This window comes from Bosea sp. F3-2, from assembly GCF_008253865.1.
Taxonomy (GTDB): domain Bacteria; phylum Pseudomonadota; class Alphaproteobacteria; order Rhizobiales; family Beijerinckiaceae; genus Allobosea.
Window position 1 is genome coordinate 5438675 of record NZ_CP042331.1, and the last position, 55468, is coordinate 5494142.

Genomic DNA, 55468 nt, shown 5'->3' on the forward strand with positions numbered 1-55468 from the left:
ACGAGCGAGATCGATGGACGGCTGTGAGCAAGCGACGAAAGTCGAAGTCGACGTCTCATTTCCGACAGATTTTTGCGGCGCCCGCTCAAAGAGCTTGCGGTGCAGCACCGACAAGCTATCGTCGGCACAGGGAGACCGCTCCGCCGAGCACGCCGGAATCACCAGTGGCCGCGGACCAACGTCAAGTAGGACCGATGGCTAGCGACAAAGAACCGACCGTCATCAAGAAATACGCCAACCGGCGGCTCTACCACACGGGTACCAGCTCCTACGTCACCCTGGAGGATCTCGCCGGGCTAGTACGTGCGGGCGAGGATTTCGCCGTCTACGACGCCAAGTCGGGGGAGGACATCACGCGCTCGGTGCTGGCGCAGATCATCTTCGACGAGGAAGCCAAGGACGGCCAGAACCTGCTGCCGATCGCCTTCCTGCGTCAGCTCATCCGCTTCTACGGCGACAGCATGCAGGCGCTGGTGCCGCGTTACCTCGAATTCTCGATGGAGAACTTCACCAAGGAGCAGAGCAAGTTCCGCGAGCAGATGGCGAAGGCCTTCGGCGGCACGGCCTTCGGCGGCAATGCGCTCGATGCCATCCAGGCGCAGACGCGCGCGAACATGCAGATATTCACGGAAGCGTTCCGGCTGTTCAACCCGTTCACCGCGGCGGCGCAGGCCCGTCAGGAGGCCGAAGGCGCCAAGCCTGCGGCGCAGCCCGCCGGCAGCGAGATCAACGATCTCAAGCGCGAGCTCAACGAAATGCGCGACCGCCTGGACAAGCTGTCCCGCACGCGCTGAGCCGATTCTGACGAATTTGAGCCGCGCCCTCGCAGGAGAGGGCGCGGCTTTTCATTGTCTCGTTAGAACCGATGCGGCGAGTGTCCTGGTTGGGTGGAATTCAGAAGTTCGTCAGCCTGCGACCGCCGGGATAAGTGCACTAACAGCTGACGTTGGCACGCAGCCTGGAACCGGGCATTCGCGATCAGTCCGAGTACCGCCGGTCTCGACCCGTCTTCCCGGCTACAGCCTCTTGTCACGGGCGTCTCTGGCAAGCGACCCCTGATGTTAAATATTCGAGCGAAACTCGCTGGGCGTGCGGCCGGTCGCCTTTTGGAAGGCGCGCGCGAAATTGGCGGGAGAGGAATATCCCATCTCCGCCGAAACACGGGTGATCGAGCCATTCATGTGCCGGAGCAGCTCGGTCGCTCGCTGTAGCCGGGCCGCGTTCGCCAGGCTGCGAAAGTCGCTGCCGGCCCGATTCAGCTCACGTTGCAGCGTTCGGACACTGGTGCCCATCGGTCTCGCCGCACGATCGATCGACACGCTGCCGGTGAGAACCTGGGCCCGAATCTGCTCCATGACGACGTTGAGCAGATTCCGTGGCGCGCCGCCGGGCCGGTCGCGTGCCACATCCTCGATGGTGACGATCGGCCATGACGCCCGGCGCGGAGCGGCAGACAAATGATGGCGTTCCACGACAACGGTCACTGCGGGCGCGTTGAAAATGACCGGGCATTGGAAGAGATCTTCGAACTGGCCGGATTGGCGCGGCCTGTTGATATCAAGCTCGACGCGCAGTGGCCGCCAGTCAAACGGCAAATAGGCCCTGAGCACGCTCAGCAGAACCCCGGCTGCCGCGCCGGCGATCATGTCGTAGCCAGCGTGGCCGGACAAGGCGAAGACATAGCTATACCGTGCCTCGTCGCCGACGATTGCGACCGACATCCTGTCATCCGTGCTGTGATAGCACAGGGCCGCAATAGCCCGGTTGATAGATTGGCCGAGGGTGTCGGCTCCCAATAGGTAGCGCCCAAAACTGCCATAGTTGGCGGCGTCCATCATGGGGGCGATCAGGAGCCCGAGATTGGGCTCGCCGGCTGCTCTTGCGGCGGCATTCACGAAGCCGATGACTGCGGCGTGCGGGATGAAGCAATTGCGGCCTTCGGTCAGCTCGAGATCGAAGCCTGCCGCGCGGTTCGCCCGCAGAAGCGCTTTCTCCCCAATCTCCTGACGCAGGAATGCCGGCAGTCCGTGCAGGATATGGCTGGAGATGACTGGGACCTCAGCCACGTGCTGGTCGCTCCGGAAGGACGCAAGGTTGGCGCAAAATGAGTGGTCTCGAAATCCGATTGCTGCTTGGTCGCACAGTATAAGTGCCGCGGGCAACCGGGAAAACCGGTTTTGACCGTCGCTATAGCTTTGTTTGAAGGAATGTCCGGCCGTGAGCGCGTGCAGTTTGACCAGTTCGGCCAGATCAGGTCGTGCACTCATCAATCCCGGCGCGTCGGGAATGCCGGATGTCCGCTCGTCCGCCCTAAGCAGCGCAAGAGCGGACGTCGCCGAAAGGTCAAAGGCGGACATGCAAGCGGGTCTGGATCGGCCATTCCTGCATTGTCAATCATCGCCCAGGTCGCGTAGCGTTAACCTGCGACCTACGCGCGCTTGACCACAAGTTGCGAACCGGAAGGAAGTGTTCAGATGCTGACGAAACGCGATCTGCTTGGCTCTGCTGCAATGGCCGCATTGGCCGCCGCGACGGCGAAGTCCAGCCCGGTATTTGCGCAGAACAAAGCCGAATGGCCCAACGTGTTTGAGGCCAAGGACATCGCCGAAGAAGGTTTCATCTACGGCCTGCCGCTGGTGATGAATTATGCGGTTATGCAAGAGTATGCCGTGGATAAGAATTCGGGTCAGTTCAAGGCGCCGTTCAACGAAATCTACAACATGCACCATGTCGCCACCCCGGCGGATACGGCCATCATCACGCCGAACAGCGACACCCCTTACTCGATGCTCTGGCTGGATTTGCGGGCTGAGCCGATGGTCATCTCGGTGCCGACGGTCGAAAAAGACCGCTACTACTCAGTCCAGTTGATCGACGGCAATACCTACAATTTCGGCTATATCGGCTCGCGCGCCACGGGGACCGAGCCGGGCGCCTATCTGGTGGTCGGCCCCGACTGGAAAGGCGAAACGCCGATCGGAATCAAGAACGTTTTCCGATCGACGACGCCGTTCACGTTCGCGGCTTTCCGCACCCAGCTCTTCAATCCCGCCGACATGCCGAACGTCGAGAAAGTCCAGACCGGCTACAAGGCGCAGCCGCTTTCGGCCTTCCTCAAACAACCCGCCCCGCCCGCCGCGCCGAAGATCGCGTTCGTTTCGGCCACCACCGCCGGGATCAAGGATAACTTCTTCGAATATCTCGACGCGGCCCTGCAGTTTGTCCCTGAGACGCCAAGGGATCAGGCGGTTCGCGCGAAACTTGCAAAGATCGGCATCGGCCCCGGCAAGACCTTCGCGTTCAAGGATCTGTCACTCGAACACAAGGCCGCAATCCTGATCGCCATGAAGCAGGGTGACGACAAGGTCGACAAATGGCTGGCCAGCGGAAACAAGAACATCAACGGCTGGAATGTCGGCTCGTTCTTTGGCGACGAGGCCTTCTATAACGGCGATTGGGTGATGCGGGCAGGCGCCGCCAAGGGCGGTCTCTATGGCAACGATGCCGTGGAAGCGATGTATCCCTATACCCGAACGGACGCGAGCGGCGAGACGCTCGACGGCAGCAGGCACAAATACACCCTCACCTTTGCGCCTGGCCAGTTGCCGCCCGTGAATGCGTTCTGGTCTGTGACGATGTACGACGGCAAGAGCCAGTTCCTGGTCAAGAACCCGATCAATCGCTACCTCATCAACTCTCCGATGTTGTCGGCGATGAAAAAGGACGCGGACGGCTCGCTGACGCTCTACATCCAAAAGGACAGCCCCGGTGCCGACAAGGAAGCCAATTGGCTGCCGGCGCCGGATGACAAAATCTATCTGGTGATGCGCCTCTATTGGCCGAAGCCCACGCCGCCGTCGATTCTGCCGGCGGGGCAAGGGACGTGGCAGCCACCGGGTGTGAAACGGGTCTCGTAGAGGCGAAGAGCTTCGCCCGCCTCTCCGTCGCAAGCTCGTTGCGATAACGCCGACAGCTCTTGTGCTGTCGGCAGATGACGTGGCCGTCGATGCCCAAGAGCGGACTTTCCCAAAGTCAGAAACGGGCAATCGCGGGTCGCTAGAAACCGATCTTGAAAGGTCGCAGTTGGGTCGAAAGTGGTCATCGGGCTACCCGCTGGAGGCGTGCTCGAACGGCGCTTGCGTCAGCCAGTAGCGAGCTTCCGGCGGGGCATCTGCTGCATGGAGGCATGCAGCTCGGCACGGCCGACGAGATGCCCCTGCAGATAGGTGACGCCCCAGTCGCGCAGCATCGCAGCCTGCATCTCGTCGTCGACCCATTCCGCCACCGTCTCGACGCCGAGATGACCGGCGAGGTCGATGAGCGTGCGGACATAGAAGCGGTCGTCGGTCGAACGCCGCAGATTCTGCGTGAAGGCGCCGTCGATCTTCAGGATGTCGATCGGGAAGGCGCGCAGATGGCGCAACGAGGTGTGGCCGGCTCCGAAATCGTCGATGGCGATGCGCGCGCCCTGCGCCTTGATGCCCGCGAGCAGCTTCGCCACCCGCGTCGGGTTGTCGATCGTCGCGGTCTCGGTGACCTCGACGATCAGGCGTGAGGCTTCGCTTCTGGCGGCGGCCGTGCAGGCCACGAAGGCATCGAACCATTCCGGATCTGTCAGCGAACGGGGCGAGACGTTGACCGACAGCACCAGAGCGGGATCGTCGCGCAGCATCGCCATGGCGAGTTCGAGCACGCGATGGTCGAAGAGCCGCACGAGGCCGCGCCGCTCCAGCATGGGAATGAGCTCGGCCGAGGAGAAGTAGAGCCCGGTTTCGCCCTGGCCGACTCGCAGCAGTGCCTCATGGAAGGCGGGTTCGCGCGAGCCAGCCCTGACCACGGGCTGCAAAGCGAGCTGCACGCGCCTTTCGTTCAAGGCGGCGATCGCCTGTACGTCGAAGCCGACCTGATCGGCCGCGGCTTCGCGGCGGGGGCGCGGCTTGGCGGTGACGACGGTGTCGATGGCGCCGGCGCGGGCCGCGGCCAGGGCTCCTTCGGCCGCGCTCAGCAGCGAGCCGGCATGGGTTCCCAGCTCTGGCGCACTGGCGGCGCCGACACGCAGGCGCACGAGCGCGATGCCGCGCGCGGTCTCGATCGCGGATTGGGCAACGATCTTGATGAAACGCCGCGCGGCCGATTCGATCTGGTCCTGCGGGCAGCCGACGAGCAGGATCGCGAAGCTGTTGCCGGCATAGCGGACCAGATGGTCGCGCCGGCGCGTGACCGAGCGCAGCCGCTCATGCACGGTGCTGATGATCTCGTCGGTCGCCTCGTGGCCGAAATCGTCATTGAGACGTGCGAGCTCGTCGATCGCCGCCACCAGGATCACGACGGGGCGTTCGGCCGGCGGATGCTCCTTGAGCGTCGCATCGATGCGCTCCAGCAGGGCGGGCCGGTCGGAGAGTTCGTTGCCGAGCCGCTCCAGCTCGTCTGCCCGTGCGGCACGCTCGAGCCTGATGATGCCACGCGCGCGCGCCGGGCGGCCATCGGTCCCGGCGAACCAGCGGCCGGTGTCCTCGGCCCACATCTTGCGGCCGGCGAGGTCGATGGCATAGCGGGTTCGATAGATCACGCCGTCGCCATGGTCGTGCTCGCTCGAGCCGAAGATCGCATCATAGCGGCTCGGGCCGCTGCCGGGTTCGACGAGGCCGGCGAAGGCGAGGCCGCGTGCCAGGGTCTGTGCCGGGATCGGGCCGAGAACCTCGCCGACATTCGGACCCCAGATGAGCGTGTCGCTCTGGACGTCCCAGCCGTAAACCACTTCGCCGATCGAGGAGAGGATGCTGCGGGGGTCGACCGGGCCGCCGTTCTGGAAGCTGAAGATCGAAGGGGTGGGCATCGCTCGGCCTCAGGGGGATGGCCACGCAGCGCCGTTCTGGTGCTTCGTCGCCCGTCCGGATGATGGGAAGTGCCTCGAAACGATGCGGCAATTTTGATTAACGCGCCGTTAAGACTGGCCACCGGATTGCAGCCTGAACTCCGTCACATTGAGTTTGTGCCGGAGTGAGACATGGTGGAGGCCCGAGTTTGGCCGGGGCGCGATGCAGCCCATGTCGAGGCATCTGCGCTTCTGCTGTTGCAGGCTGCTGCGGCGCGGGCGGAGATCGGCCCTTTCGCGCGGAAAGGGATCACAACGCCCCAATCGGCTGCGGGTTGCTATCGGGCGGCGGCGCAGCTTCTGCCAAGGGGCCGGCTGCCGCGGCCTCGCTCGCGCCCTCGGCCGAGAGTGTGCTGATTTTACACGGAACCGCGTGTCATCCCGGCCGGAGCGAAGCGGAGAGCCGGGATCCATGCCTGAACCTTGATCGGATACGCTCCGGCATGGATCCCGGGTCAAGCCCGGGATGACCCGCGTGGTTCCGTCAAAACACAGCAGGCTTTAATGGAAAGCAGGCAAAGAAAAACCGGCCTCGCGGCCGGTTCGCATTCGTCGTCGCTGGAGCGGCATCGCTGCCGCATCCGGCTCAGGCGTCGGTCTTGACCTTGAGGACCTGACGGCCGCGGTACATGCCGCTCTTCAGGTCGACATGGTGCGGACGGCGCAGCTCGCCCGAGTTCTTGTCCTCGATATAGGTGGGCTGCTTCAGCGCGTCGGCCGAGCGGCGCATGCCACGCTTCGACGGCGACGTCTTTCTCTTCGGAACGGCCATTGTACTCTCCATCGTGCCGCCGTTCGGACGCAGGCCACAAGGCCACGCCTCCGCCACGGCGACGGATCAATCTCGTGAGGCGTTGCCCATACACCGTCAGGGCGAGCATGGCTAGAGCTGAATCCGGTTTTCTTCGGAATACCGGCGGGATCAGTCGGGAAGAGCGCAATCTCCGAGCGATCCGAGCTGTCCAAGCCTTCGCTGCGTGCGCGCGGCGGCCGATTGCAGCACTCGGCTCGGCTTCCCCGGGTCGCGCAGCAGAGGATTCGGCAGCGCTGCCGCCAGCCGCGCAGCTTCGGCGGGGCTGAGTCGCGCGACGGCTTTGCCGAAATAGCGCTGCGCCGCGGCCTCGGCCCCGAACAGGCCGTGACCCCATTCGGCGACGTTGAGATAGACCTCGATCACGCGCTGCTTGCCCCAGGCGAAGTCGATCGCCAGCGCCAGCGGAATCTCCAGCCCCTTGCGGATATAGGAGCGACCGGGCCAGAGGAAGACGTTCTTGGCGGTCTGCATGGTCAGCGTCGAGGCACCGCGGCTGGGGCCGTCCTCATCCTCCAGCACCGCGTTGAGCTCGATCCAGTCGACGCCGCGATGGCTGCAGAAGCGCTGGTCCTCGGCGGCGATGACGGCACGGATCAGGTTGGGTGAGATCTGCTCGAGCGGCACCCATTCGCGCTCGACGGGGCGTAGTGTCAGCCAGCGGGCGAGCATCAGCGTCGAGGGCACAGGCACGACCCGATAAAGCAGGATCGCAGCGGCGAGAAGGAGGAGCAGCCAGCAGGCGAGCCTGACACAGAGGCCGATGAACCTGCCCAGCACGTTGCTTCGCCCTCCTCGCCGGTCGATCGGCCGATCCGTGATGTCCTGCGTCATGGCGGCGCAGCTTGACGATGCCGCCATCGTCCGGCAAGGCCCCCGTCCCGGCAGCGAACGCGAGGCCCGCGCATGAGTTCCGTCACCACTCCGGCCAGCCATGGCGAACTCGACCGGCGGCTCGCGCAGAACGCGGAGGCCATTGAGACGCTGCTCGCGGCGCTGCTGGCGTCCGAGCCGGCCGAGGGAGAGATTGCGCGCCCGCCACGCCTCGTTGCGGCGATGCGTCACGGTGCGCTCGGCGGCGGCAAGCGCCTGCGGCCTTTCCTCACGGTCGAGACGGCGCGGCTCCTCGGCGCTGCTCCGGAGCAGGGGCTGAGGGCCGGCGCGGCCGTCGAGCTGCTGCATTGCTATTCGCTGGTTCATGACGACCTGCCGGCGATGGATGATGATGATCTGCGCCGCGGCCGCCCGACCGTGCACAAGGCCTTCGACGAGGCGACGGCGATCCTGGCCGGCGATGCTCTGCTGACGCTGGCCTTCGAGGTTTTGGCTGATGAGGCGACCCATCCTGAGGGCGCCGTGCGGGTCGCGCTGGTGAGCACGCTGGCGCGGGCCTCCGGGCTCGGCGGCATGGTCGGCGGCCAGATGCTGGACCTCGCGGCCGAAGGACGTTTCGAGGCGCAGCGCGGCTCGCTTTCGGAAGCCGCGATCCGGCAGCTTCAGGCGATGAAGACCGGGGCGCTGCTGGCGGCGAGCGTCGAGATCGGCGCGCGGCTTGGCGGCGCCGATGCCGAGGCGCTGGCGGCGCTTGGTCGATACGGGCGGGCGCTCGGCGCGACCTTCCAGGTCGCCGACGACATCCTCGACGTCGAATCGGACACGGCCCAGATGGGCAAGGCGACGGCGAAGGACGAGGACAAGGGCAAGGCGACGCTGATCGGCGCGCTCGGCCTCGACGGCGCCAAGCGCGAGCGTGACCGGCTGAGCGAGGCTGCGGGGGCCTCGCTCGCGGGCTTCGGCCCGGAGGCGGATGTGCTGAGGGCAGCCGCGCGCTTCGCGGCACAGCGGAAGAGCTGAAAAACAAGGGCGCGGGGAACCCTCTCCCGGAGGGAGAGGGCAGGGTGAGGGGAAGGCCGTTGGACGCTTTAGCCGTGTGCCTACCGCAGCAGCGGTGAGAGCGTGCGCAACTGGTCCAGCGGCCTACACCTCACCCCTGCCCCTCTCCTTACAGGAGAGGGGTTCCCCGCGCTGTCCGACTTTCTCCCGATAGGCGTTTGCCGGCGTCCAGTTACCGCCAGCGGCCGAAGGCGTCGGCGAGCGTCTGGCTGCCGGAGACGCCCTTCTCGAAGGTGATGATGCCGCGCCGGCCCGAGGTGAACAGCACGGGGATATCGATCCAGCTGCGGTTCAGGATGAGGTCGATGTTGCGCTCGACCTCGACGGGCACGTTGGACAGCGCCGCGACGAAGAGGTTGTCGCCCAATGCCGAGTTGATGGCCGAGAGCGGTGCGCCGCGCTCGCCTTCCTCGGTCTTGAACTGCGGCACGCCGATTTCCTTGATCGCCTGCGTCGTCGGGTCGCCGCTCACGGTGAAGCGCAGGCCGATGATATGCGAGGCGGGGAAGGCGGAATCCGTATTGCGGCGGATGGTGAAGTCGAGATTGAGCCCGGCATCCGGAATCTCGACGGTCGCACGCACGATCGTCTCGACCGGGCGGCCCTGGCCGGCGCTCTCGCTGTCGAGGCGCCAGAAGACGCGGCCGTTGACAGCGCGGGGCTGCTGCGGGTTCTCGGGAACCTCGGTGTAGAGGATGGCGCGCTGGGCGACGGCGATCTCGCCGCCCGGCTGTGGCACCGGAATGCCCGGCGAGGTGCTCGCCGCATTGCCGCCGGTCCGGCCCTGGGCGGGCGCACCGGGCTCGCCGACGCGGTCGGCGATCTTGCCGTTGCCTTCGGGCTGTGCCGGCCGAGCCTGCTGCGTCGCGGCCTCGCCGCTCGGGCGGGCGGCGTCCTGCGGCTTCAGCTTGTGGACATAGATCGCGGTGGCCGCGATCGCCGCGACCGCGATCGCGACGACGCCGCCCACCACGGCGGAACGGATATGGCTGGGCTTCACCCGCGATTCGCGCGGCGGCTGCACCCGCGGGCGGGCGACCTGCGGCTGTGCCGGCTCGGGCAGCGGCTCGCCCTCATCCTCGCCAGTGGCCGCCGGAAGCGGCGCGAATGCCGGCTGCTTCTTGGGCTCGAGCGGGTTCTTGGGCTCGGGCGGGCGCGGCGGCTGCGGGGGAGCTTCGACAGGGCGAACCACCGGGTCCTCAGTGACCGGCTGCTCGGCCGGGGCCTCCTCGTAATCCGCCTCGATCCGGGCGACCGCCTCGTCGAGCGCCAGGCGCTCGCGCATGATCTCGGCCTCGCTCAGCGGCGGATCGAGACCGCGCAGCTGCGCGACGAGCGCCGTCCGCGCCCGGTCATAGATGGCGCGGCGCGTTTCGGCGGAGTTGTCGGGCAGCCCGGCAACGGCGCGTGCCAGGATCGGGTAGAAGTCGGCCATTGGCCTCACTTGTCGCTGATGACGGGCGGCGTCAACCCTCGAAGGGCAGGCTTATCCCTCGAAGGGATTATGGACGAGGATCGTGTCGTCGCGCTCGGGGCTGGTGGAGAGCACAGCGACGGTGGCGCCGATCAGCTCCTCGATGCGGCGGACATATTTGATGGCCTGCGCCGGCAGGTCGGCCCAGGAGCGGGCGTTGGCTGTCGAGCCGTCCCAACCTTGAATCGTCTCGTAGACCGGCTCGACGCGGGCCTGATCGGCCTGGCCGGCCGGCAGGTGCTCCAGCACCTGGCCGTCGAGCCTGTAGCCGACGCAGACCTTGATCTCCTCGAAGCCGTCCAGGATGTCGAGCTTGGTGAGCGCAATGCCGTCGATGCCGGAGGTCTTGACCGTCTGGCGCACCAGGCAGGCGTCGAACCAGCCGCAGCGGCGCTTGCGGCCGGTGACGACGCCGAATTCCTTGCCCTTCTGACCGATCAGCTCGCCGATCTCGTCGAAGAGCTCGGTCGGGAAGGGGCCTTCGCCGACGCGGGTGGTGTAGGCCTTGGCGATGCCGAGCACATAGCCGACGGCGGAGGGGCCCAGCCCCGAGCCGGTCGCGGCCTGGCCGGCGACGATGTTCGAGGAGGTGACGAAGGGATAAGTGCCGTGGTCGACGTCGAGCAGCGCGCCCTGCGCACCCTCGAACAGGATGCGCCTGCCGGCGCGGCGCTGCGCATCGAGCAGCGCCCAGACCGTGTCGGCATAGGGCAGCACCTCGGCGGCGATCGCCTTGAGCTGCGTCAGCAGCTCCTTGGCATCGACCTCGCCGATACCGAGGCCGCGGCGCAGCGCGTTGTGATGGGCTAGCAGCCGCTCGATCTTGGCTTCGAGCAGGGCGGGGTCCTTGAGGTCGATGACGCGGATGGCGCGGCGGCCGACCTTGTCTTCATAGGCCGGGCCGATGCCGCGCTTGGTCGTGCCGATCTTCATACCGGCATTCGAGGTCTCGCGGAAATGGTCGAGCTCGCGGTGCAGCGGCAGGATCAGCGTGGCGTTGTCGGCGATGCGCAGATTATCCGGCGAGATCGCGACGCCCTGGGCACGCAGCCGGCCGATCTCCTCGACGAGGTGCCAGGGATCGACGACGACGCCGTTGCCGATGACGGAGAGCTTGCCAGGACGGACGATGCCGGAGGGCAGCAGCGAGAGCTTGTAGGTGACACCGTCGATGACGAGGGTATGGCCGGCATTATGGCCGCCCTGGAACCTGACCACGACATCGGCCTGGCTGGAGAGCCAGTCGACGATCTTGCCCTTGCCCTCGTCGCCCCACTGGGCGCCGACCACCACAACATTCGCCATGAGCGGAGTTTCCCTGCTTGTTCCGCGTTGACCGCGCAAGCACCCACGGAAATGCAAAACCCCGGCGCAAGGCCGGGGTTCGGGGCAGGTCCTTGCAAGCCCTCATGGGCCAATGTGGCGCGCAGGTCAAGGTTTCAGGCTGTCGGGACAGCGATTTCGCGAGGCAAAACGCCTGAGCATGGCCGGTCTGCGGCATCCGCGCAGTAATGCTGCCGCAATCGGGCGTAAGGGCTATGCTGCGGATCGGGACAGCGCGCGCAGCCTGCTTCCCGATGCCGCAGGAGAGGGGAATCCATCGATCATGACCAAGCTCGACGACTGGCTCGGCCAGCACCATGCCGCGTTCACGGCGATCCGCCGGGACATCCACTCCCATCCCGAACTCGGCCTGGAAGAGGTGCGCACCGCCAAGCTCGTCGCGGACAAGCTGCGCGAATGGGGCGTCGAGGTCGCCGAGAACGTCGGCAAGACCGGTGTCGTCGGTGTCATCCGCGGCAACCAGCCGGGCGAGCGCGCCATCGGCCTGCGCGCCGACATGGACTGCCTGGCGCTGGAGGAGACGACCAACCTTCCCTATTCCTCGCGCAACCACGGCCGGATGCATGCCTGCGGCCATGACGGGCACACCACGATGCTGCTCGCGGCCGCGCAGTACCTCGCCGAGAACCGGGATTTCGCCGGCACCGTCAACCTGATCTTCCAGCCGGCCGAGGAAGGCCGAGGCGGCGCCAACGCCATGCTGGCGGACGGCCTGTTCGAGCGCTTCCCCTGCGACGCGATCTACGGGCTGCACAATACGCCCGGCATGCCGGCTTCCACATTCGGCACCACGGTCGGCCCGTTCCTCGCGGCGGCGGATAGCTGGAAGGTCGCCTTTCACGGCGTCGGCGGCCATGGCGGCTCGCAGCCGCATCGCTCCACCGACATCACCTATGCGCAGGCGCATTTCGTGCTCGGCCTGCAGGGCATCATCGGCCGCAACGTCGCCCCGCTCGACACGGCGGTGATCAGCGTCGGCTACATCCATGGCGGCGACGTCAACGCCTCGAACGTCATCCCCTCCGAGCTCGTCATCGGTGGCACGGCCCGCACCTATTCGCAGGAGGTGCGCGACATGGTCGAGCGGCGCATCGCCGATCTCGCGGCTGCGACGGCGCAGGCCTGGGGCTGCAGGGCGGAAGCCCATTACCATCGCGGCACGAGCCCGCTGGTCAACGAGGCCGAGCAGGTCCGGGTCGCGGTCGCGGCAGCGAGCGCGGCGGTCGGGGCCGAGCATGTCAACGGCCAGCTCCGGCCGGGCACCGGCGGCGAGGACTTTGCCGAGATGATGCTGGTGCGGCCCGGCGCCTTCATGCGGATCGGCAACGGCGTCAATCCCGACGGCTCCTTCGTCGGCCTGCACACGCCGCTCTATGACTTCAACGACGCGATCATCCCGGACGGCGTGCGCTACTGGGTCGGCCTCGTCGATCAGGAGCTCGGCCAGGGCCTGCGGGCGATCGCCGCGGAGTAAGACATCACTGCGGCCGGCGTCATGAGATGCCGCCTCGCAAGTCTGACGGGGTGCCCGTGGTTTCCGGCGCTTGCGTCGCCGGGGGAACCGATCTAGAGCACGCGCCGATCAGGTCGCAATGCGATCTGATCGGATCACGCGTTCTCTATCAATAGCTTAGAGACGGATTCACTGATCAGGTTGATTCAACCTGATCGGATCCGGCTCTAGGCGACGGGCTCAGCAGCGGAGCCGTGCCATGAAGACCCTCACCATCTCGACTCTGACCATCTGCGGCATCGAAGAGCTGCCGGGCAACAGCGCCCGCGAGGTGACGCATGTGCTCTCGGTGCTTGACCCCGAGCGGGCCGAGATCGAGGCATTCGGGGCTTACGGCGAGCATCATCGCGTCACGCTGCGCTTCCATGACATCATCGATCCGCGACCCGGCCTGATCATGCCGGCGCCGGAGCATGTCGGCGAGGTCCTGCGCTTCGGTGAGGATCTGCGCGAAACCGCCGCCGCCCGCGTGAAGGGGCATCTGCTCGTCCACTGCCACATGGGCATCTCGCGCTCGACGGCGGCGATGCTGACGCTGATGGCTCAGGCTGATCCTGCCGAGGGCGAGGATGTGCTGTTCGAAAGATTGCGCCATATCCGCCCGCAAGCCTGGCCGAACTCGGTGATGATCGGCTTCGCCGACGAGCAGCTCGGCCGCGACGGGCGGCTGACCGAGGCATTGCGCCGGCACTATGCCCACCAGCTGCGTGTCCAGCCGAAATACCGGAACTGGATGGCCGATCTCGGCCGGGGGCGCGAGGTGGAGATGGCGGTCTGATGCAGGGCGCAATCATTCGGGGGCGCTGAAGCGACCCCGGCCGAGCGCTGTCCGCCGGGCCTGTCGTCATGGTCGGGCTTGTCCCGACCATCCACGTCTTCTCTTGCCAGACACCGTGTTCAAGACGTGGATGCTCGCCACAAGGGCGAGCATGACGATGGTCGGAACGGGCCTGATCGCTCTCGCTGGCGCGCCGTATCGGTTCAGCGGCCCGGCAGCGGCTGCTCGTCATAGGAGAGCTCGCGGTCGCCCGGCCATTTGAGGCGATAGGCGAGCTTGAGTTCCTTCTCGGCGCCGGGGGCGAGGTCGAAGGTCCAGGACGAGACGCCGCGCCGGTCGCCGACCTGCTTCTCGGTCGGTGGAGTGGTCTGGGCGGAGATGGGCTCGACCGCGATGGCGGTGCTCTCCGAGAAGGGGATGCGCCCGAGCACGGTCACCTTCACCGGCCTGGCGTGCAGGCTCTTCACCACCGTGCGGAACTCGCGCTGGTCGGTGCGGCTCTGGCCGAGCCAGCTAGGCTCGTTCTCGCGCCGCTTCACCGGGGCGTAGCTGACCTTGATCCGGTCATCGGCGCCGAAGCCGAGCTCGAGCTTGTCGCCCGGCGCCACCAGCCCGACCTGCCCCATGCCGACATAGCTGCCGTCGCGATGCAGCGCGACGCGGCCGGGCAGGAGCGGCGCCTCCTCCTCATGCACAAAGCCGGCTTCCAGATAGGCCTTCTGCTCCAGCTCGGGCACGGTGCGGGCGGCGAGCGTCGCTTCCGCCTTGCGCTGGGTCAGCACGACCGTCTTCGGCGAGCCGTCCTGCGGGATCGTGGCGCGGCCGGGCACCTGGAAATTCGCCTGATAGGCGCCGGCCTCGATCGTCGCGACTTCGACCTCGGCCGGCCGTGCAGGCACCGGGGCGGGGGCAGGGGTGATGGCACGCTGCGACTGTGCGGCCAGCGCCTCGGCTTCGGCCTTGGCGCGTGCGGCCGCCATGGCCGCAGGAGCCGCACCGGCGCGCGAGCGGCTTTCATAGATGGCGGGCGGCTCGAAGAAGGCCACCTGCATGGGTGCAAGATCGGGCGCACGGGTGCCGCCGGCCGAGCGTGTGGTCGAGAGCGTCAGGGCGACATCGTCCCAGGACTCGCCGCTGCGCTGGCGGATCTCGGCACGGCGCGTCAGGGCGATCTCCGGCTTCTCTGCCGTGGTGGTCAGCCTTGCCTCATAGGTCGGCGTCCAGTTCGCGCCGGTGACGCGATAGCTCACGGTGAATTCGGCCGCGAGGGGCTGCGGCGCCTCGACCGCGATGGCGACATCGCGCTTCGGAGCGCCAGGCCGGCCAGCCTGCGGGCGGGCGCGCTCGAGCGAGGCGATCTCGGCCTCGACATCGGAGAGACGGCTGCGCACGCCGCGCAGCTCGTCCTGGACCTTGACCAGCGCAGTGCCGATCGCCTCGAACACGGCCGGCCAGTCGGCGACCGGCAGAGCCTTGCCGTCGGGGCCGAGCTTGTCCGGGCCGGTCTGGGCGAAGCGTTCGATGGTCGAGCGCTTGGCCTCGATCGCGGCAATCTGGCTCTCGAACTTGCCCTTGTCGTCGCGCAGCGCCTTGAGCTTGTCCTCCAGCACCGTATCGAGCACCGGCTTGGCGTCACCCGGTGTGACGCGGACATCGACGGCGCCAACCGAGAAGGTGCCGTTACCTTTGCCTTCGACGCGGATGGAGGCGGGGTCGATCGTCGCCGGCAGCCCGCGCAGCACGACCTGCGAAACGCCCTGCAACAAATCCGCCTTGCCGAGTCGCGTCACGATGGCACCATCGGGATAGACCGTGACCCGGTCGATCCGGCTCGCAAGCTCGGTCTCGGCGGCGCTGGCGAGGCTGGGCGCAAGAATCAGGGCGGCGGCAATATGGCTTTTCACGAAATCATCCCCCAAATCGCATTCACGCAGCTGCGATGAGCGCTGCCGATTCCGGCGTGCCCAAGGCGGAATTTGGCCGGAATGCGGATAGGAAGCGAGAGCGGATCGAGCATCCTGCGTTTGCAGGATCGTTCGTTGGCGAAAACGGGGCGCGACGCTTCCTGACAGGAGGCGGCAAGACGCGCAGTTGGGTCATCACATCAGCCCGGAGGCCACCATGCCAGCGATCTTCACGGATGCCCTGATCAGCGCTGCGCCGCATGAGGCTATTCCGCCGGAACAGCGGATCTTCGAGCCCTTCATCGGCAGCTGGGATCTGGTGGTGAGCTGGTACCGGCCGGACGGGGCAGCGGAGCGCCGGCTCGATGGCGAGTGGCATTTCGCGCGCGTGCTGGAGGGCCGCGGCATCCAGGATGTCTGGATCGTACCGCCGCGGGCGCAGCGCCCGGCAACGGGCGGCGATTACGAATACGGCACGAGCCTGCGGTTCTACGATCCAACGATCGAAGCCTGGCGCTCGACCTGGATCGGCCCGCAGCACCGCGTCGTCCACAGCTTCGTGGCGCGGCGGGTCGGCGATCAGGTGCAGCTCGAAACCATGCTGGACGGCCAGCGTATGCGCTGGCGTTTCCTCGATATCACGCCCGGCAGCTTCACCTGGTGCAACGAGCGCGAGGTCGAGGGGCGGTGGGTGCTGACGCAGGATTTCAAGGCGCGCCGAACCGGTTGGGCGCCTCTGCGACCATGAACGCGAAGGTGGCGAGCGCTAGTGCACGCGCCGATCTGACTGCAACGCGGTCAGATCGGCGAACGCGTTCTCTTACTTAAGTTAAGAGCCGGATCCGATCAGCGTCAGTGTGCCGACAGCTTCATCATGACAAGGCCGGAGACGATCAGCACGGCGGCGGCGATGCGCATCGGCGTCAGCGCCTCGCCGAGCACGGTGACGCCGACGAGGAAGGCGCCGACGGCGCCGATGCCGGTCCAGATCGTATAGGCCGTGCCGAGCGACAGGGCGCGCATCGCCAGCGAGAGCAGGGCGAAGCTGCCGATCATGGTGACGATGGTGATCGCCGTCGGCCCCGGACGGGAAAACCCGTCCGACTGCTTCATGGTGAAAGCCCAGACGACTTCGAGAATGCCGGCAGAAAACAGGTAGAGCCACGCCATAGCGGTCCCCCATGAGTTGCCGGGTCGTCCCAGCACATTGCCCAGGTTGGGGGAGGTCGTGGCCTCGCAGCCGCTGACTTAGCCATCGATGTTCGCGAGGGCAAGGCGGGCCGCGCATGCCGGGTTCAGCTCGGCTCGATTCCGGGAATGCGGGCGATCTCGGCGGTGAGATAGTCGATTAGCAGGCGCACGCGAGCGATGCTGGCACGCTCCGGGCGGATCAGCAGGCTGAGCGGCACTGATGCCACCGCATAGTCCGGCATGACCGACTCGAGCCGGCCGTCGGCGAGGAGATCGTCGACCAGCCAGCGATGGGCCGGTCCCAATCCGCGGCCGGCTGCCAGCGCCTCGCGCGCCGCCAGGCCATGATCGACGCGAAAGCGGCCGCCGAACGGAACCTCGAAGCGCTCGCCGCCCGGTCCGGACAGGACGAGACGGTCGCTGCCCGCAATGTTCGTCATGCGGATTCCCTGATGGCCGGCGAGGTCCGCAGGCGTCCGGGGGCGGCCGTAGCGGGCGAGGTAGGACGGCGCGGCGACGAGCAGGCGGCGGGAGTTGCCGAGGCTGCGCAGCTTTGTCGAGCTGTCGCTCAACGGCCCGAGGCGCAGCGCGAGATCGACGCCCTCCTGCACGAGGTTGATCCGCTCGTCGGTGAGGCTGAGGTCGATGTCGATATCCGGGTGGCGATCCTGGAAGGCGAAGATCAGCGGGGAAAGTTGGCGCGTGCCGAAAGCGGCGGTGCAGGAGAGGCGGACGACTCCCGCTGGCGCCTCCGCGGTGGCCTGCATCTCCTCATGCGCCCGTTCGACGAGCCGCAGGATCTGGAGGCAGTGTGCATAGTAGCGGGCACCTTCCTCTGTCAGCGCGACACGGCGCGTGGTGCGGGCGAAGAGCGCGACGCCGAGCGCATCCTCGAGCTCCTGAACATGCCGTGACACCGACGATTGCCCGATGCCGAGCTCGCGCGCGACGGCCGACAGGCTGCCCCTTTCGGCGACCCGCACGAAGCTGCGCATCCGATCGAGCGAGATCTCTGATTTATCCATATTTCGGCAGAGTGATATCTTTTTCTGATATCTAACGGATGAATTGATGGCTGGCTAGCTTCTTCCCATCGTCACAAGGGCAGGATGGACGCCATGAAAATCCTCTACGTCTTCGCTCATCCCGAGGAGCGCTCGCTCAATGGCTCGCTGCGCGAGGTCGCATTCGCGGAGCTACGTGCGCAAGGTCATGAGATCCTCGTCTCGGATCTCTACGCCATGGGCTGGAAATCGCAGGTCGATCGCCAGGATTTCCCACAATGGCCCGCCGATAAGAGGTTGCTCGTCCCGGCCGCCTCGAAGGCCGGCTTCGCCTCCGCCGCGCTGACGGCCGATGTCGAGGCCGAGATCGCGAAGCTGCGGGCGGCCGACGGCATCATCCTGCATTTCCCGCTGTGGTGGTTCAGCATGCCGGCGATTCTGAAGGGTTGGGTCGACCGCGTCTTCGCCTATGGCTACGGCTATGGCGTCGGCGAGCACAGCGATGCCCGCTGGGGTGATCGCTATGGCGAAGGCATGTTCCAGGACAAGCGCGCCATGCTGGTCGTCACGGCCGGGGGCTGGGCGCCGCATTATTCGGCGCGCGGCATCAACGGGCCGATCGACGACCTGCTCTTCCCGATCCAGCACGGCGTGCTGTTCTATCCGGGCGCGCAGGTGCTGCCGCCCTATGTGCTCTATCAGGCCGACCGGATCGACGAGGCGCGCTTCGCGTCCGAGGCGGAGCGCCTGCGGGCGCGGATGCGCGGCTTCTTGACCGAGGCACCCATTCCGTACCGCAGGCAGAACGGCGGCGACTATTCGATCCCGGGATGCGAGCTGCAGCCGTGGCTCGGTGGCCCGGACGCGAGCGGCTTTGCGCTGCACAGCGCCGATGCATCGCCGGTCGCCGCCAGGCTCTCGGCCGTGGCGGGCTGAGCCGCTTCGGCGCCGGTTCAGGCGCGGCTGCGCGTGCTGGCGTGCGGCTTGATGCGGTGCTCGACGAAGTTGCGGAGTTCCGTGACGCGGCGCTCGGCGTCGAGCACCTCGCGGTCGAGCCCATGTGCCCAGGCGAGGTCCTGCCGGTCGACGGGCGCGGCGTCGAGGGTGCGCAGGTCGTCGAGCCAGGCTTCCGTCGAGGCCTCGTCCTTGCGGAAGCCCTCGTCGATCAGAAGCGGCACCATGCGTCCGAGGATCGAGGCGACCTGCTTCAGCGGGAATTCGGGGTGATACTGCACGCCCCAGAAGGTGCCGCCATTGTGCTTGATCTCGGCCGCCTGGACCTGGCTGTAGGCGTTGGAGGCGAGGATGGTCGTGCCATGCGCGGGGAGCGCGATGGTGTCGAGATGGATCGCCGGGGCGTCGAAGGCGGCCGGGCGGCTGTCGAGCAGCTTGTGGCACCGACCCGCCTCGGTCGGCGATATCCGGCGGGCGAAGCCGACCTCGCGGCCCTTCGGATTGGCGGTGACGGTGCCGCCGGCCGCGACCGAGCCGACCTGGATGCCCCAGCAGGAGCCGAAGCAGGGGGTGCCGCTGGCATAGATCGCCCGCATCAATTCGACCTGCCGCGTCACCGCCGGCTCGATGTCGTAGATGTGCAAGGCAGAGCCGGTGAGGAAGACGCCGTCATAGGCTTCGAGCCCGGCGCCATCAGGCAGGTTGGCGCCCTCGTCGGCCGGCAGGCAGATGTCTGAGATGATGCCGGGCGCGATCGCTGCGATCTCGGCGGCATAGGCCTCGCCATAGGCCATGCCGTAAGCCTTGCGCAGCCCTTCGCGATGCTCGTGTGTGTTGCCGTCGACGAAGAGCAGGCGGAGCGGGCGGGAGCTGGTCTGGATCATCAGGGAATTTCCGCAGGAATGCGCAGGGCGATGGGCAGGCTTGCGCCCGATCTCATATGAGAGGGGTCTCGCGCAAGGTTATTGCATGAGCTCTTTCTCGCGACAGGGCGGAATCGTGCACCCTTCCCCGACTTGGCTGCAACGCGCCTGGGCCAATGCCTATCTGCTGCTGATCCTGACGACGCTGATGTGGGCGGGCAACGCGGTGGCGAGCCGGCTCGCCGTCGGCAACATCTCGCCGATGGCCTTGACCTCGTTCCGCTGGGTCGCGGTCTGCCTGATCATGCCCTTTCTGCTGCGCGACCAGCTCCGGAAGCACTGGCCGGTGTTGCGCGCGCGCTGGCGCTTCATCGCGCTGCTCGGCGTCCTCGGCTTCACCGCCTTCAACACGCTGATGTATCTCGCCGCCTATTCGACCTCGGCGATCAATATCGGCATTCTGCAGGGCTCGATCCCGGTCTTCGTGCTGATCGGCGCGCTCGTCGCCTATCGCACTCCGATCGGCGGCATGCAGGCGCTTGGTGTGGCGGTGACGCTGCTGGGCGTCGCCGTCACCGCGAGCCGCGGCGACATCAACGTCCTGATGGGGTTGCGCTTCGTGACCGGCGATCTGCTGATGATCCTCGCCTGCGCGCTCTATGCCGGCTACACGGTGGCGATCCGCAACCGGCCGGCGGTGCCGGGCCTCGTCTTCTTCACGACAGTGGCGTGTGTCGCCTGCCTGTTCTCGCTGCCGCTGCTCGCCGGCGAGATCGCGCTCGGCAAATTCCATGTCCCGACGGCGGAGGGCTGGGCGATCCTGGCCTTCACGGTGATCGGCCCCTCGATCCTGTCGCAGCTCTTCTTCATGCGCGCCATCGAGATCATCGGCCCGGGCCGGGCCGGCGTCTTCGTCAATCTCGTGCCGGTCTTCGCGCCGATCCTCGCCGTGCTGATCCTCGGCGAGCCCTTCGGCCTCTATCACGCCCTGGCGCTGGCCCTCGTGCTCGGCGGCATCTTCATCGCCGAGCGGCTGGGGCGGTAAGAACTCTGCTCCGATGCAACAACCGCCGTCATTCCGGGCGGAGCGAAGCGCAGACCCGGAATCCATCGTAGAGCGCGACGCCCTTCGATGGATTCCGGATCGGCGCCGCTTCGCGGCTTGTCCGGAATGACGGCGGTGGTTTCGTGTCGATCGGCCGTTTCAACGTAGCGCCGAAACGGCGAGCCGTGCGACAGCGGCGTGCGCTGCATCGCGCTCGTTCGCGTCGGCCCGCGAGCCGGCGAGATAGACCACGATGACGAAGCGGCGCCCGTCCGGCAGCGTCGCGATGCCGATATCGTTGCTGGCGTGGTTGATGCCGTCCGTGGTCAGGCCGAGCCCGGTGCGATGGGCGAGGCGCGAGCCCGCCGGCAGGCCGGCCTTGATCCGCTCTGCGCCGATCTTCATTTCGGCAGCGATCTTCTCGATGAAGGCGGTATGGGCCGGGTCGCGCAGCCAGTTGCCCTTGGCGAAGGCCTCCAGGAAGAGCGCGCTCGCCTCGGGCGTCGCGGCGTCGCGCTTGTCCTTCAGGGCCTTCGAGAGCGCGGCGATGCGGACTTCCGGCTTGAGTGCCTTGAGCTCGGCGCGGAATCGCGCCTCGTCGACCGTCTCGCCCCAGGTGAAGCCGCGCAGACCGTAGATCTCGGGCTGGAACTGGCGCTCGTAGCGGTCGATCGAGATGCCGGTGATGCCGCCGTCGCGCAGCATCTTCGTCACCACCTGCGGCCCGCCGATCTCGCGCATCAGCAGGTCGGCGGCGGTGTTGTCGCTCTGGCCGGCGGCCAGCCGGACGAGCTCGCTCAGCGGATAGTCGTTGCGCTCGCCCTTGAAGGCCTTGGCGAGCGGGCTGTTGAACAGCGAGAAGTCCTGGCGCGTGACGGTGATCGGCTGGTCGAGCTTGAACTTGCCCGCCTCGACCTGCTGCAGCACCGCGACCGCGAGCGGCAGCTTGAACACGCTCTGCAGCGGGAAGGTCTCGGCGCCGCGATAGGACCATTGCTTGCGGTCCTTGAGATCGACAAGAGCGACGCCGAGCCGGCCTTTCGCCTGCTCTTCGATCGCGATGATCTCCTTGTCGAGCTTGGCTTTGTCCCAATCGGCGAGCGCGGGGAAGGCGGTGAGGCAGGCGAGGGCAGCGGCGGCGAGGCGAAGGCGGGCAGGCATGGGCGGTCCTCAATGGAGAGGCCATCAGAGGGGAAGGACATTGCGGCGGGGGTGAGGCGCAGCCCGATGCAGGTCTGACGCAACTGTCCTGCGCTTTCGGCGGGGCCGCGCGGAAGGGATACTTGCCAAAGAAATACAACTTTAAGTAGTGTATTCGTGTTTATGCACCTTTTTGGAAGCGGGTGGCTTCGGCCGGGCCTGCCGAGTCGGGGGGAGGGGAGCATGAGCGCCTGGGATGACATCAAGCAGGCGATAGCCGGCAACCCAAAGCTGGGCCTACTCAGCGGCGTGGCGGCCATCGGCGCGGTGATCTCGGTCGTGCTCGGCTACACCGGCGACAATTACGAGTTGGCGGTCATCGGCGGCCTGATCGTCGTCGGCTTCATGATCCTGCTGGCGATCTTCATCTCCGTGACCAGCAGCCAGCAGCAGTATCCGTATCTCGCAGCGTTCCTGATCTGGGCGATCTCATTCGCCTTCATCGGGACGATATTCCTGGTGATGTCGTCCTATTTCATGTGCTGGCCGCAGGGGTTGGGGCGCAGCTGCACCCAGCGCCAATATGTCCGCGGCGAGATCTCCAACCTGCCGAGTCCGGCGCATAAGGAAATCGGGGTCTCGTTCGAGGACTACGCGCTCGGCGCCTTCCAGAAGGATCTGAAACGCTATCGCTTCGTCGTCTTCGACCATAAGGGCAGCGACCGTGACACGATGACGGTGACGGTTCGTCCGACCGATCGCGCCGACGACCGCGACGAGGACATCAAGGTCCATCTCTCCTGCATCGAGCGCTTCCGCCATGCCGGCAAGATGATCGCCTGGCGCTATCGCGAACTGGATCAGGCCCAGCCGGACGGCAGCATCGTCAAGACGCCGGCCCTGTTCGAGGGCAGCCGCAAGATCGGCGAGTTCGGGCTGAATATCGACGAGCCGATCCGCTGCGACCGGGACGCTCCGCAGCCGCGTTCCGCCGCGGTCGCTCCGGGCTTCTGGTCGCGCTTCCTGCCCGGCCTGGCCGCCCATGCCCAAGAGGCGCCGGCCGCGCCGACCCCGGACGTGCGGGAGGCGATCAAGAACCTGACGGCCGAGGACGCGGCGACGCGGCGCAGCGCGCGCTCGATCCTGGCGGACGGCTCGACGGCGGCGGTGCCGGCCATCCTGGAGGTGATGCGCCAGCAGCCCGAGAATTATCGCGTGCAGCTCGGGGGCAGCGTCGCGATGACGGAGATGCTGCGTCAGAACAAGGCCGAGGCCCCGCGCATCGCCGGCGTCATCACGGCGGAGGAGGATCGTGCCCTCCTGCTGAAGGCGGCCGGGCATCCCGACCGGACGCTGCGAATCTATGCCAGCGAGTTCCTCTACGACCTCGGCGATCCTGAGATCTCGCGCAAGGCGCTCGCGCTGGCCGCCAAGACCAGCGACGAGAACGCCCGCTACAACTGGCTGCTCGTGGCGCAGGGTGGCTGGGGCAAGTTCACCCCGGACCAGAAGGTCGCCGCGAGCGCCGACCTCGCTGCGGCCCACGCCGCAGCCGGCCCCATGACGCGCAAGCTCTTCGACAAGCTCCAGTAACCGCCGCCGCTGGTGGTGGCGGGAAGACGACAAGGGGGAAGCCGTGTTCAGGGTCAGGAACTACAAGCTTGCCATGGCGGGCGCCAATGTCGAATTCATCCGATCGCCCAATATCGGCGGCGTGCTCGATCCTCGTTTCCTGGTGATCCACTACACGGCCAGCGGCCCGGGATTCGACACGGCGCGGTATTTCGCCCGGCCCGAGGCCAAGGTCTCCGCGCATCTGGTGATCCGGCGCGACGGAACGGTGATTCAGTGCGTGCCCTTCGACACCGTGGGCTGGCATGCCGGCGTGAGCCAGTGGACCGATCGGACGGGGCGCTTCTTCACGGGGCTGAACCGCTATGCGATCGGCATCGAGATCGAGAACTGGGGGCCGCTGCGGCGCACGGGCTCCGGCTGGATCTCCTGGAGCGACCAGCCCGTGGAAGGCAGCAAGGTCATCGAGGCCCGGCACAAGTTCGGCAGGCCGGACTGCGGCTGGGAGACCTTTACGGAGGCGCAGGTGCAGGCCACGATCGAGGCGGCGCGCGCCATCTGCGACGCCTACGGCATTACCGAGATCGTCGGCCACGACGATATTGCGCCCGGCCGTAAATCCGATCCCGGTCCGGCCTGGAACATGGCCTCATTCAAAGCGAAGGTCTTCGGGCGGTCAGAGGACGGTCCGGCGACTTACATGGTCCGCTCGCCGACGGGCCTCAACCTGCGCGTCGGGCCGGGTATCGACCAGCCTTTGCGCCGCCCCGATCCGCTGCCGGACGGCACGCGGGTGATCGTGCACGAGGCGCGGGATCGCTGGCGCCTCGTCTCGGTGCTGAACGCGGCCGGAGACCCTGACTTCTCCGGCTGGGTCCATGGTGGCTTCCTCGTCGAGAGCTGAGGAGCCGCCTCGTCGGCGCCTCAGAACCGCAGGCGCCGGGCGCGCTTGACCATCGGGATCTCGTGGATCTTGGCGAGCAGCTCGTCCGAGATCGGCTCGTCGACGGCGACATAGCAGATCGCGTCGCCGCCCGGCTTGTCGCGGCCGAGCGAGAAGGTCGCGACGTTGACGCCGGCGCCGCCCAAGAGCGAGCCGAACTGGCCGATGAAGCCCGGCTTGTCGGCATTGCGGACATAGAGCATGTACGGCGCGAACTCGGCGTCGACGGCGATGTCGCGGATCTCGACGATGCGCGGCTTGCCGTCATGGAAGACCGTGCCGGAAGCGTGGCGCGGCATGTCCTCGGCCTCGACGACGATGCGGATGACGCTTTCGAGATTGCCGGCGACGTCGCGGGTCAATTCCTCGACGACGATGCCCTTCTCCTTCGCGATCAGCGCGGCGTTGACCATGTTGATCTCGGGCAGGAAGGGCCTGAGCACGCCGGTGATGGCGGCGGCCGAGATCGCCTTGAGGTTGAGCGCGGCGACCGCGCCCTCATACTCGATGCGGATGCCCTTGACCGCGGCCTCGGTGAGCTGGCCGAGGAAGGAGCCGAGCTTTTCGGCGAGATCGACGAAGGGCTTGATGCGCGGCGCTTCCTCGGCGGAGATCGACGGGAAGTTGACCGCGTTGGTGATCGCGCCCTTGAGCAGATAGTCGCTCATCTGCTCGGCGACCTGCAGGGCGACGTTCTCCTGCGCCTCGTTCGTGCTGGCGCCGAGATGCGGCGTGCAGACCACGTTCTCCAGCCCGAAGAGCGGGTTCTGCTCGGCCGGCTCGACCGAGAAGACGTCGAAGGCCGCGCCGGCGACATGGCCGGACTTGATCAGATCGGCCAGCGCCTGCTCGTCGACGAGCCCGCCGCGGGCGCAGTTGATGATCCGCACGCCCTTCCTGGTCTTCGCCAGCGCCTCGGCCGAGAGGATGTTCCTGGTCTTCTCGGTCATCGGGACGTGGAGGGTGATGAAGTCCGAGCGCTTCAGGAGCTCGTCGAGCTCGACCTTCTCGACGCCGAGCGCCACGGCGCGTTCCGGCGAGAGATAGGGGTCATAGGCGATGACGCGCATCTTCAGGCCGATGGCGCGCTCGGCGACGATCGAGCCGATATTGCCGGCGCCGATCAGGCCCAGCGTCTTGGCCGTGATCTCGACGCCCATGAAGCGGTTCTTCTCCCACTTGCCTCCCTGAGTGGAGACGTCGGCGGAAGGGATCTGGCGGGCGAGGGCGAACATCATGGCGATGGCGTGCTCGGCGGTGGTGATCGAGTTGCCGAAGGGCGTGTTCATCACGATCACGCCGCGCGAGGTGGCGGCGGGGATCTCGACATTGTCGACGCCGATGCCGGCGCGGCCGATCACCTTCAGGTTCTTCGCCTGCTCCAGCAGCTTGGCGGTGACCTTGGTGGCCGAGCGGATGGCGAGGCCGTCATAATCGCCGATGATGGCGGCGAGCTTGTCCTTGTCCTTGCCCAGCGCGGGATCGAAGGTCACGTCGATGCCGCGATCCTTGAAGATCTGCACCGCGGCGGGAGAGAGGGCGTCGGAAATCAGGACGCGGGGTTTCGTCATGGCAGCCTCCATTCCCCTCCCCCTTGTGGGGAGGGGTTAGGGGTGGGGGGCGAACGACTGGGTGCAGCCGAATGAGGCGCGCGCTACGGCTCGATCAGCGTCGCGCGCAGAATGCGAAGGGTGAGGTCTGCGTTTGCGACCCCCACCCCTAACCCCTCCCCACAAGGGGGAGGGGGATGCGTCGAGGTTACGCCGCCTTCTGCTTAAGCCCGGCCTTGGCCTCGGCGAAGGCATATTCGATCCAGGGCAGCAGCGCCTTGACGTCGCGCGACTGGACGGTGGCGCCGCACCAGATGCGCAGGCCGGGAGGGGCGTCGCGGTAATGGCCGAGGTCGTAGCCGGCGCCGGCCTTCTCGATGATCGAGACGACCTGCTTGGCGAAGGCGGCCTGCGCGTCCGGCGCCAGCGCGGTCACGGCCGGGTCGGTGAACTTCAGGCAGACCGAGGTGTTGGAGCGCGTCTTCGGCTTCACGGCGAGGAAGTCGATCCAGTCGTTCTCGCGCACGAACTTGGCGATGATTCGGGCGTTGCCGTCGGCGCGCTTCACCAGCCCGTCCAATCCGCCGACCTTCTTCGCCCAAACCAGCGCGTCGATATAATCCTCGACCGCGAGCATGGAGGGGGTGTTGATGGTCTCGCCGGTGAAGATGCCCTCGATCAGCTTGCCGCCCGAGGTCATGCGGAAGATCTTCGGCAGCGGCCAGGCCGGCTTGTAGCTTTCGAGCCGCGCGACCGCGCGGGGCGAGAGCACGATCATGCCATGCGCGGCCTCGCCGCCGAGCACCTTCTGCCAGGAGAAGGTGACGACATCGAGTTTTGGCCAGTCGAGGCGCTGGGCGAAGGCGGCGGAGGTGGCGTCGCAGATGGTCAGCCCCTCGCGGTCATCCGCGATCCAGCTGGCGTCGGTGACGCGCACGCCGGAGGTGGTGCCGTTCCAGGTGAAGACGACGTCGCGGTTCTTCGTGTCGACCTTCTTCAGGTTCGGCAATTCGCCATAGGGGGCGTCGAAGGTGCGGACATCGGCGAGCTTGAGCTGCTTGACGACATCGGTGACCCAGCCGGCGCCGAAGCTTTCCCAGCTCAGCATGTCGACGCCGCGGGCGCCTAAGAGCGACCAGAGCGCCATCTCGACGGCGCCGGTGTCGGAGGCCGGCACGATGCCGATGCGGTAATCGGCCGGGACCTGCAGCACCTCGCGCGTCAGGTCGATCGCGAGCTTGAGCTTGTCCTTGCCGATCTTGGCGCGGTGCGAGCGGCCGAGCGGGGCGTCTGAGAGGTTCTTGAGGTTCCAGCCGGGGCGCTTGGCGCAGGGGCCGGACGAGAAATTAGGCACGCGCGGACGCACGGCCGGAGCAGTATTCGCCATCGATGTCTCCATCCTTACAGATGGGCGCGCCCCGTTGGGGGGGCGTGTCCCGTCGATGGGGGTAGGATGGGCGGGGGTGGGAGTCAAGACGGGGGAGAGTATTGAAGGAGAGCGAAGCGCTCGCGGCTACGTCGTCATTCAAGCGGTCTCCTTCTGCACGTCGTGCATGCTGAATCGTATAACTTCTATAAGACTTAGCGCATGATCGATCACCCCTTGCCACTCCCAGGGCTAGAAGGGGATATCATCGTCCGCCGTATTCCGCGCCCGTCCGAAACCAGGTCCCTCAATCCGTTTCGGAGGCGGCTCGATCCGCTTGCGCTCCGACCACGGCGGTAGAAGGTCTTTGAGCTTCTTGGCCTTGTCGATCAGATCGGAAATGCGATCGACCACATCCAAGATTGGAGAGACCTCCTCCGCGATTTTGCGCCCGTTCTTGGCGACATCATAGGCGAACGCGTAGAGCGCATCTGCTCTAGTGCGGTTGTTATCGACCTCAAGCGCAAAGGCGTTCAGCTTCTTGAACAGCGCCTCTCTCTTGGCCTCGGTCAGATCGAGAGCAATGAGCTTCTCACGAATTCCCTGGATGAGCAGGTGAATTGCCTTTTTGGTTTCAGCATCGAATACCACGATGGACGCGGCGCTTGCTTTTGCCCGTCGTGCGCTTTCCATGAGGATCTTCTGCGATATGATTTCACAGTGCCTCCGAAACCCGGAAAAAAAGTCGCTGAACTCCCTTTGCTGAACCGGGGGGCTCGAGAATCCGATCAGGAGCCCAAGGTCATGGACCTGATCAAAGGCGATCAGGCTATCAACATACTCTTCTTCGACCAGGCTATGATTTGCGCCACTATCATTCCAGGCGTCTCTGACCCTTTCGATTTTGCGCCGGTGCAGTACCGCAAAGGCCTCTTCCGGATCATCAGGAAGATCCAGATATTCGTTCTCTATCATCAGCCGGCCTTTCCCTTGCGGCGCGCTCCACTTTCACTGCATTAGCTGAGATGAGCTGCAGACGATTGCAAGCTGCCGCTTCCCTAAGGAAGGACATCATCGTCTTCTCTCTCCTCATCCAGGTCGCCGGCGCCGATATCGATCGCGCGCTCGACAAGCGCGTTATATTTGTCCTGGGTGATGCCGACGTTTCCGGCATCGTGGAGAGCTTTGATCACCAGATAGGGGTTCAAGATCAGCGCATGCGATAATGGTCCCGCCTGCCCCGGCTTGACGCTGATAAAGCCAAGCTCATCGAGTTTGCGAATCTTTTCCGCCCATGTCCGCTCTGCGCGCTGGCCGATGAAACCGGAATGAAACGCAAGCTCTTTCGACTTGCTCAGGCTCACATACATTTCGTCAAACGCGCGGCACCATAGCTCCGCATACGTCATGCCTGCGGGCGCGCCTTTCGTCAGATCATCGATGATTCCGATGATCAAAGGCATCGTGCGCGGCATTGTCACAAAGCCATCATTGCGCTTGCGATCCCAAAGCTGGCTCTCGAAATCGATCTCGGGCCAGAGCTTCTTGCGCAGCTCCCGAACTTTCCGAACGTATTTTGACGGCCGCGCCATGCGGATATTCCTGTGGTAAGATAAGTAGGCGGGGTGTGGACCCCCGCCGTGGTTTCGGTTCGTAGAGCTGCCGAGTGTTGGATTTCTCGGCAGGGAGCGGTCAACGCACCGAAGCTGCGAATAATAGAGGATTAATTTCGAGGAAAATCAAAGACTTGATACACGTAGGCTGATATCGAGAGGGCTCACGCGCGCCGTTCTCGTTTCTGACTTGTGCCATAAAGCGCAGACTCGCGCAAGATCAGGCGCGGAGGCATTTTGATTTTGCGCGCAAAATCAAGGCAATAGGCGGCGACTTGCCGTGCTCCGACGTAAATATGTGCTCCAATGTGGGCCAGTGCTCTAATGTGCTCGCAGTGCTCTGATGGGGAGTGCTGAGGGGACCAGGCCTCTTCCGCGCCCTCAAGCTATCCGGAAAATCCGGGACTCCGTGCAACGGCGGGTTTCGTCGATTGAGGGCGCACACGGCGGACAAGACGGCGTTGCTCTGTTGTCATGCCCAAAAAACCTATCCCCGCCCTCACAAGCCGCATCTATCCTCTACCCACCTCGTTCCCGAGGGGTAGCCATCCGGAGGTATGCCGTTGGCGGGGCGGGGGCGGCGCCTGCGCGTGGGGTTACGACCCACTCCCGGGAGGCTTCGGGGCACCGCCCTGGGGACAATACGATCCCTGTGCGAGGAGCTCGCTGGCACGGTCGGCCGGTGCCAGGCACCCTCGACCCGATAAGCGCGGCCCGGAGTCCGAAATCGCCGATGAGCGGAGCGCCACGGGGCGTGCGGAAGGTGGCTCAATCCTTCCGCGCCGCATCCTGGCCAATGGAAGCGGCCCGATACCCCCGCGCCTCGCGGCGCTCCGCTGCCCCTCATTCGAGAGCCGCCGCGTGGAAGCGTGGGCGGACGAAGGCGTGTGCCGGGTCCTTCTCCCCTCGGGGGAGAAGGTGGCAGCGCGGAGCGCTGACGGATGAGGGCGGCGCGACGCTTTGGATGGGCGAGTAGCGGCGGCGAGGAATGATTCAGCTCGGCGCTGACCCTCATCCGCCCCTGCCGGGGCACCTTCTCCCCCGAGGGGAGAAGGAAAGAAGCGTCGCGGTTCCCCCCTCAATCCCCCGTCATCGTCATCTCGGCATCGACCGCCTTCATCTTCGGGTTGGCGGCGCAGAAGGCCCTGATCTTCTCCGCGACGGCGGCGGAGTGCTCGCTCTTCCTGTGGGCGCCGGCCTTCAGATAGTCGGCGCAGCTCAGCTGCGGGTCGGTGATCCCTGCGGCGGCCGGGGCGGCGAGGAGGAGGCCGGCGAAGGCGGCAAGCAAAGCGCGGGAGAGGCGGGGCATGGTCGGGTCCTGAAAGGGCAGCCGCATCACTGGCTTGCCTCGGCGGCGCTCCTGCCTCGCGTCGCGGCCGCATGCAAATGCGATTGTCGCGGCCCCGATGCGCGGGCAGGGCAGTGCGGCCGGAGGATCGCCGGCCAGACGGGGGAAGGCAGGGGCCGGCGTTTCGTGATAGGCAGCGGCTCATCCCGAAACAGGTTACGAGACCATGGCCAAGAAAACCCCCGAACAGCTCGCCCGTGAATTCGAGGGCCGCAAGGCCAAGGGGCTGGCCAAGGGCGGGGCGGCGTTCTGGCCCAACATTCTCGCCAATGCCGTGCTGAAGCTCACCGCGGCGCGGGAGGAGATCACGCCTGAGAAGCTGATCGGGATGATCGAGCGCGAGGGCGAGACGCTGGACGTCTCGGTGAAGGCCGGCGCGGCCGAGGCCGTCGCGCGGCTGAAGCAGGCCGTCGCCAAGGGAGCGTGAGGGCGGGGCGTCGATGCAGGGCGCGGGATCCCTCTCCCGGATGGGAGAGGGGTAGGGGTGAGGGCCCGCCGTTGCGGATGAGGCCTCTGCTCAGATGCCGAGCGCCTTGCGAATGGCAACGATGACGCCATCCCTGTCATTCAGAACTTCGGCATTGCTGAAACTCACCACGTTGAAGCCGTGCCGTTCAATTTCCTCCGTCCGTGCAGCATCGTAGCCTGCTTCCCAATGATGCTGGCGGCCGTCGATCTCGATGATCAGTTTTCGATCCACGCAGACGAAATCGACGGTGTAGCCGAGCAGGGGGACTTGCCGGCGGAACTTCAGCCCATCGAGCTGCCGACTGCGCAGGAGCGACCATAGGACGTCTTCCGGCCCGGTCGAGGACTGTCGAAGCTGTCGGGCGAATTGCCGCCGTTCGCTGGTCATCGGGAGATGATGTTGAATGGACTCGCTTCTGCGATCAACGGCAGTCCCTCACCCCTGCCCCTCTCACTGATCTCGGGCCTGCCCGAGATCAGCACTCAGAGTGTCGAAGTCGGCAACAGCCGACTTCGATGCGGGAGAGGGGGTTCCCCGCGCCCGGCGGTCGCCGTCGCAAAACTTATCCCCGCCTTCGCTTCCCATGCCTATGCTCGGCCCACCTCATCCCCGAGGGGCGGCCATCCGGAGGTATGCCAGTGGCGGGAGGAGGTTCGGCGCCTGCGGCTGGTCTTACAAGCCAGTCCCGGGAGGCTTCGGGGCACCGCCCTGGGGGTACTACGGCCCCTGTGCGAGGAGCTCGCTGGAACGGTCGGCCGGTGCTTAGATCACCGCGCGTCCAGTCGGACGCGATAACGATGATCTAACATAGTGTTGTCGCATCGGATTATTCCGAAAAGTGGCTTCCACTTTTCGGTCCGATGCTATGGCACCCTCGACCCAATAAGCGCGGCCCGGAGTCCGAAATCGCCGATGAGCGGAGCGCCACGGGGCGTGCGGAAGGTGGCTCAATCCTTCCGCGCCGCATCCTGGCTCAACGGAAGCGGTCCGATACCCCCGCGCCTCGCGGCGCTCCGCTGCCCCTCACTGCAAACGCCCGCGCGCAAGTGCCGGCGGCTGAAGGCATATGCGCGCGACATGCCGCCGTCATGGTCGGGCTTGTCCCGACCATCCACGTCTTGGAACCGCACGGCAGATCGGCGCGCGCAAGACGTGGATGCTCGCCACAAGGGCGAGCATGACCCCCGCCGCCTCCCCCTGAAACCGCGCCGCCTGTAGCGGCGGTCCGTAAGCAGCGCTCCGGGCGACCGCAGCCGCCCCCGCCGGATGAGGGCGCCCGCGCCGCGCAGGTGCGTCGGGCGCAGGAGACCGAGCGCGACGGCGGTTGCCTGTCGCGGCCGGGGCGGGCGCTCAGCCCGGCTCGCCGGCGATGACGCCCTTGCGCAGCAGGAAGCAGCCATAGGGCCGGGGATCGCCGACCTGCACCACCGCGAAGGCGCGCCGCGCCGCCTCATAGAAGGCGAAGCGCTCGATGCCCTTAAGCGGGGCGGGGCGGCCGAGCGCCGCGTCGATCTCGGCCTGCACGGCGCGCTGCACCTCTGGAAGCGCCGCCGCATCCCCCACCACCTCCATGCGCCGCAGCGGCTCCGGCTCGAAATCGTCGATCGGCAGCACCGAGAGGATGGCGCGCGCGGCGCGCTGCATCGTCAGGCCGGGCAGGCGGATCAGCCGGCCGCTCGTGGTGGCGCTGGCGATGGTTTCAGCCGGGTGGTTGGCGTCGACCAGAGCGAGGTCGTCGCCATGGCCCATGGCGGCGAGCACCCAGAGCAGATCGGCGGAGAGCACGGGGTCGAGGTTCTTCAGCATGGCGGGGTTCCTTGGTGTTCCACGCGGGTCATCCCGGGCGACCAACGGGAGACCCGGGATCCATGCCTGAACCTGTGGCGGAAGCGCTCAGGCATGGATCCCGGATCTCCGCTACGCTTCGTCCGGGATGACGGCGCCTTTCAGGGTAGGGGATGGGACAATGCGGCAAAGCCGCGGCGTCCCCTCTTGGCGAGGTAGATGCGGGCGGCGTTGCCGCCGAAGAGGGCGGCGCGCTCGGATTCGCTGAGCGCGGCGGTGAGGCGCTCGGCCGTGGCGTGCCATTGGCCGTAGGAGGCGGCGAGCGTTGCGACTGGCCAGTCGCTGCCCCAAAGCAGGCGATTGGGTCCGAAGCAGGCGATCAGATGCGCCACCGCCGGCTGCAGCGTCGCGTCGGTCCAGCCCGGTCCGGCTTCGGTGACGAGACCGGAGAGCTTGCAGACCGTGTTCGGCCGGGCGGCCAGCGCGGCGATGCCGTCGCGCCAGGCGGAGAGATCGGCGCCGGTCAGGTCCGGCTTGGCGCCGTGGTCGATGACGACGGGGAGGTCCGTCTCGCGGTCCAGCAGCGCGAGCAGCGCCGGGATTTGCGGCGGCTTCACCAGCGCGTCGAAGACGAGGCCGTGCGCCTTCAGCGCGGCGAAGGCGGGGGCGAGGTCGGGTCGCGCGAGCCAGTGCGGATCGGGGATGTCCTGCACCATGGGCCTCAAGCCGACCAGCAGCGGATCGGCGGCGAGTGCTGCGATGCGGGCGGGGGCGTCCGGCGCCTCGAAATCGGCCCAGCCGACGACGCCAGCGATGAAGGGCGTGGCGGCGGCGAGATCGAGCAGGAAGCGCGTCTCCGCCTCGGTCGGCGCAGCCTGGACGAGGATGGTTGAGGGGATGTCGTGCTCCGCGAGATGCGGGGCGAGGTCGGCGGGCTCGAAATCGCGATAGATGGGCTTGAGCGCCGGCGTCAGCCAGCCATAATCGCCGCGGGCGAGCCGCCAGAAATGCTGGTGCGAATCGATGCGGGGCGGGCTCTTCACGGGCGGTTCTCGCGGGCGGGCTCGGCGCCGGGCAGGGCCGGCGTGGCGCTACTATGTGCACGCCAACATGTTAGCTTGCAACCGGCTCGAAAGCGGATTAGCGTCCAGCCCGATCGCGGGTGGCGGAGGCGCCGCTTCAGGACCATCCCGCGCGAAGGCAAGCCCGCAAAGGGCGGCGCTATAGACTGATCAAGAGTCCTGGGGAGGACGCCGATGACCGACAGCATTCTCAAGCCGACCCGCCGTGTCCTGCTGAGCGGCGCGGCCGCCGCGCTCGCCTCGCCGCTGGTGCTGCGGAAGGCGCAGGCGCAAGGAGCGTTCGACTGGAAGAAGTTCTCCGGCCAGTCGATCGACGTGCTCTTGGTCAAGAACCCGCGTTCCGACCTGATGCAGCAGGCGGAGAAGGAGTTCACCGCGCTCACCGGCATCAAGGTCTCCTCCGAGCAGGTGCCGGAGCAGCAGCAGCGCCAGAAGGCGGTGATCGAATTCGCCTCGGGCAAGCCGAGCTTCGACGTCAGCGGCATCTCGCTGCACGTCCAGAAGCGCATGGCGGCCAAGGGCAAGTGGTTCGAGAACCTCGAGCCCTACATCAAGAACGCGTCGCTGACCTCGCCGGATTTCGACTTCGCTGATTTCGGCGCGGGGCCGGTCGCCTATGCGCGGCAGGCCGACGGGTCGCTCGATACGATCCCGTTCTTCGTCGATTACTGGATGGTCTACTACAACAAGGAGCTCTTCGACGCGAAGGGCGTGGCCTATCCGAAGACGATGGAGGAGATCTTCACCGTCGCGCAGAAGCTGCATGATCCGGCCAAGGGCGTCGCCGGCTTCGTCTCGCGCGGCCTGAAGAACGCCAATATCCCGGTCTGGACCTCGCTGATGCTCGGCCAGGGTATGGAGACGGTCTCGACCGACGGCAAGCTGCTGACCGATACGCCCGAGGCGATCTGGGCCGGCGAGCTCTACAAGAAGCTCAACAAGGAGACCGGACCGGCCGGTCAGGTCGGCTTCAACTGGAACGAGTGCCAGACCACCTTCATGCAGGGCCGCGCTGCGATGTGGCTCGATGGCATCGGCTTTGCCACGCCGCTGGAGGACCCGTCGAAGTCACGCATCGTCGGCAAGGTCGGCTATGGCGTGACGCCGCCGGGGCCGAAGGCGCACCATGCCGGCATGTTCGCGGATGGCATGGGCATCTCGCGCGGCTCGTCCAAGAAGGAGGCGGCCTGGCTCTATCTCCAGTTCATGACCAACAAGAAGAACCAGATCGCCATGCTGAAGGCCGGCGCCGGCGCGCCCGGCCGCTCCTCGGCCTATCTCGACACCGAGACGATCCAGCAGTCGAAGTTCGGCAAGCAGTACTTCGACTGCCTGCTCGCCTCGGCCAAGATCGCGCGGGCCGGTCTGCCGCAGATCGTGCCGGTGACCGAGTTCCGCGACGTCTTCGGCGTGGCGCTGACCAATGCGATCGGCGGGGCGGATGTCGCGGCCGAGCTTAAGAAGGCGACCGAGACTTTCGCGCCGGTGCTCGCCAAGAGCGAGCAGGGCTGAGGACGGCGCGACGCGGAGGCGTCATGGTCGGCTTGTCCCGACCATCCACGTCTTCCTTCGCCGCGGACGGTGTTCAAGACGTGGATGCTCGCCACAAGGGCGAGCATGACGGCTCGTATCCAATGAAACAGAGCGCATGACCAGTACATCCCTTCCAGCGAGCATCTCCAGCGCGACGCCTGCGGGCGCCGCCGCGGCGTCGCAGGATTTCACGCCGCGCTATTGGCTGTTCTCGCTGCCGGCCGTGCTGGTGATCGCGGCGGTGATCGTCTTCCCCTGGCTGTTCACGCTCTACATGTCCGGGCAGGACTGGAAGATCGGCGGCGGCTCGGAGTTCGTCGGTTTCGGCAATTTCGCCGAATTGGCGAAGGATGCGCGTTTCCTCGAATCGATGGGGCACACCGCCTATTTCACCATCCTGGCGGTGGTCCTGCCGATCGTCTTCGGCACGGCGGCGGCGCTGGTCTTCCATCGGGAGTTTCCGTATCGCGGGTTGCTGCGGACGATCTTCGTCATGCCGATGATGGCGACGCCGGTCGCGGTCGCGCTGGTCTGGACGATGATGTTCCACCCCCAGCTCGGCGTGCTCAACTACCTGCTCTCGCTCATCGGGATCGGGCCGCAGGGCTGGGTCTACGATCCGGTGACGGTGATTCCGACGCTGGTCATGGTCGAGGTCTGGCACTGGACGCCGCTGGTGATGCTGATCGTGCTCGGCGGCCTCGCCGGCTTGCCGCGCGAGCCCTATGAATCCGCGCTGATCGACGGCGCCAATGATTGGCACATGTTCCGGCACATCACGCTGCCGCTGGTCTGGCCCTTCATCATGGTGGCGATCGTGATCCGCACCATCGATGCGCTGAAAGCCTTCGACACGATCTTCGTTATCACGCAGGGCGGGCCGGGCACGGCGTCGGAGACACTCAACATCTTCCTCTATCTGCAGGCTTTCCAGTTCTACAAGATCGGCTACGCCTCGGCCGTCGTGGTGATCTTCTTCGTCATTATCATCATGCTCTCGCTGCTGCTGCTCTATGCGCGGCAGAAGTCGAAGTGGAACGCGTGATGGGCGTGTTTGTGAATATCCTCACCGCGTCATTCCGGGCGACCGAAGGGAGACCCGGAATCCATCGTGGAGCGATGGTGCCCTTCGATGGATTCCGGATCGGCGCGGCTTCGCCGCTTGTCCGGAATGACGGCGCAGGGAGGGCTGAGAGACCATGAACCGCTTCGCCAAAAAGCTCGGCTTCTGGGCCTCGGTCTTCGTGCTGGTCTCGCCGGCGGTGCTGGTCTTCCTCTGGATGATCTCGCTGTCGCTCAAGAACGAGCTCGACAACACGGCCTTCCCGCCGGTCTTCATCCCGAATCCACCGACACTGAAGAACTATGTAGACGTCTTCGCGCAGAACAATTTCGGGCTCTATCTCTGGAACTCGATCCTGGTCACGGGCGGGGCGGTTCTGATCGGGCTCCTCGTCGGCGTGCCGGCCGGCTACGGCATCGCGCGCGGCAAGGCACATAAATTCGCGATCCTGATCCTGGTCGCGCGGATGACGCCAGCGCTTTCCTACCTCATCCCGCTCTTCCTGCTGTTCCAGATCACGGGATTGGTGGGCTCGATCACTGCGCTGGTCATCACCCATCTCGTCATCACCATCCCGATCATCGTCTGGATCATGATCGGCTACTTTGAGAATGTTCCCATCGAGCTCGAAGACGCTTCGCGCATCGACGGCGCCACGACCTGGCAGGCCTTCCGCCATGTCGCGCTGCCGCTGGCGAAGCCGGGCATCGTGGTCGGCGGCATCCTCGCCTTCATCTTCTCCTGGAACAATTTCATTTTCTCGGTGGTGCTCGGCGGCAAGGCGAGCCGGACGCTGCCCTCTGCCGTCTACAACTCCCTGACCTTCGAGCAGATCTCCTGGGGGCCGCTGGCGGCGGCCGCACTTCTGGTAACGCTGCCGGTGCTGCTGGTCACGGTGATTGCGCAGCGCCAGATCGTCGCCGGATTGTCGGCCGGAGGTCTCAAGGACGGCTAGCAAAAGCTCTTGGATCGCTTGCGGGCGGTTCTGTCTTCATACTAACATGTCAGTCACCATTCAGCTCTGAAAGTCCCTCTCATGGCCACCGACAAGACCCGCTTCGGCCTCTCCTGCGCGATCACGACCCCGATGCGGGAGGGCGGCAGCGTGGACCTGCCGCGCCTCGTCCATCATGCCCGCCATGTGCTCGCGCATGGCTGCGACTCAGTAACCCTGTTCGGCACGACGGGCGAGGGCGCGGCGCTCGGCCTGCCGGCGCGGACGGCGATGATGGGGGCGCTGATCGGGGCGGGGATCGATCCGGCAACGCAGATCTATGCCGGCATCGCGGCGGCCTCGCTGCATGAGGCGGTGGAGCAGGCGCAGCTGGCGCTCGATGCCGGGGCGAAAGGACTGCTCGTCGCGCCGCCCTTCTATTTCAAGGGCGTCAGCGATGACGGGCTTTATGCCTGGTTCTCGCAGTTCTTCGAGAAGCTCGGTGCCTCCGCGCGCAATGTCGTGCTCTACCACATCCCGTCGGTGACGGCGGTCGACATCAGCGTCGAATTGGTGCAGCGGCTGAAGACGGCGTTCCCCGGGCTCGTCATCGGCGTCAAGGATTCCTCCGGCAGCTACGCCAACACCGAGGCGCTGCTGAAGGCCCATGGCGAGCTCGCCATCCTGGTCGGCGACGAGCGCCAGCTCGCCAAGGCGGTGCGCAACGGCGCGCAGGGCTCGATCTGCGGCGTCGCCAATCTGGTGCCGGAGCTGCTGCGCCCGATGGTCTACGAGGGCAAGGACAGTCCGGTGGTGAATGCCCTGGTCGACGAGATCTGCTCGCACCCGGTGCTGCCGGCGGTGAAGGCTCTGGTCGGCCATATCCATGGCGATACCGGTTATGGCGCGATGCGCCCGCCGTTGGAGGCGCTGGACGAGGCGACCCGCAAACGGCTCTTTGCCGCCTTCGATTCGATCACCCAGGCCAAGGCCGCCTGAGAAGGACGCCGGAAGGAGGGACCGTGAACCAGCCGGAGCAGGAACCGCGCGAGGGCGAACCGCTGAAGCTGAGGGAGCGCGCCTATGCCTCCTTCACCGAGCGATTGCTGGCGCGCGAGATCAAGCCCGGCCAGTTCGTGACCCAGCGCGAGCTGGTCGCGATGACCGGCTTTCCGCTCGGCGCGATCCGCGAGCTGATCCCGCGGCTGGAGGCGGAAGGGCTGATCAAGACCGTGCCGCAGCGCGGCATGCAGGTCGCCCATGTCGATCTCAACCTGATCCGCAACGCCTTCCAGTTCCGGCTCTTCCTCGAGAAGGAGGCGACGGCGCTCTATGCCCAGAACGCCACGGACGCGGAGATCGCCGAGCAGCGCGCTCGCCACGAGGCGATCGTCGCCCGGGCGGAGGCAGGCGGCGACGAGCGGCTGATCGAGGACGCGGAAGAGGTCGACCGGCTGATGCACGAGGCGATCATCGATCACCTCGATAACGAGATCGTCAGCCAGGCCTTCCGTGTCACCTGGCTCAAGATCCGGCTGATCCGGCAATACGAGACGCGCATCCACAACAGCATCATCATCCCGGTGATGCAGGACCATCTCGCCATCATCGCCGCGATCGAGACGCGCGATCCAGAGCGCGCGGCCGAAGCGATGGCGGCCCATATCGGCAACGCCCGTACGCGGGCGATGCAGTACTGACGACTTAAGGCAGGCGACCGACGACGCAACCATGACGACGAGCCGCAAAACCGGCCGCACGGGAGGGAACAGCGATGAAGAAGCAGACGAGGCGCGATTTTCTGGCCGCCACGGCGGCAGGGGCGGCGGCGATCGCTGCGCCCAGCATCCTGCGGGCACAGCAGCTCGTGCTGCGCTGGGCCGACGGCCAGCCGGCGAGCCATCCCTCGCCGCAGAGCGCGGTGAAGGCCGGAACCGAGATCAAGGAAAAGACGAGCGGTCGCGTCGAGATCCAGTCCTTCCCGAATGGACAGCTCGGCTCTTCGCGCGACATGGTCGAGTCGGTCGCGAGCGGCGCGCTGACGATGGTGACGGAGGGCGCAGCCCAGCTCGGTCAGTTCGTGCCGCAGCTTTCGATCATCGAGGCGCCCTATATCTGGAAGGACGCCGCGCATATGACGCGCGCGCTGAAATCGCCGCTGATCGACGAGCTCAACAAGGCGCTGGTCGAGAAGCGCGGCATGCGGATGATCGGCGTCAACTATTACGGCGTCCGCCACCTCACGAGCGGCAAGAAGCCGATCAACTCTGTCGAGGACATGAAGGGCTTCAAGCTGCGCGTGCCGGAGGTCGACACCTTCCGCGCCATGGCCGAGGCCTGGGGCGCGCGGCCGACGCCGCTCAACTTCTCGGAGCTTTACCTCGCCCTGTCGCAGGGGGCGGTCGACGGGCAGGAGAACCCGCTGCCGACCATCGCCTCGGCCAAGCTGATGGAGGTGCAGAAATACCTCGTGCTGACCGGGCACATCATCACGCCGCGGCTGGTGATCGTGAACGAGGCGGCCTGGCAGAAGATCCCGCAGGCCGATCGCGACATCATCGTGGCTGCCGTCGACAAGGCAGCGATCTGGCAGGACAACGAGATCCTGGAGCAGGAAAAGAGCCTGGCCGACAGCATGGCCAAGGGCGGCATGACGGTGACGAAGCCCGACAACGAGGCCTTCCGCAAGCCCGTCCTGGCGAGCGTGCCGGCCAAGTTCGAGAGCAAATGGGGCAAGGGCCTCTGGGATCGCATCCAGGCGCTCTGACCTTTCCGTCAGGGGTGGCGTCATCCCGGACAAGCCGCCTTTGGCGGCGCTGATCCGGGATCCATGCCTCAACCTTTTCCGGAAACGCTCCGGCATGGATCCCGGGTCTCCCCTTGGTCGCCCGGGATGACCAGCGGCTGATTTTCCGCGCTGCAGCTCATCGTCGCAAAGGCATCCGCATGACGATCTTGCCCAGGATATTCGACCGGGTGATGGAGGTGATCGCGGCGATCCTCCTTGTCGCGCTCTTGATCACGGTAACGCTCGGCATCGTCACGCGGGCGCTCGGCGAGCCGCTGATCTGGACTGACGAGGTCTCGCGCTTCCTGATGCTGTGGGTCGCGGTGACCGGGTGGATCCTCGCCAGCCGGCGGCGCGCCCATATCCGGATCCGCTTCTTCCACGACATGCTGCCCGCGCGCGGCTGGCGCTCGGCCGAAGCGATCATGCAGCTCGCGATGATCGTCTTTGGCGTTCTGACCGTCTGGTACGGCGTGCATCTCGTCGAGGCCAACCACGATCTCGAAGCGACGACCGTGCCGCTCTCGATGGGGCTGCTTTACGCGCCGATGGTGCTGGCCGGGATCGTGACGGCGCTGCAAGGGTTCAGCGAATTTATCGGCAACCTGCGGAACTGGCGGACCTCGCCCTATCCGCCGGTCGCGGCGACGCTGCAGGAGCCGGCCGAATGAGCGCGCTGATCTTCAAGATCTCGGCCGTCTGGCTTTTGTCGATCCTGGCCGGCTTTCCGCTCTTCGCCTCGATGGGGCTGGCTGCCTTCGCCTTCGTGCTGCTCGGCGATCTCTCGGCCTCGATCGTGCCGCAGAAGATGGCGCAGGCGATGAACTCCTTCCCGATCGTCGCGGCGCCGCTCTTCATCCTGATGGGCAACATCCTGGCGGCGGCGCGCATCACCGACCGCATCGTCACCTTCGCCACCGCCGTGATCGGCTGGCTGCGCGGCGGCTATGCCCATGCCTCGATCATGACCAGCATGATCTTCGCCGGCATGGTCGGCTCGGCGGTGGCCGATGCGGCGGGCTCGGGCGCCATCGAGATCCGCGCCATGCGCAAAGCCGGCTATCGGCCGGAGACGGCGGCGGCGATCACGGCCGCGGCGGCGACGATCGGGCCGATCATCCCGCCCTCGCTGCCGATGGTGATCTACGGCGTGACGGCGGACGTCTCGATCGGACGGCTCTTCATCGGCGGCGTCATTCCCGGCGTGCTGATGGGGCTGTCACTGATGGTGATGGTCGCGATGATCGCCAAGCGCCAGGGTTTCCGGAAGGAGAAGTTCGCGGGCTTCCGCGAGATCGGCCGCTCCTTCTTCAACGGATTCTTCGCGCTGATGACACCGCCGCTGATCCTGGGCGGCATGTTCTCCGGCGTCTTCACGCCGACCGAGGCCGCGGCAGTCGCCTGCCTCTATGCCCTCTTCCTCGGCTTCTTCGTCTATCGCACGCTGGAGGTGAAGCAGCTCTGGCCGATCCTGATCGATACGGTCGAGACCATGGGGCTCGTCGCCGTGCTGGTGATGGCAGCTGGCGCGCTCGGCTGGTGCATGTCGATCTCGCGCGTGCCGCAGACGCTGACGCCGCTGATCGTCGAGACGGTTCAGCATCCGCTGCTGTTCCTCCTCGTCTGCAATCTGATCCTGCTCGTCGTCGGTTGCTTCATGGAGGCGCTGGCGGCGATGCTGATCCTGATCCCGATCCTGGTGCCGGCGGCGCACAGCTTCGGCATCGACCCGGTTCAGTTCGGCATCATCATGATCCTGAACCTGATCCTGGGGACGATCCATCCGCCAATCGGCGTGGTGCTCTTCGTCGTGACGCGCATCGCCAATGTCTCGTTCGAGACGATGTCGAAGGCGATCCTGCCCTGGCTGGTGCCGCTCCTGGTCGTGCTCGTCGCGATCACGCTCTGGCCGCCGCTGACGACCTGGCTGCCAAACTACGTGATGGGGCCGTGAGGGTCTGGCGAGGCCACGCGCGTCGAACGACGGAAGGACGATCTTTCAGGTCGTTTCCGGCTCGCCGCCGTGATCGAGATAGCGGTCGACGGGGATGACGATCTCCTTGTCCAGCTTGCCGATCGCGGCCTCGTCCTTGTCCTCGTAGGGGATCGCCTTCAGCGCATGGCGGATGGCGTTGAGCCTGGCGCGCAGCTTGTCGTTGCTGCGCACGACATACCAAGGGGCGGCTTCGGTCGAGGTCCGGCCGAGCATCTCGTCGAAGGCGCGGGAATAGTCGTCGAAGCGCGGGATCGCTTCGAAGTCGATCGGCGAGAGCTTCCAGCGCTTGAGCGGATCATGCCAGCGGGCGTGCAGGCGCGTCATCTGCATCTCGCGGCCGATGGTCAGGAACAGCTTGATCAGGCGAATGCCGTCGCGCGCCAGCATGCCTTCGAAGGCGGGGGCCTCGCGCAGGAGATGCTCGGTCTCCTCCGGCGTGCAGAAGCCCATGACGCGCTCGACGCCGGCGCGATTGTACCAGGAGCGGTCGAAGAAGACGATCTCGCCGGCGGTCGGCATCTCGGCAGCGTAGCGCTGGAAATACCACTGGCCCTTCTCGGTGTCGGAGGGCTTCGGCAAGGCGACGACCCGGGCCTGGCGCGGGTTGAGATGCTGCGTGAAGCGGCCGATCGTGCCGCCCTTGCCGGCGCCGTCGCGACCCTCGAAGACGATGACGATGCGCTCGCCATGCTTGGAGGCCCAGCGCGTCAACTTCTGCAGCTCGATCTGGAGCGGCTCGAGCTCGCGGTTGTAGCGCTTGCGCTTCATCCGCTTGCCATAGGGATAGTCGCCGCTGTGATAGGCGGCGTCGATGATCGCTTCCGGCAGCGTGTCGGCCTCGATGTCGAAGCCCTTCAGCTTCGCAGGCTTGGAGCCGACCTTCGCTGGCTTGGTGCTCTTGCCAGCAGGTCGCACGATCGGCTCATTGGCGTTCGAACCTGAGAATTTCCTTGCCATCGCGGCCTCCTGTCCGGACGAAGCCTAGCCGGCTGACGTGCGGAAGGGAATTGACGCCTCTTCTTCTTCCGCTCAGGAAGGGCAGGCCGGCCAATGCCGGCTGGCTCCGAGCGCTCCATGGTCGACACTGCCGTTTCCTCTTCCGCGACGACGCGGACCATGATCGAGGCGCTCGGCGCGCCCGTCGTGCTGCTCGATGAACAGGGCATCGCCCAGGCGCTGAGCCCTGCGATGCTTGCGCTGGTTCCGGGGCTCGAGGTCGGAAAGTTCCTGGCGCTGGTGCTGCGCGATCCCGACCTCAACGATGCCATCGAGCAGGTCGCACATGAGGGCGGGCGCAAGACCGTCGAACTCGTCGAGCGGGTGCCGTTCGAGCGCGCCTTCCGCATCCACATCGCGGCGCTGGGCGGCGGACGGCGGCGGGCGACGCTGCTCACCTTCCAGGACCTCAGCGAGCAGCGCGTGATCGAGCGCATGCGCGTCGATTTCGTCGCCAATGCCAGCCATGAGCTGCGCACGCCGCTCGCCTCGCTGCTCGGCTTCGTCGAGACCTTGCAGGGGCCGGCGCGCAACGACGAACGCGCGCGCGAGCGCTTCCTCGGCATCATGCGCGAGCAGGGGCTGCGCATGGCGCGTCTCGTCGACGATCTGCTCTCGCTCTCGCGCATCGAACAGCGCGCGCATGTGGCGCCGGACACGCCGGTCGATCTCGCCGGCATCGCGCGCGAAATCGTAGACTCCCTCACCCTGATGGCGCGCGAGCGCGAGGTCACATTGACGCTCAAGACGCCGCGCGAGCCGCTGATGGTCCCCGGCGATCGCGACGAATTGCTGCGGCTGATGGAGAACCTCGTCGAGAACGCCATCAAATACGGCAAGCAGGGCGGCGCGGTGGCGATTGCGGTCGAGGCCGGAGCGGACGAGGCCAGCGTTCATGTCCGTGACGACGGACCGGGGATCGCACCGGAGCATCTGCCGCGCCTGACGGAGCGCTTCTATCGGGTCGATACCGCCGCGAGCCGCGAGGCGGGTGGCACGGGGCTGGGGCTGGCCATCGTCAAGCACATCGTGCTGCGCCATCGCGGCAGGCTGACGATCGAAAGCAAGCCGGGCGAGGGGGCGACCTTCAAGGCGATTCTGCCGCGTTTCGAGGCCCAGCGCGGGGGTGGCTGAGCTGCCGCCCCACGTGGTTTGTGACAGTTTCCATGACGGTGTGTCATCTGGCTGTCATATGGAGGGTGTTCTGACAGGGGAGCTGTCAACAGCGACCCAGAGAGGACATCTCAATGCGCAAGATTCTCGTTCTCGCGGCTGTGGCCGCCGGGATCGCCGGTTCCGCCCAGGCTGCCGACATCACCGGCGCCGGCGCGACCTTCCCCTTCCCGATCTACTCGAAATGGGCCGAGGCCTATAAGAAGGATACCGGCACGGGCCTGAACTACCAGTCGATCGGCTCGGGCGGCGGCATCCGCCAGATCAAGGCGAAGACCGTCGCCTTCGGCGCGACCGACGCTCCGCTCAAGGGCGAGGATCTCAGCAAGGACGGCCTGATCCAGTTCCCGACCGTGATGGGCGGCGTCGTGCCGGCCGTCAACATCGCTGGCGTCGAGCCGGGCAAGCTCAAGCTCTCGGGCGAGATCATCGCGCAGATCTATCTGGGCGACATCAAGAAGTGGAACGACCCGAAGATCGTTGCGCTCAACGCCGGCGTCACCCTGCCGGACGCCAACATCAACCCGGTCTATCGCTCGGACGGCTCGGGCACGACCTTCGTCTTCACCGACTACCTCGCCAAGGTCTCGGCTGACTGGAAGTCGAAGATCGGCGCCAACCAGTCGGTCCAGTGGCCGGTCGGTATCGGCGGCAAGGGCAACGAGGGCGTTTCCGCCTCGGTCAAGCAGGTCGCTAACTCGATCGGCTATGTCGAATACGCCTATGCCAAGCAGAACAAGCTCGCCCACGCCCTGGTGAAGAATGCCGACGGCAACTTCCCGGCGCCGGAAGAGAAGGCCTTCCAGGCCGCCGCCGCCAACGCCAACTGGCAGGAGCAGCCGGGCTTCGGTATCTCGCTCAACAACCAGAAGGGCGCGGATGCCTGGCCGATCACCTCGGCGACCTTCATCCTGGTTCATGCCAAGCCGGAGAAGCCGGAAGAGGTGCAGGCCGCGCTGAAGTTCTTCGACTGGGCCTACAAGAGCGGCGACAAGCTGGCGAGCGAGCTCGACTACGTCGCCCTGCCGTCGAACGTGAAGGATCAGGTCCGCAACGCCTGGAAGGGCGTGACCGACACCGCCGGCAAGCCGATCTTCTGATCGCTGCCAGCGACAAGGCGAGGCGGGCCAGTCCCGCCTTGCCGCAACTCTGAAGGCCCTCATCCTGAGGAGCTGCGCTCTCGCGGAGTGCTCTTCAGGATGAGGGCTGAGGCTGGATACCGCGCCGCGCAATCGGCCGGGGTAGCCTCTGCCACGACACCGGAGCCCCCGCGGATGACCGCAGCAACCGACATGACGAGCATTCCCGGCGCGAGGCCGGTCGCCCGCAAGACGCCGAAGGCGGGCTTCGACCTGTTCTTCCGCAATGCCAGCTTCGGGGCGGCGCTGCTCGTGCTGGTGCTGCTCGCCGGCATCATGATCTCGATGATCATCGGCGGCTGGCCGGCCTTCCGCGAGTTCGGCCTCGGCTTCATCACCTCCAGCGTCTGGGATACGCAGAACGAGCAGTACGGCGCCTGGCCGGCGATCGTCGGCACGCTCTCGACCGCGCTGATCGCTCTTGTCATCGGCGTGCCGCTCTCGCTCGGCATCGCGGTCTACCTGACCCAGCTCGCGCCGGCTTGGTTCAAGAAGCCGGTCGCCACCGCGATCGAGCTGCTCGCCGCCGTGCCCTCGATCATCTACGGCATGTGGGGGCTGTTCGTCTTCGTGCCGCTCTTCGCGGCCAATGTGCAGATTCCGGTCTCCAACATCGTCGAGGGCATGCCGATCCTCGGCACCATCCTCTACTCGCGCTCGCCCTCGGGCCTTGGCATCTTCACGGCCGGCTTCATCCTGGCCTTCATGATCGTGCCCTTCATCGCCTCGATCACCCGCGACATGCTGGAGCAGATCCCCTCCGTGCTGCGCGAGAGCGCCTATGGAATTGGGGCGACCACTTGGGAGGTCGTACGCCACGTGCTGGTGCCGCAGGCCGGCGTCTCGATCATCGGCGCGATCATGCTGGGTCTTGGCCGCGCGCTCGGCGAGACGATGGCCGTCACCTTCGTCGTCGGCAACGCCAACCGCCTGTCGGCCTCGATCCTCGATCCGGGCTCGACCATCGCCTCGCGCATCGCCAACGAGTTCAACGAAGCGATGGGGCTCCAGCTCAACGCGCTGATCGCGTTGGGCTGCATCCTGTTCTTCGTCACCTTCGTCGTCCTCGTCATCGCGCGACTGCTGGTCGCCCGCGTCAAGCGCTACTGAGGTCTTTCGTCCATGACCATGACGACCACGCCCCGCGAACTGCCCCACACCCCCTGGGGCCGCGTGCGCCAGTCCCGCCGCACCGCCGACCGGCTGATGAAGATCATCGCCACGGCCTTCACCTTCTGCGCCATCTTCGTGCTGTTCTGGATCCTCGGCATGCTGCTGGTGAAGGGCATCGGTGGGCTCTCGCTCGCCACCTTCACCGCGGTCACGCCCGGTCCGGGAACTGAAGGTGGCGGCCTCGCCAACGCCATCGTCGGCTCCTTCGTGCTGACCTTCCTCGGCATCGCCATCGCGACGCCGATCGGGGTGCTGGCCGGCACCTGGCTCGCCGAATACGGCAAGGGCTCGCAGCTCGCGAACCTGATCCGCTTCATCAATGACATCCTGCTCTCGGCGCCGTCGATCCTGATCGGCCTGTTCGTCTACGTCATCCTGGTCGAGCCCTTCCGCGGCTATTCCGGCTGGGCCGGCGGCGTGGCGCTCGGCATCATCGCGATCCCGGTCATCGTGCGCACGACCGAGGACATGCTGAACCTCGTCCCCGGCCCGCTGCGCGAGGCGGGGGCCGCGCTCGGCGCGCCACCTTCGGTCGTGATCACCAGCGTGACCTGGCGCGCCGCCAAGGCGGGCATGGTGACCGGCATCCTGCTGGCGCTCGCCCGCATCGCCGGCGAGACGGCGCCGCTGCTCTTCACCGCACTGAACAACAATTTCTGGTTCTCGCCCTCGCTGGCCGGCGGCGTCTCGAACCTGCCCGTCACCATCTACCAGTTCGCCTCTGCTCCCTACGAGAACTGGCAGCAGCTCGCCTGGGCCGGCTCGCTGATCATCACGATCTCGATCCTGCTGCTCTCGATCATTGCCCGCCGCATTGTCGCCGGTGGCAAATAAGACTTGAATCCAACCCGGTCGCGCCCGACCTTGAGGACCATGTCGATGCTTTCGACCCTTGAACTCTCCCCGCAGACGCTCGATGCCGAGGCTCCCATCCGGATCGCGGTGAAGAACCTCGATTTCTACTACGGCGAGCACAAGGCGCTGAAGAACATCAATCTCGATTTCCGCGACCGGCACGTCACGGCGCTGATCGGCCCGTCCGGCTGCGGCAAGTCGACCCTGCTGCGCATCTTCAACCGGATCTACTCGCTCTATCCGGAGCAGAAGGCCACCGGCGAGATCATGCTCGACGGGCGCAACATCATCTCGAACGACGTCGACGTGAACGAGCTGCGCTCGCGCGTCGGCATGGTGTTCCAGAAGCCGACGCCGTTCCCGATGTCGATCTACGACAACGTCGCCTTCGGCATCCGCCTCTACGAGAAGCCGCCGAAGTCCGAGCTCGACGACCGCGTCGAGGGCGCGCTGCGCCGCGCCGCGCTGTGGGACGAGGTCAAGGACAAGCTGAAGAGCTCCGGCATGGGCCTCTCCGGCGGTCAGCAGCAGCGCCTGTGCATCGCGCGCACCATCGCGCAGAAGCCGGAGGTGATTCTGTTCGACGAGCCGACCTCGGCGCTCGACCCGATCTCGACCGGCAAGATCGAGGATCTGCTGGAGCAGCTGAAGAGCGACTTCACCATCGCCATCGTGACGCACAACATGCAGCAGGCGGCACGCATCTCGCAGTACACCGCCTTCATGTATCTGGGCGAGGTCGTCGAATTCGCGCCGACCAATACCATCTTCATGAACCCGGCCAAGAAGCAGACGCAGGATTACGTCACCGGCCGGTTCGGCTGAGCGACATTTTGTTTTGCATCGGCTTTCCCGAAAACCGCCTGCCGTTTTTCGGGCCGATGCACCGGAGGACAACGCCATGACCGACCACATCGTCCGTTCCTACGACACCGATCTCGAAGGCATCCGCCGCAGCCTCGCCGAAATGGGCGGCATGGCCGAACGCATGCTCGGCGACTCCACCGTGGCGCTGGTGCGCCGCGATACCGGCCTTGCCCAGAAGATCATCACCGCCGACCAGCGCCTCGACAACCTCCAGCGCGAGGTCGAGGAAAAGGCGGTTTTGACCATCGCCCGGCGCCAGCCGCTCGCCAACGACCTGCGCGAACTGATCTCGGCGATCCGCATCGCCGCCGACATCGAGCGCGTCGGCGATCTCGCCAAGAACATCGCCAAGCGCGCCGTCGCCATCGCCGGCCAGTTCCAGCCGCCGCATCGCGCGGTGGTCGGGCTCGAGCACATCAGCCGCCTCGTACAGGCGCAGCTCAAGGACGTGCTTGACGCCTATGCCGCCGGCAACGAGCAAAAGGCGCTCGAGGTCTGGCGCCGCGACGACGAAATCGACGCGCTCTACACCTCGCTGTTCCGCGAACTCCTGACCTACATGATGGAAGATCCGCGCAACATCACCTTCTGCACGCATCTGCTGTTCTGCGCCAAGAACATCGAACGCATCGGCGACCACACCACCAACATCGCCGAGACGATCCATTATCTCATCACCGGCGACTCGCTCGACGTGAACCGGCCGAAGCTCGACACGACCAATATCGAAGTCGAGGCGGTCACGGGCAGCTAGGTTGGAGGGGACGATTGCGGATTGTGAGCCGCGGGCCGAGGAAGGCTCCTTCTTTCCCCACCCATCTCGGGCTTACCCGAGATGGGCATTTCCTGATGTCGAAGTCGGCAACAGCCGACTTCGATGTGGGGAAGGGTATGGGGATGGGGGGCGTCCCGCCTGGTGAGCGCTCGCCCGGTCGTTCGCCCCCCACCCCTGCCCCTCCCCACAAGGGGGAGGGATTCCCTGCGCCCTTCGTCAGAACAAACCCAATCGGAACCGCGCCATGGCCGCACGCATCCTGATCGTCGAGGACGAGGAGCCATTGACCCTGCTGCTGCGCTACAACCTCGAAGCCGAGGGCTTCGCGGTGGATAGCGTTGCGCGCGGGGACGATGCCGAACTGCATCTGCGCGATCACACGCCCGATCTCGTGTTGCTCGACTGGATGCTGCCGGGCCTCTCCGGCATCGAGCTTTGCCGCCGGCTGCGCTCGCGGCGCGATACCGAGCGCGTGCCGATCATCATGCTGACCGCACGCGGCGAGGAGACCGAGCGCGTGCGCGGGCTCGCGACCGGCGCCGACGACTATGTGGTGAAGCCGTTTTCGTTGCCGGAACTGATCGCGCGCATCCAGGCTCTGCTGCGCCGCGCCAAGCCTGGCCATGTTGCAGGACTGCTCGCCGCCGGCGACCTCGAACTCGATCGCACCACGCGGCGGGTCCGCCGCGCCGGCAGCGAACTGCATCTCGGCCCGACCGAGTTCAGGCTGCTGGAATTCCTGATGCAGGCGCCGGGCCGCGTTTACTCGCGCGCGCAGCTCCTCGACGCCGTCTGGGGCCGTGACGTCTATATCGACGAGCGCACCGTCGACGTCCATGTCGGCCGGCTGCGCAAGGCGATCACGCCCGCCAACTCCAAGGATCCGCTGCGTACGGTGCGCGGCGCCGGCTACGCCTTCGACGAGACTTTCGCGCGCAGCTGAGCGGCGCTCCAGCTGCACCCTCATTCGCAACTTGCGGTGAACCTTGCCTCCCCGCTCGCGTTGATCCTGAATGTCAACGCGAGCCAGAGGAGGTCGCCGTGAGCAAGATGCCGCCCATCCCGCCGGCCAGTCGAAGCGACAAGGGCCCGGGCGGGCCGGATCATGTGGAGCGGGATGTGCGTAGCGCCAGGGGTGGCGAGCGCCGGCCGAGCCAGCCTGACCAGCAGGGCCAGCAGGGCAATACCCGCATCAACACGACCCATCAGGGGTTCCAGCAGGACCGTTGAGGAGGCTGCCTAATGTCGACCTCGACCAAGGCGCCGCAAACCATCCGGCATGGTGGCCCCGGCGCCGCCCATCAGAATGCGAAGAAACCGCCGGAGATCCGCAAGCCGCCGGCCGACGATGAAAAACGGCAGCACTCTCGCGTTTCGGGAGGCGGTGGCGAGCGCGACAGCCACCATGGGCACGATCCGGCCCGCAAGGGTGGCAGGTCTCCGTGAGAATCCCTCTTCAGGATGATCCCTGAAGGATTCCGGCAGGGAGCCTCAGCCGTCGCGGTGGAAGAGGCGGCGCAAGCTATGCTTGGCCGCTTCCAGCGTCTTTCGCCGTTCGGCCGTCAGCTTCCGGCCGGCGCGGTTGATGTAGAAGGTCAGCATCGACATCGCCGAACGGTAGGGGCTCGACTTGCGCCGGCGGCTGTGTTCGGCCGACCGCTTCAGCGAACGCGCGATCCGTCGCGGATCGCCTTGCTTGAACACGGCCTTCTCGAGATCGAGCGCGTTGCTCCTGCTGGTGATATCGGCCGACCACCTGTGTTTGTGGGCGGGCATGGCGTCCTCCTGTCAGTCAGGCATTCGGTCCGCCCTCGATGTCACCGGCCCAGGTCAGCGCCGTTTCGTACTCCTCCGGTTTGAATGTGCGGACGGTCACGAAGGGGATCGCGGGGTTGAGCAGGTCGACGAAGGCGGTGAGCCAGCCCCTGTCGGTGATCACCGCCTCGCGCGGGAAGCGTTGCAGCTCCCAGAGCTTGCCGAGGCTGTAGCGCGCATCCTTCCAGGCGGCAGCCAATGTCATATCGGTGAAATCGGTGAGGTCGGCGAGGATGCCGACTTTCTCGTGTCGTGCGAGCTTCGCCTCGATATCGGCCACGATCCCATCGAGATCGTCGCTGGTCAGCGTCTGCGACAGGCGGTAGGCGCCGACATGGTCAGGGGCAGGCAGAATGGTGAACATGGCTCCTCCTTGCTCAAGACAACGCGGAGCAAGAGTTGAAGTTTCCTGCGATGATCAGGCCGCCACGGGAGCACGGGTGGCGGCGTCGAACCGGGATGCCTCGGAGCGCAGCCAGCCGATGAATTCATCGAGGCCGGGGCGATGAGGCTGGCCCAGCGGGTGCGTGAGCCAGCAGCCCGTCGCGCTGGTGAAGCCGAGGCCGAGCGGGTTGACGAGCGCGCCCGAGGCCAACTCGTCCGCCACGTAGCAGCGCGGCGTCAGCGCGACGCCCAAACCCGCGACGGCGGCGCTGATGATGACGGAGTAATAGCCGTAGCGTACGGTATGCTCCGGCACGGCACCACGCAGGTCGTGCGCCTCGGTGAACTCGGCCCAGAAGGTCGGCATCTGGAAATGCTGCAGCAGCGTCATCTTCTGGATGTCGGCGGCGCGACGAAAGCCGCCCATGCGCTCCACGAGGCCAGGCGCGGCGACGAGGGCGACGTCGCGGCCGAACAGGTAGTGCGCCTCCTTGCCGGGCCAGGGCGGAACGCCATGAGCGATCTCGATATCCGGCTCTTCAGTCTCGCTCTCGCTGACATAGTTGGTGAACTGGACGTCGACGCCGGGATGCGCCGCAGCGAAGGCGGGAAAGCGGGCCATCAGCCAGCGCTCGCCGACGATTGCGACCATATGCAGCCGGATTGGCCGGGCGATGGCTGCGCGCTCGGCCAGGCGCCTGGCGCCACGCTCCATCTGCTCCAGCGCCGCTTCGGCATAGGGCAGGTAGATCGCGCCGGCTTCGGTCAGCTTGAGTCCGAGCGGGCTGCGGTCGAACAGCACGGTGCCGAGATGGTGTTCCAGCGACAGGATCTGCTTGGAGACGGCACTCTGGGTCAGGTTGACGACCAGGGCGGCGCGGGCGGTCGAGCCCAACCTCGCAACCGTGGTGAAAGCCCGCAGCGCGGTCGATGACGGGGGAGGCCGGCCGGCGGCCATGGGGTATTCCTTTTTGGACTATCGCGGCGGAGATCGTTTCGTTTGCTGGCGTCTCGGTCAAGAGGCCATTCTTCCCTAAGGGAGGACCAAGCATCATGAACCAGACGACCCGCCTGTGGGGCGGACGCTTCCGCAAGCCGCCGGATCCACGGCTGATGAAGCTGTCGAGCGCGGCCGGCGAGCACGCCAGGCTGGTGCCGCAGGATGTCGCGGGCGGCAAGGCGCACGCCGCCGAACTCGGACGCGCGGGACTGCTGACGACGCAGGAACTCGACACCATTCTGACCGCGCTCGATGCGATCGCGCGGGACACGGTCGAAGGTCGGATCGCACCGGGGCCGCAGGACGAGGATGTCCATACCTTCATCGAGCGCATCCTGACCGAGCGGATCGGCTCGACCGGCGCCAAGCTGCGGGCCGGGCGCTCGCGCAACGACCAGGCCGCCAACAACCTCAAGCTCTATCTGCGTGCGAAATCGCGCGCGCTGGCGGGAATGCTGGCGGAGCTGCTCGACGCCATCGCCGATCAGGCCGAACTGCACGCAGCTTCGGTCAGCCCCGGCTTCACCCATCTCCAGAGCGCCCAGCCGGTCACCTTCGGCCACTGGCTGATGGCGCATGGCCAGGTGTTAATGCGCGACGCTTCGCGCCTGACCGACTGGGAGAAGCGCTCCGGCCAGTCCCCGCTCGGTGCGGCAGCGCTCGCCGGCTCGGCGATCACGCTCAATCCCGAACTCAGCGCCAAGGCGCTCGGCTATGACGGGCCGTTCGAGAATTCGGTCGATGCGGTCGGTGCGCGCGACCATGTCGCGGAGTTCCTGTTCGTCGCCGCCATGCTGGCGACGAACCTGTCGCGGCTCGCCGAGGAGGTGACGCTGTGGGCCTCCCGGCAATTCGCCTGGGTGACGCTGGACGACGCCTTCGCCACCGGCTCCTCGATCATGCCGCAGAAGAAGAACCCGGATATCGCGGAAATCTCGCGCGGCCGGGCGGCGCGGCTGACCGGCGATCTCGTCGCCATGCTCGGAGCGTTGAAGGGGCTGCCGCTTTCCTATAACCGCGACCTCGCCGAGGACAAGCACGCTGCCTTCGACGCCGTTGACGTGCTGGAAGAGGTGCTGCCGGCCTTCGCCGGGCTGATCGCCAGCATGAGCGCCGACGCCAAGACAATGCGCGCCCAGGCCGGTTCCGGTTTCGCGCTGGCGACCGAGGTGGCGGATCATCTCGCCCGCAAGGGCGTGCCTTTCGCCGAGGCGCATGAGATCACGGGGGCGCTGGTGCGCTATTGCGAGGAAATGGGCCGGGAGCTGGAGTCGCTCGATGCGGTCGACCTCAGGGCGGTCGATCCGCGGCTCGATGCCGGGGTGCTCGACCATCTGACGCTCGATGCCGCGGTCGCCGCGCGCAGCGGCCATGGCGGCACCGCGCCCGAGCGCGTGCGCGAACAGATCGCCCGCTTCCGCGACAAGCTTGCCGCCCTCGAAACCTGGAGCCGGGAGACGGGCCAATGAGCGTCGCCACTTCGCCGATCAGCCGCCGCGACCTCGCCCAGGTCTCGCATCTGAGAATCGTGCCGCGGCGCTTTTACGGGCGCTGGGTCGCGTCAGCGATCATCCTCGCCATCCTCGCCTGGGTGGTGATGGCCTTCGTCGAGGGTGATATCGCCTGGCCGGTGGTCCGACAGTTCTTCACCGCGCCGGCGATCCTCTCGGGCCTCGGCAACACGCTGATCATGACCGTCTGCGCCATGGCGCTCGGCATCGTGCTCGGTGTGATCTTCGCGATCATGTACATGTCGCCGAACCCGGTGCTGCGCAGCGTGGCGCTGTTCTACATCTGGTTCTTCCGCGGCACGCCGCTGCTGCTGCAGCTCCTGATCTGGTTCAACCTGGCGCTGGTCTTCCCGACCATCGGCATTCCCGGCCTGTTCTCCTGGCGCACGATCGATGTGATCGGCCCGTTCATGGCGACGCTGCTCGGGCTCGGCATGAACCAGGGCGCCTACACCGCCGAGGTGGTGCGCGGCGGCATCCTCTCCGTCGACACCGGCCAGACCGAAGCCGCCAAGGCGATCGGCATGACCCGGCTGACGACGCTGCGCCGGATCGTGCTGCCGCAGGCGATGCGCGTCATCATCCCGCCGGTCGGCAACGAGGTGATCAGCATGGTCAAGCTGACCTCGGTGGCGAGCGTGATCCAGTATGCCGAGATCCTGCGCAACGCGCAGACGATCTACTACGCCAATGCCCGCGTCATCGAATTGCTGATCGTCGCCGCCGGCTGGTATCTGCTCGTGGTGACGCTTCTGCAGATCGGACAGTATTTCCTCGAACGCCACTTCTCGAAGGGGCGGGGAGGGCGGCGCACCAAGCGCGCCGCGGTGCAGGAGGAACCGGCATGAACGCGGTGGCGAACACGGCCGTGGCCGATAGTGCGATCGTTACAATCGCCAATGTCAGCAAGTTCTTCGGTGACCTTAAGGCGCTGAACGACGTGTCGCTCTCGATCGAGCCCGGCATGGTCCAGTGCATCATCGGGCCATCGGGTTCGGGCAAGTCGACGCTGCTGCGCTGCATCAACCAGCTCGAGAAGATCGACCAGGGCGCGATCCGCGTCGATGGCGAGCTGATCGGCTATCGCCGCGTCGGCGACGAGCTACACGAGCTGACCGATCCGGAGATCGCGCGCCAGCGCCTCGTCACCGGCATGGTCTTCCAGCGCTTCAACCTGTTCAACCACATGACGGCGCTGCAGAACATCATCGAGGGGCCGCTCACCGTGCTGAAGCGGCCGCGCAAGGAGATCGTCGCCGAGGCGATGGCATTGCTGGAGCGCGTCGGCCTTGCCGACAAGCGCGATTCCTATCCGAGCGAGCTCTCGGGCGGGCAGCAGCAGCGCATTGCCATCGCCCGTGCCTTGGCGATGAAGCCGAAGCTGATGCTGTTCGACGAGCCGACCTCGGCGCTCGACCCCGAGCTCGTCGGCGAGGTGCTGGGCGTGATGCGCGATCTCGCGGCCTCCGGCATGACGATGATCGTGGTCACGCATGAGCTCGGCTTCGCCCGCGAAGTGGCCAACGACGTCGTCTTCATGGACAAGGGCGAGATCGTCGAGCAGGGGCCGCCGCAGACCGTTCTCGTCGCGCCGAAACAGGCGCGCACGCGCGACTTCATCGCCGCTGTCCTGAAGTGACGACAGCGAGATTCTTGGAGTTCAACGCATTGCTTTAAGCGAAAAGCCGGTTCCCAGTTTTTCGCGCAATGCTTCAAGGTTCATAACAGGGAGAGACCCATGCTTCGTTTGACCATTGCCGCGGCCCTGCTCGCCGGCACAGCGCTCACCGCGCAGGCCCAGGCCCTGCCGGACCGCATCAAGACCGCCGGCAAGATCGTGATCGCGACCCAGCCGAATTATCCGCCGATCGCCTTCAAGGACGTGGCGACCAACCAGCTCGCCGGCTTTGACATCGAATTGGGCGAGGCCATCGCCAAGGAGCTCGGCC

At 66.2% G+C, this 55468-nt stretch carries 55 protein-coding genes (1 of these 55 only partly in view); 32 read left to right on the forward strand and 23 right to left on the reverse strand.

What is annotated here, in order from left to right:
- The first annotated feature begins 194 nt into the window (after window positions 1-194).
- Complete coding sequence (gene phaR / locus FQV39_RS25150; RefSeq protein ID WP_149132774.1) at window positions 195-794, forward strand: polyhydroxyalkanoate synthesis repressor PhaR; 600 nt, start codon at window positions 195-197, stop codon at window positions 792-794.
- A 267-nt stretch (window positions 795-1061) separates the two neighbouring features.
- Here phaR and FQV39_RS25155 read toward each other — a convergent pair whose 3' ends face one another.
- Window positions 1062-2357, reverse strand: coding sequence for an AraC family transcriptional regulator (locus tag FQV39_RS25155; protein WP_248313137.1), 1296 nt, complete (start codon window positions 2355-2357; stop codon window positions 1062-1064).
- A gap of 117 nt (window positions 2358-2474) precedes the next feature.
- Here FQV39_RS25155 and FQV39_RS25160 point away from each other — a divergent pair, with 117 nt between their 5' ends.
- On the forward strand, window positions 2475-3917 hold the full coding sequence (locus FQV39_RS25160) for a DUF1254 domain-containing protein (RefSeq protein WP_149132775.1): 1443 nt from the start codon (window positions 2475-2477) through the stop codon (window positions 3915-3917).
- Window positions 3918-4141: 224 nt separating this feature from the next.
- Here FQV39_RS25160 and FQV39_RS25165 read toward each other — a convergent pair whose 3' ends face one another.
- The 3 genes from FQV39_RS25165 to mtgA form a co-directional block, all read right to left on the reverse strand.
- Complete coding sequence (locus FQV39_RS25165; protein WP_149132776.1) at window positions 4142-5836, reverse strand: EAL domain-containing protein; 1695 nt, start codon at window positions 5834-5836, stop codon at window positions 4142-4144.
- A 625-nt stretch (window positions 5837-6461) separates the two neighbouring features.
- A complete protein-coding gene (gene rpmF, locus FQV39_RS25170) occupies window positions 6462-6647 on the reverse strand; it encodes a 50S ribosomal protein L32 (protein WP_047582212.1) in 186 nt (61 codons plus the stop codon).
- Between the two features lie 150 nt (window positions 6648-6797).
- On the reverse strand, window positions 6798-7466 hold the full coding sequence (gene mtgA, locus FQV39_RS25175) for a monofunctional biosynthetic peptidoglycan transglycosylase (RefSeq protein ID WP_472840607.1): 669 nt from the start codon (window positions 7464-7466) through the stop codon (window positions 6798-6800).
- A gap of 126 nt (window positions 7467-7592) precedes the next feature.
- On the opposite strand from mtgA, the gene FQV39_RS25180 reads away from it, so the two are divergent.
- A complete protein-coding gene (locus FQV39_RS25180; RefSeq protein WP_149132778.1) occupies window positions 7593-8540 on the forward strand; it encodes a polyprenyl synthetase family protein in 948 nt (315 codons plus the stop codon).
- Window positions 8541-8751: 211 nt separating this feature from the next.
- On the opposite strand, the gene FQV39_RS25185 is transcribed toward FQV39_RS25180, so the two are convergent.
- Window positions 8752-10014 carry a histidine kinase gene (locus tag FQV39_RS25185; RefSeq protein ID WP_149132779.1) on the reverse strand — a complete coding sequence of 421 codons (1263 nt, stop codon included), beginning with the start codon at window positions 10012-10014 and terminating at the stop codon, window positions 8752-8754.
- Window positions 10015-10065: 51 nt separating this feature from the next.
- The gene (locus tag FQV39_RS25190) at window positions 10066-11358 is read right to left on the reverse strand and encodes an adenylosuccinate synthase (protein ID WP_149132780.1); all 1293 of its coding nucleotides are present in this window, start codon (window positions 11356-11358) and stop codon (window positions 10066-10068) included.
- 301 nt (window positions 11359-11659) lie between these two features.
- Between FQV39_RS25190 and FQV39_RS25195 the strand changes: the two genes are divergently transcribed.
- Both FQV39_RS25195 and FQV39_RS25200 read left to right on the forward strand, forming a co-directional pair.
- Entirely contained in the window at window positions 11660-12871 is a 1212-nt protein-coding gene (locus FQV39_RS25195; protein WP_149132781.1) for an amidohydrolase, read from the forward strand.
- A gap of 238 nt (window positions 12872-13109) precedes the next feature.
- Complete coding sequence (locus FQV39_RS25200) at window positions 13110-13688, forward strand: tyrosine phosphatase family protein (protein WP_149132782.1); 579 nt, start codon at window positions 13110-13112, stop codon at window positions 13686-13688.
- A gap of 203 nt (window positions 13689-13891) precedes the next feature.
- Here the strand turns inward: FQV39_RS25200 and FQV39_RS25205 are convergent, their stop codons facing one another.
- Window positions 13892-15592: a mucoidy inhibitor MuiA family protein gene (locus tag FQV39_RS25205; protein ID WP_187640063.1), complete on the reverse strand. Its 1701-nt coding sequence runs from the start codon at window positions 15590-15592 to the stop codon at window positions 13892-13894.
- Between the two features lie 217 nt (window positions 15593-15809).
- Here FQV39_RS25205 and FQV39_RS25210 point away from each other — a divergent pair, with 217 nt between their 5' ends.
- Window positions 15810-16340 (forward strand): hypothetical protein, encoded by a 531-nt coding sequence (locus tag FQV39_RS25210; protein ID WP_149132784.1) that lies wholly within the window; start codon window positions 15810-15812, stop codon window positions 16338-16340.
- Between the two features lie 104 nt (window positions 16341-16444).
- Here the strand turns inward: FQV39_RS25210 and FQV39_RS25215 are convergent, their stop codons facing one another.
- Window positions 16445-16762: a DMT family transporter gene (locus FQV39_RS25215; protein ID WP_149132785.1), complete on the reverse strand. Its 318-nt coding sequence runs from the start codon at window positions 16760-16762 to the stop codon at window positions 16445-16447.
- A gap of 125 nt (window positions 16763-16887) precedes the next feature.
- On the reverse strand, window positions 16888-17808 hold the full coding sequence (locus FQV39_RS25220; protein ID WP_149132786.1) for a LysR family transcriptional regulator: 921 nt from the start codon (window positions 17806-17808) through the stop codon (window positions 16888-16890).
- Between the two features lie 93 nt (window positions 17809-17901).
- On the opposite strand from FQV39_RS25220, the gene FQV39_RS25225 reads away from it, so the two are divergent.
- On the forward strand, window positions 17902-18723 hold the full coding sequence (locus tag FQV39_RS25225; protein ID WP_149132787.1) for an NAD(P)H-dependent oxidoreductase: 822 nt from the start codon (window positions 17902-17904) through the stop codon (window positions 18721-18723).
- Window positions 18724-18740: 17 nt separating this feature from the next.
- On the opposite strand, the gene FQV39_RS25230 is transcribed toward FQV39_RS25225, so the two are convergent.
- Window positions 18741-19625, reverse strand: a complete 885-nt coding sequence (locus FQV39_RS25230; RefSeq protein ID WP_210251142.1) for a type 1 glutamine amidotransferase — start codon at window positions 19623-19625, stop codon at window positions 18741-18743.
- A gap of 85 nt (window positions 19626-19710) precedes the next feature.
- Here FQV39_RS25230 and FQV39_RS25235 point away from each other — a divergent pair, with 85 nt between their 5' ends.
- Window positions 19711-20649: a DMT family transporter gene (locus tag FQV39_RS25235; protein ID WP_149132788.1), complete on the forward strand. Its 939-nt coding sequence runs from the start codon at window positions 19711-19713 to the stop codon at window positions 20647-20649.
- A 159-nt stretch (window positions 20650-20808) separates the two neighbouring features.
- Here the strand turns inward: FQV39_RS25235 and bla are convergent, their stop codons facing one another.
- Complete coding sequence (gene bla / locus FQV39_RS25240) at window positions 20809-21810, reverse strand: class A beta-lactamase (protein ID WP_149132789.1); 1002 nt, start codon at window positions 21808-21810, stop codon at window positions 20809-20811.
- Between the two features lie 222 nt (window positions 21811-22032).
- On the opposite strand from bla, the gene FQV39_RS25245 reads away from it, so the two are divergent.
- Complete coding sequence (locus tag FQV39_RS25245) at window positions 22033-23382, forward strand: HEAT repeat domain-containing protein (protein ID WP_149132790.1); 1350 nt, start codon at window positions 22033-22035, stop codon at window positions 23380-23382.
- A 43-nt stretch (window positions 23383-23425) separates the two neighbouring features.
- Window positions 23426-24265, forward strand: a complete 840-nt coding sequence (locus tag FQV39_RS25250) for an N-acetylmuramoyl-L-alanine amidase (protein ID WP_149132791.1) — start codon at window positions 23426-23428, stop codon at window positions 24263-24265.
- Window positions 24266-24285: 20 nt separating this feature from the next.
- Here the strand turns inward: FQV39_RS25250 and serA are convergent, their stop codons facing one another.
- The 5 genes from serA to FQV39_RS25275 all read right to left on the reverse strand — a co-directional run bounded on the left by serA (window position 24286) and on the right by FQV39_RS25275 (window position 30142).
- Window positions 24286-25875, reverse strand: a complete 1590-nt coding sequence (serA, locus tag FQV39_RS25255; protein ID WP_149132792.1) for a phosphoglycerate dehydrogenase — start codon at window positions 25873-25875, stop codon at window positions 24286-24288.
- Between the two features lie 187 nt (window positions 25876-26062).
- Complete coding sequence (locus FQV39_RS25260) at window positions 26063-27241, reverse strand: phosphoserine transaminase (protein ID WP_149132793.1); 1179 nt, start codon at window positions 27239-27241, stop codon at window positions 26063-26065.
- Between the two features lie 231 nt (window positions 27242-27472).
- Window positions 27473-28195, reverse strand: a complete 723-nt coding sequence (locus tag FQV39_RS25265; RefSeq protein ID WP_149132794.1) for a hypothetical protein — start codon at window positions 28193-28195, stop codon at window positions 27473-27475.
- A gap of 83 nt (window positions 28196-28278) precedes the next feature.
- Window positions 28279-28812 (reverse strand): hypothetical protein, encoded by a 534-nt coding sequence (locus FQV39_RS25270; protein WP_149132795.1) that lies wholly within the window; start codon window positions 28810-28812, stop codon window positions 28279-28281.
- A 1099-nt stretch (window positions 28813-29911) separates the two neighbouring features.
- Entirely contained in the window at window positions 29912-30142 is a 231-nt protein-coding gene (locus tag FQV39_RS25275) for a hypothetical protein (protein WP_149132796.1), read from the reverse strand.
- A gap of 205 nt (window positions 30143-30347) precedes the next feature.
- Between FQV39_RS25275 and FQV39_RS25280 the strand changes: the two genes are divergently transcribed.
- Window positions 30348-30608, forward strand: a complete 261-nt coding sequence (locus tag FQV39_RS25280) for a hypothetical protein (RefSeq protein ID WP_149132797.1) — start codon at window positions 30348-30350, stop codon at window positions 30606-30608.
- Window positions 30609-30698: 90 nt separating this feature from the next.
- On the opposite strand, the gene FQV39_RS25285 is transcribed toward FQV39_RS25280, so the two are convergent.
- The 3 genes from FQV39_RS25285 to FQV39_RS25295 all read right to left on the reverse strand — a co-directional run bounded on the left by FQV39_RS25285 (window position 30699) and on the right by FQV39_RS25295 (window position 33478).
- A complete protein-coding gene (locus tag FQV39_RS25285) occupies window positions 30699-31037 on the reverse strand; it encodes an endonuclease domain-containing protein (protein ID WP_149132798.1) in 339 nt (112 codons plus the stop codon).
- Window positions 31038-32000: 963 nt separating this feature from the next.
- Window positions 32001-32456 (reverse strand): RbsD/FucU family protein, encoded by a 456-nt coding sequence (locus FQV39_RS25290; protein ID WP_149132799.1) that lies wholly within the window; start codon window positions 32454-32456, stop codon window positions 32001-32003.
- A 140-nt stretch (window positions 32457-32596) separates the two neighbouring features.
- A complete protein-coding gene (locus tag FQV39_RS25295; RefSeq protein WP_149132800.1) occupies window positions 32597-33478 on the reverse strand; it encodes an amidohydrolase family protein in 882 nt (293 codons plus the stop codon).
- Window positions 33479-33691: 213 nt separating this feature from the next.
- On the opposite strand from FQV39_RS25295, the gene FQV39_RS25300 reads away from it, so the two are divergent.
- The 8 genes from FQV39_RS25300 to FQV39_RS25335 all read left to right on the forward strand — a co-directional run bounded on the left by FQV39_RS25300 (window position 33692) and on the right by FQV39_RS25335 (window position 41789).
- On the forward strand, window positions 33692-35029 hold the full coding sequence (locus tag FQV39_RS25300) for an ABC transporter substrate-binding protein (protein ID WP_149132801.1): 1338 nt from the start codon (window positions 33692-33694) through the stop codon (window positions 35027-35029).
- Between the two features lie 136 nt (window positions 35030-35165).
- The gene (locus FQV39_RS25305) at window positions 35166-36095 is read left to right on the forward strand and encodes a carbohydrate ABC transporter permease (RefSeq protein WP_149132802.1); all 930 of its coding nucleotides are present in this window, start codon (window positions 35166-35168) and stop codon (window positions 36093-36095) included.
- 154 nt (window positions 36096-36249) lie between these two features.
- The gene (locus FQV39_RS25310; protein ID WP_149132803.1) at window positions 36250-37068 is read left to right on the forward strand and encodes a carbohydrate ABC transporter permease; all 819 of its coding nucleotides are present in this window, start codon (window positions 36250-36252) and stop codon (window positions 37066-37068) included.
- An 81-nt stretch (window positions 37069-37149) separates the two neighbouring features.
- Window positions 37150-38046 (forward strand): dihydrodipicolinate synthase family protein, encoded by an 897-nt coding sequence (locus FQV39_RS25315; protein ID WP_149132804.1) that lies wholly within the window; start codon window positions 37150-37152, stop codon window positions 38044-38046.
- Between the two features lie 23 nt (window positions 38047-38069).
- Window positions 38070-38747 (forward strand): GntR family transcriptional regulator, encoded by a 678-nt coding sequence (locus tag FQV39_RS25320; protein WP_149132805.1) that lies wholly within the window; start codon window positions 38070-38072, stop codon window positions 38745-38747.
- Between the two features lie 74 nt (window positions 38748-38821).
- Window positions 38822-39814, forward strand: coding sequence for a sialic acid TRAP transporter substrate-binding protein SiaP (locus tag FQV39_RS25325; RefSeq protein ID WP_149132806.1), 993 nt, complete (start codon window positions 38822-38824; stop codon window positions 39812-39814).
- A gap of 179 nt (window positions 39815-39993) precedes the next feature.
- Window positions 39994-40506: a TRAP transporter small permease gene (locus tag FQV39_RS25330; protein ID WP_149132807.1), complete on the forward strand. Its 513-nt coding sequence runs from the start codon at window positions 39994-39996 to the stop codon at window positions 40504-40506.
- A complete protein-coding gene (locus FQV39_RS25335) occupies window positions 40503-41789 on the forward strand; it encodes a TRAP transporter large permease (protein WP_149132808.1) in 1287 nt (428 codons plus the stop codon). The genes FQV39_RS25330 and FQV39_RS25335 overlap by 4 nt, the downstream gene beginning before the upstream one ends.
- Before the next feature lie 45 nt (window positions 41790-41834).
- Here FQV39_RS25335 and ppk2 read toward each other — a convergent pair whose 3' ends face one another.
- Window positions 41835-42788: a polyphosphate kinase 2 gene (gene ppk2 / locus FQV39_RS25340; RefSeq protein WP_149132809.1), complete on the reverse strand. Its 954-nt coding sequence runs from the start codon at window positions 42786-42788 to the stop codon at window positions 41835-41837.
- A gap of 117 nt (window positions 42789-42905) precedes the next feature.
- Here ppk2 and FQV39_RS25345 point away from each other — a divergent pair, with 117 nt between their 5' ends.
- The 9 genes from FQV39_RS25345 (at window position 42906) to FQV39_RS25385 (ending at window position 50255) form a co-directional block, all read left to right on the forward strand.
- Window positions 42906-43961 carry an ATP-binding protein gene (locus tag FQV39_RS25345; protein ID WP_248313138.1) on the forward strand — a complete coding sequence of 352 codons (1056 nt, stop codon included), beginning with the start codon at window positions 42906-42908 and terminating at the stop codon, window positions 43959-43961.
- Window positions 43962-44074: 113 nt separating this feature from the next.
- A complete protein-coding gene (gene pstS / locus FQV39_RS25350; protein ID WP_149132811.1) occupies window positions 44075-45100 on the forward strand; it encodes a phosphate ABC transporter substrate-binding protein PstS in 1026 nt (341 codons plus the stop codon).
- A 174-nt stretch (window positions 45101-45274) separates the two neighbouring features.
- Window positions 45275-46249, forward strand: a complete 975-nt coding sequence (gene pstC / locus FQV39_RS25355) for a phosphate ABC transporter permease subunit PstC (protein ID WP_149132812.1) — start codon at window positions 45275-45277, stop codon at window positions 46247-46249.
- A gap of 12 nt (window positions 46250-46261) precedes the next feature.
- Window positions 46262-47146, forward strand: a complete 885-nt coding sequence (pstA, locus tag FQV39_RS25360; RefSeq protein WP_149132813.1) for a phosphate ABC transporter permease PstA — start codon at window positions 46262-46264, stop codon at window positions 47144-47146.
- Between the two features lie 39 nt (window positions 47147-47185).
- Complete coding sequence (gene pstB / locus FQV39_RS25365; protein WP_149132814.1) at window positions 47186-47992, forward strand: phosphate ABC transporter ATP-binding protein PstB; 807 nt, start codon at window positions 47186-47188, stop codon at window positions 47990-47992.
- A gap of 76 nt (window positions 47993-48068) precedes the next feature.
- Window positions 48069-48788: a phosphate signaling complex protein PhoU gene (gene phoU / locus FQV39_RS25370; RefSeq protein WP_149132815.1), complete on the forward strand. Its 720-nt coding sequence runs from the start codon at window positions 48069-48071 to the stop codon at window positions 48786-48788.
- 265 nt (window positions 48789-49053) lie between these two features.
- Window positions 49054-49752 carry a phosphate regulon transcriptional regulator PhoB gene (gene phoB, locus FQV39_RS25375; protein WP_149132816.1) on the forward strand — a complete coding sequence of 233 codons (699 nt, stop codon included), beginning with the start codon at window positions 49054-49056 and terminating at the stop codon, window positions 49750-49752.
- Between the two features lie 107 nt (window positions 49753-49859).
- The gene (locus FQV39_RS25380) at window positions 49860-50039 is read left to right on the forward strand and encodes a hypothetical protein (protein ID WP_149134034.1); all 180 of its coding nucleotides are present in this window, start codon (window positions 49860-49862) and stop codon (window positions 50037-50039) included.
- 12 nt (window positions 50040-50051) lie between these two features.
- Window positions 50052-50255, forward strand: coding sequence for a hypothetical protein (locus tag FQV39_RS25385; RefSeq protein ID WP_149132817.1), 204 nt, complete (start codon window positions 50052-50054; stop codon window positions 50253-50255).
- 45 nt (window positions 50256-50300) lie between these two features.
- Here the strand turns inward: FQV39_RS25385 and FQV39_RS25390 are convergent, their stop codons facing one another.
- From FQV39_RS25390 to FQV39_RS25400, 3 genes are read right to left on the reverse strand one after another with little or no spacing between them, the layout of a single operon-like run.
- A complete protein-coding gene (locus tag FQV39_RS25390) occupies window positions 50301-50585 on the reverse strand; it encodes a DUF3175 domain-containing protein (RefSeq protein WP_149132818.1) in 285 nt (94 codons plus the stop codon).
- A gap of 16 nt (window positions 50586-50601) precedes the next feature.
- A complete protein-coding gene (locus tag FQV39_RS25395) occupies window positions 50602-50988 on the reverse strand; it encodes a SpoIIAA family protein (protein ID WP_149132819.1) in 387 nt (128 codons plus the stop codon).
- A gap of 54 nt (window positions 50989-51042) precedes the next feature.
- Window positions 51043-51966, reverse strand: coding sequence for a LysR family transcriptional regulator (locus FQV39_RS25400; RefSeq protein WP_149132820.1), 924 nt, complete (start codon window positions 51964-51966; stop codon window positions 51043-51045).
- A 95-nt stretch (window positions 51967-52061) separates the two neighbouring features.
- Here FQV39_RS25400 and argH point away from each other — a divergent pair, with 95 nt between their 5' ends.
- The 4 genes from argH to FQV39_RS25420 all read left to right on the forward strand — a co-directional run.
- On the forward strand, window positions 52062-53477 hold the full coding sequence (argH, locus tag FQV39_RS25405) for an argininosuccinate lyase (RefSeq protein WP_149132821.1): 1416 nt from the start codon (window positions 52062-52064) through the stop codon (window positions 53475-53477).
- Window positions 53474-54367, forward strand: coding sequence for an amino acid ABC transporter permease (locus FQV39_RS25410; protein ID WP_149132822.1), 894 nt, complete (start codon window positions 53474-53476; stop codon window positions 54365-54367). Before argH ends, FQV39_RS25410 begins: the two co-directional genes overlap by 4 nt.
- Window positions 54364-55158: an amino acid ABC transporter ATP-binding protein gene (locus FQV39_RS25415; protein ID WP_149132823.1), complete on the forward strand. Its 795-nt coding sequence runs from the start codon at window positions 54364-54366 to the stop codon at window positions 55156-55158. The genes FQV39_RS25410 and FQV39_RS25415 overlap by 4 nt, the downstream gene beginning before the upstream one ends.
- A 99-nt stretch (window positions 55159-55257) precedes the next feature.
- On the forward strand, window positions 55258-55468 hold the 5' end (the start) of the coding sequence (locus FQV39_RS25420; protein WP_149132824.1) for an ABC transporter substrate-binding protein. It continues 620 nt past the right edge of the window; the window shows 211 of its 831 coding nt (coding positions 1-211); it begins with the start codon at window positions 55258-55260; its stop codon lies beyond the right edge, outside the window.

What these genes read in the sequence shown, in the direction of transcription:
- FQV39_RS25385 (WP_149132817.1), top strand. Translation starts at nt 50,052, where the DNA reads ATGTCGACCTCGACCAAGGCGCCGCAAACCATCCGGCATGGTGGCCCC.
- pstB (WP_149132814.1), top strand. Translation starts at nt 47,186, where the DNA reads ATGTCGATGCTTTCGACCCTTGAACTCTCCCCGCAGACGCTCGATGCC.
- FQV39_RS25310 (WP_149132803.1), top strand. Translation starts at nt 36,250, where the DNA reads ATGAACCGCTTCGCCAAAAAGCTCGGCTTCTGGGCCTCGGTCTTCGTG.
- FQV39_RS25265 (WP_149132794.1), bottom strand. Translation starts at nt 28,195, where the DNA reads ATGATAGAGAACGAATATCTGGATCTTCCTGATGATCCGGAAGAGGCC.
- FQV39_RS25400 (WP_149132820.1), bottom strand. Translation starts at nt 51,966, where the DNA reads ATGGCCGCCGGCCGGCCTCCCCCGTCATCGACCGCGCTGCGGGCTTTC.
- phoB (WP_149132816.1), top strand. Translation starts at nt 49,054, where the DNA reads ATGGCCGCACGCATCCTGATCGTCGAGGACGAGGAGCCATTGACCCTG.
- FQV39_RS25190 (WP_149132780.1), bottom strand. Translation starts at nt 11,358, where the DNA reads ATGGCGAATGTTGTGGTGGTCGGCGCCCAGTGGGGCGACGAGGGCAAG.
- FQV39_RS25330 (WP_149132807.1), top strand. Translation starts at nt 39,994, where the DNA reads ATGACGATCTTGCCCAGGATATTCGACCGGGTGATGGAGGTGATCGCG.
- FQV39_RS25220 (WP_149132786.1), bottom strand. Translation starts at nt 17,808, where the DNA reads ATGGATAAATCAGAGATCTCGCTCGATCGGATGCGCAGCTTCGTGCGG.
- pstA (WP_149132813.1), top strand. Translation starts at nt 46,262, where the DNA reads ATGACCATGACGACCACGCCCCGCGAACTGCCCCACACCCCCTGGGGC.
- FQV39_RS25260 (WP_149132793.1), bottom strand. Translation starts at nt 27,241, where the DNA reads ATGGCGAATACTGCTCCGGCCGTGCGTCCGCGCGTGCCTAATTTCTCG.
- FQV39_RS25390 (WP_149132818.1), bottom strand. Translation starts at nt 50,585, where the DNA reads ATGCCCGCCCACAAACACAGGTGGTCGGCCGATATCACCAGCAGGAGC.
- FQV39_RS25210 (WP_149132784.1), top strand. Translation starts at nt 15,810, where the DNA reads ATGCCAGCGATCTTCACGGATGCCCTGATCAGCGCTGCGCCGCATGAG.
- FQV39_RS25180 (WP_149132778.1), top strand. Translation starts at nt 7,593, where the DNA reads ATGAGTTCCGTCACCACTCCGGCCAGCCATGGCGAACTCGACCGGCGG.
- FQV39_RS25335 (WP_149132808.1), top strand. Translation starts at nt 40,503, where the DNA reads ATGAGCGCGCTGATCTTCAAGATCTCGGCCGTCTGGCTTTTGTCGATC.
- FQV39_RS25195 (WP_149132781.1), top strand. Translation starts at nt 11,660, where the DNA reads ATGACCAAGCTCGACGACTGGCTCGGCCAGCACCATGCCGCGTTCACG.
- FQV39_RS25200 (WP_149132782.1), top strand. Translation starts at nt 13,110, where the DNA reads ATGAAGACCCTCACCATCTCGACTCTGACCATCTGCGGCATCGAAGAG.
- phoU (WP_149132815.1), top strand. Translation starts at nt 48,069, where the DNA reads ATGACCGACCACATCGTCCGTTCCTACGACACCGATCTCGAAGGCATC.
- FQV39_RS25325 (WP_149132806.1), top strand. Translation starts at nt 38,822, where the DNA reads ATGAAGAAGCAGACGAGGCGCGATTTTCTGGCCGCCACGGCGGCAGGG.
- phaR (WP_149132774.1), top strand. Translation starts at nt 195, where the DNA reads ATGGCTAGCGACAAAGAACCGACCGTCATCAAGAAATACGCCAACCGG.
- FQV39_RS25290 (WP_149132799.1), bottom strand. Translation starts at nt 32,456, where the DNA reads ATGCTGAAGAACCTCGACCCCGTGCTCTCCGCCGATCTGCTCTGGGTG.
- argH (WP_149132821.1), top strand. Translation starts at nt 52,062, where the DNA reads ATGAACCAGACGACCCGCCTGTGGGGCGGACGCTTCCGCAAGCCGCCG.
- FQV39_RS25215 (WP_149132785.1), bottom strand. Translation starts at nt 16,762, where the DNA reads ATGGCGTGGCTCTACCTGTTTTCTGCCGGCATTCTCGAAGTCGTCTGG.
- FQV39_RS25160 (WP_149132775.1), top strand. Translation starts at nt 2,475, where the DNA reads ATGCTGACGAAACGCGATCTGCTTGGCTCTGCTGCAATGGCCGCATTG.
- FQV39_RS25285 (WP_149132798.1), bottom strand. Translation starts at nt 31,037, where the DNA reads ATGACCAGCGAACGGCGGCAATTCGCCCGACAGCTTCGACAGTCCTCG.
- serA (WP_149132792.1), bottom strand. Translation starts at nt 25,875, where the DNA reads ATGACGAAACCCCGCGTCCTGATTTCCGACGCCCTCTCTCCCGCCGCG.
- pstC (WP_149132812.1), top strand. Translation starts at nt 45,275, where the DNA reads ATGACCGCAGCAACCGACATGACGAGCATTCCCGGCGCGAGGCCGGTC.
- FQV39_RS25230 (WP_210251142.1), bottom strand. Translation starts at nt 19,625, where the DNA reads ATGATCCAGACCAGCTCCCGCCCGCTCCGCCTGCTCTTCGTCGACGGC.
- bla (WP_149132789.1), bottom strand. Translation starts at nt 21,810, where the DNA reads ATGCCTGCCCGCCTTCGCCTCGCCGCCGCTGCCCTCGCCTGCCTCACC.
- FQV39_RS25270 (WP_149132795.1), bottom strand. Translation starts at nt 28,812, where the DNA reads ATGGCGCGGCCGTCAAAATACGTTCGGAAAGTTCGGGAGCTGCGCAAG.
- FQV39_RS25380 (WP_149134034.1), top strand. Translation starts at nt 49,860, where the DNA reads ATGCCGCCCATCCCGCCGGCCAGTCGAAGCGACAAGGGCCCGGGCGGG.
- FQV39_RS25245 (WP_149132790.1), top strand. Translation starts at nt 22,033, where the DNA reads ATGAGCGCCTGGGATGACATCAAGCAGGCGATAGCCGGCAACCCAAAG.
- pstS (WP_149132811.1), top strand. Translation starts at nt 44,075, where the DNA reads ATGCGCAAGATTCTCGTTCTCGCGGCTGTGGCCGCCGGGATCGCCGGT.
- FQV39_RS25235 (WP_149132788.1), top strand. Translation starts at nt 19,711, where the DNA reads ATGAGCTCTTTCTCGCGACAGGGCGGAATCGTGCACCCTTCCCCGACT.
- FQV39_RS25165 (WP_149132776.1), bottom strand. Translation starts at nt 5,836, where the DNA reads ATGCCCACCCCTTCGATCTTCAGCTTCCAGAACGGCGGCCCGGTCGAC.
- FQV39_RS25280 (WP_149132797.1), top strand. Translation starts at nt 30,348, where the DNA reads ATGGCCAAGAAAACCCCCGAACAGCTCGCCCGTGAATTCGAGGGCCGC.
- FQV39_RS25225 (WP_149132787.1), top strand. Translation starts at nt 17,902, where the DNA reads ATGAAAATCCTCTACGTCTTCGCTCATCCCGAGGAGCGCTCGCTCAAT.
- FQV39_RS25410 (WP_149132822.1), top strand. Translation starts at nt 53,474, where the DNA reads ATGAGCGTCGCCACTTCGCCGATCAGCCGCCGCGACCTCGCCCAGGTC.
- ppk2 (WP_149132809.1), bottom strand. Translation starts at nt 42,788, where the DNA reads ATGGCAAGGAAATTCTCAGGTTCGAACGCCAATGAGCCGATCGTGCGA.
- FQV39_RS25275 (WP_149132796.1), bottom strand. Translation starts at nt 30,142, where the DNA reads ATGCCCCGCCTCTCCCGCGCTTTGCTTGCCGCCTTCGCCGGCCTCCTC.
- FQV39_RS25395 (WP_149132819.1), bottom strand. Translation starts at nt 50,988, where the DNA reads ATGTTCACCATTCTGCCTGCCCCTGACCATGTCGGCGCCTACCGCCTG.
- rpmF (WP_047582212.1), bottom strand. Translation starts at nt 6,647, where the DNA reads ATGGCCGTTCCGAAGAGAAAGACGTCGCCGTCGAAGCGTGGCATGCGC.
- FQV39_RS25345 (WP_248313138.1), top strand. Translation starts at nt 42,906, where the DNA reads ATGGTCGACACTGCCGTTTCCTCTTCCGCGACGACGCGGACCATGATC.
- FQV39_RS25185 (WP_149132779.1), bottom strand. Translation starts at nt 10,014, where the DNA reads ATGGCCGACTTCTACCCGATCCTGGCACGCGCCGTTGCCGGGCTGCCC.
- FQV39_RS25305 (WP_149132802.1), top strand. Translation starts at nt 35,166, where the DNA reads ATGACCAGTACATCCCTTCCAGCGAGCATCTCCAGCGCGACGCCTGCG.
- FQV39_RS25155 (WP_248313137.1), bottom strand. Translation starts at nt 2,357, where the DNA reads ATGTCCGCCTTTGACCTTTCGGCGACGTCCGCTCTTGCGCTGCTTAGG.
- FQV39_RS25300 (WP_149132801.1), top strand. Translation starts at nt 33,692, where the DNA reads ATGACCGACAGCATTCTCAAGCCGACCCGCCGTGTCCTGCTGAGCGGC.
- FQV39_RS25415 (WP_149132823.1), top strand. Translation starts at nt 54,364, where the DNA reads ATGAACGCGGTGGCGAACACGGCCGTGGCCGATAGTGCGATCGTTACA.
- FQV39_RS25315 (WP_149132804.1), top strand. Translation starts at nt 37,150, where the DNA reads ATGGCCACCGACAAGACCCGCTTCGGCCTCTCCTGCGCGATCACGACC.